The sequence below is a fragment of the Algoriphagus halophilus genome (genome assembly GCF_041729275.1).
Classification (GTDB): domain Bacteria; phylum Bacteroidota; class Bacteroidia; order Cytophagales; family Cyclobacteriaceae; genus Algoriphagus; species Algoriphagus halophilus_A.
On the sequence record NZ_CP146486.1, the window covers coordinates 1,888,701 to 1,946,371 of the forward strand.

The window sequence follows — 57,671 nt, forward strand, 5'->3', positions numbered from 1 at the left end:
TCCATTCCTTTGACTGAAAACAACCTGGAGGCCAACTTTAATCCATCTGATACCACGATCTGTAATACCTGTATTGACATCGGACCACTTTTACAAGCCCAAGCTGCAGGTCAAGATGGAGAAGCTCCTGATACTGGAGGTGGTTCCAATTATGAATACTTCTGGTCCAATTACCGGGATGAAGGCTGGGGAACGAGACAGGAAAATGAAGTATGTCAACCAGGATTATATTGGGCTTTGGTAAGAGAACCAGGTTCTTCTTGTTATGCTTATGCAGAAATCCGAGTAAAAATCTGGGATTTAGATGACCAAAGTAACAACATCTGGTATTTTGGAGATGGAGCAGGGTTAGATTTTAACCCGGATCCTGATGATCCTGATGCTCCCACTCCTAGGCCTATTGAAAGTCGACACCCTCAGGATATTCCTGCAGGAACTACAACTATATCCGATCAAACAGGTCAAGTTCTGTTTTATACTGATGGAGCTTCTGTATGGGATCTCAATGGGGACTTGATGGAAAATGGGGATTCTATCGGAGGAGACAATTCTTCAAGCCAATCTGTGATGGCGGTTCCTGTCCCTGAAGAACAAACCCTATTCTATTTATTTACCACTCAACAATCTGCTAATGGTTCCAATCAAGTGAGCTATTCTTTAGTGGATATAAAGGCAGAAAATGAATCAGGAATCGGGAATGTGGTATCTAAGGACAACTTCCTATTTAGCCCGTCCACAGAACATACTGCTGCTTTAAATGCGGGGGATACTACTTGGATGATGTTCCATGAATTGGGTAATAATACCTTTAGAGCCTACCCAGTATCCTCTTTGGGGATTGGGCCTCCTGTCCTAAGCTCTGTGGGAAGCAACCATGGATTTAATTCTGGGGTAGGTGCAATGAAGTTCAATTCGGATGGGGATAAAGTAGCTGTCACCATTTCTGAGGGAGGATGTAACAAACTTGAAATCTTCGACTTTGATGCGGATACTGGAGAAATGACTGAATATGCCAGAATTGATCTTGGATGTGATGGGGATGTTTATGGATTGGAATTTTCCGAAGATGGTGATCGAGTATTGGTCTCTTACAGAAATGGAGGACCTGGGATAGAGGAATTCAATATCAAACCTGTGGAAAATGACGATCCGGATGCCGCAGTATGTCCTACTTGTTTTGAAAATGCTACCACCAGAGCTGAAATTGAAGCCTGTATTTTGAGTACCAAAAACGGGGTTAGCCAAACTTCTGGACTTGATCTCGGCGCACTTCAAATCGGTCCAAATGGACAAGTTTATGTTGCAGTAGTAGGCGACAATAGAATTGGTCAGATCAATGTGGGATCTGGTTGTAATTCCTCCAGCACTTTCACGATGGATGGTGTAGAACCTATGCCGGGTACTTCAAATTTAGGTCTTCCCTCATTTGTGCAAAATTCAGGAAGTTCTATCCCTGAACCATCCCTATCTGGTCCTCCAAGAATTTGTTTGGATCCCAATGAAGGTGGTGGAGCGATGTTTGAAGGTGCCGGAGAACCTGATATAGATAGCTATTTTTATACGATTACCGATGAAAATGGAGTAGTCGTATTAGATAATTTTGGAGGTCCTGGAGAGGAGTTCCAGAGCTATGAACATAATTTTACGGAGCCAGGATTATATACTGTTGATTTACGAGTGGACCGATGCGGAGATCCTACCTATTATGAAGCCAGCTTAGAAGTTCAGGTTGATGCTCCTCCCGTTTTGACTTTGGAGGATGATGTGACCCTATGTTCAGGTGCTCCTGTCACCCTAACTGCGATTGACGGATATGATCCAGCAGAAGGATTATATGATTTCCAATGGACCAATGCAGCAGGCCAGGTATTTGGCGATGAGAATTCGAATGAAATTACTGTTGAAGAAGAAAGCATCTACACCGTCACTGTAAGCTACAGATTGCCTGATGGGCTTTCAGATGATGAAGCCTTACTTTATGAAACATGCCCATCTACCGCGGAAGTTTTTGTGGGTCCTGCCTTTGAATTTGATTTAACTCAAACTTCAGAGGAGGTATGTTATGAGGAGACTACAGTCACCTTCGCTCCAGACACTCCAATCACAGGAGAGTGGTTCTATACGTTGGACGGAGATCCTACCAGGACTTCTTTAGGAAGTTTCTTTGAATTGGAGTTATTCATCCCTAACCTTCCTGGGCCAGGTCAATATGAAATTATTTTTGTAACCCAAGACCCAATTTTGGAAGGTTGTACTGTAGAGAAGAAAGTGGAGCTAATTGTTAATGAATTGCCACTATTTATTGCCAACCAGACAAATCCTGCTACTAATTGTAATACAGCAGATGGCTCGTTTGAAATCACGATGCAAAGTGAGGCTGAATCAGTTACCATTTTAGAGACTGGCGAAGTATTTAACAATGTATCAGGAGGCAATTCAATCCCAGTCGTTGACCTATTCCCGGGTGTTTATACGATTGAAGCCCAAAATAGCTTTGGGTGTATGTATACCGCAACTGTAACAGTCGTGAATAGCAATCCTCCTGTGGATTTTGAATATACCGTCACACCAACTGATGAATTATGTAGCAGTATTGGAGTGGAAAATGGGGTCCTGACAATTGACTTCACAAGCTCCCCTCAAAGCGGAAGTTATGTAATTACCAGACAAGGTGATGGCCAGGAGTTTACAGGTAATTTCACCAATACCAATCAAATTTTAGTAAATGTTCCTTATGGTGAATATGCTGTTGAAGTTTTTGACGCTACCAACTGTTCCGTTCCGGATGATACGCTTTATTCGATCGAGCAAAAATTGCAGGTGGTATTCTCAGTCCCTACTGATTTCACAGCTTGTGAAAGCTTCACCTTTACTCCTGATGCTCCAGATTCATTAAACTATACCTTGACTTCCAGCACCGGGACCATCATATCACCTAATTCAGACGGAAGTTTTACCATTGACTCAAGCGACACTTTTACCATGCTGGGAGAGGATCCAAATGGCATTAATTGTCCAAGAGAAATAGAAATGGTCGCCAATATTACCCAGCCTATCGATTTTGAGGTAAGTGATGCTATAGTTGATTGCCAAGTTGGTACTGTATATGAAGCCATTCTGAATAATGCAGACCCTACCGAGGTGATTTTCCTTTGGAAAGATGAAGGAGGAGTCATTGTAGGAAGATCTCAAAGTTTTGCTCCTAATAGAGAAGGTAATTACACTTTGGAAGTACAGCCTGTTTCTGGTGGGCTTTGCCCAGTAGACAAGAAGTCTTTCGAGGCGGAATTGGTGGATCAAAGACTTGAAGTGGAATTGGATGTAGTCCCATTTTGTGTGGACCAAACTAGTACGACCATTACCGTGGTAGCCGATTTGAGTATAGTGACTGAAATTGAATGGTACTCTGTACAGGGGGCTACTAGAACCAGAATTCCTGCTTTCGATAATCTTCCTATTATTGAAGTTTCACAGGAAGGAACCTATGAGGCTTTATTGAGAAATTCATCCGGCTGTGATTTGGGAAGAGCTTCAGGAGTAGTCGTAAAATCCACGATTATCCCACCTGTATTGCCAGAGTCTATCACGATTTGTGCTGCCGAAGGTGTCACAGAAAGTATTGCCCCTGGAGACTATGACAATTATTCATGGGTATTAGAAGGTGAGGAAGTTTCTCAGGATTCTTTATTTACACCTACTTTACCAGGTATTTATACTTTAACAGTTTCTGACGATGTTGGTTGTGAATACATAGCCACTATGGAGGTTATCGAGGACTGCTCTCTTAAAATCTCTTTCCCTAATGGAGTGGTATTAGATGACCCCAATCGAAACTTTATTCTTTATGCTAATGAGTACATTGACTATGTAGAGGTTTACATTTATAATAGATGGGGTGAATTAATTTTCTATTGTGAACACGAAAACTTAGAGCCTGGCCAGCCATTTTGTCCTTGGGATGGGCAATTGAATGGAAAATTTGTTCCAAATGGAACATATGCGGTCGTTGTGAAGTTGACAAGTGAAGACCAAAATATTACCCAAAAAATCACCAAAGCAATTACAGTCATTCAATAACATGTTAATTTTAATATCCCCTGCCAAAACGTTAGACTATAGTTTACCTGATTTCAAATCCCATACCTTACCGGAATTTCAATCCGACACGCAAGCGTTGGTAAGAATCATGAAGAAAAAATCTGCCAAAGAAATTTCTGGTTTGATGCATATCTCTGATTCCTTAGCAAACTTGAATGAGGAACGTTACAAAACTTTCCAAAAAGAGTTCAGCTTTGAAAACTCCAAGCAGGCATTATTGGCATTCAAAGGAGACGTGTATACCAAAATAGAGGTAGATGAATATGATGAGAAGGACTTTGAATTCGCCCAGCATCATTTAAGAATTCTTTCAGGCTTGTATGGCTTGTTAAAACCGCTGGATTTAATTCAACCTTACCGGTTGGAAATGGGAACCAAATTGGAGAATAAGAAGGGTAAAAACCTCTATGAGTTTTGGGACAAGAAAATTGCAAAAGCAATAAATAAAGTCGCAGAAGGAGCCCCAATCATCAACCTTGCTTCACAAGAATATTTCAAGGCTGTAGACCAAAAAACGTTAAAGTCCCCATTGATTACTATCCACTTTAAGGAATATAAAAATGATAGCTATCAAGTGGTTGGTTTTTTCGCGAAACAAGCTAGAGGAATGATGACTAATTATGCCATCAAAAATAGAATTACGGATCCCGAGGAACTCAAAAAATTCAATCAGGAACGATATGAATACTCAGAAAATTTAAGCACGGAATCCGATTGGGTTTTCGTAAGATAAGCGAGGTCAATTCAATAGAAATCCAGAGGTTTAGGAAACTTCTGGATTTTTTTACCTAAAATTTTATGGTAGCTTAGAGGTCTGTTTCCCATCAGTTTTCCTCAACATTTTGAAGTTGACATACGCAAAAAGACATCTATTCTTCACTTTATTCCTCACTTTGGTTAGTGGATCTGTTTCTATTGCCATATCGGATTTTTTTGCGGAAACCCTCAATCCAACAAATCTACATAACCAAAAAATTCAAGATCCCGAATTAATAGGGCCAGATAAACTTTGTAACGTATATGGAAGCGTAATAGGAGATTTTTTTGAGCTGGAAATCCCCAAACTGATGTGTATTTCTGGAAAATTTTTAATCCATCTGGCCAATTGGTTTTCGATAAATCAGGAGGGGAAAGTTTTCAAACAATCAGTTATACATTTGACCAAATCGGAACACACCGGGTAGAATTAATTGTAAGAAGACCAGGAGTCCCTGACTTTAGCCAATCTCAAGACGTAGAACTGATTAAAGGACCTACGATTAGTTTACTTCCCGCCTATGAGATTTGTGATATAAATGGAATCAGTATTTCTGCCATAGATGAAAATAGTTCTGAATTCACAGACTATGAATTTGTTTGGGAAGATGGAGAAGGAAACCTGATAGGGGACTCCAATTCCATCACAGTAGTTGAACCAGACCGGTACACGGTAACATTTTTCTTCGAAGATGAAGATGGAAACCAAGCCTGTGAAACAAGCATTTTCACAGATATAAGTTTGTATGAAGGATATGAAATAGTAAGTTCTACCCCATTCATTTGCCCCGACAATACCGTTACATTAACTACCTCAGAGGACTTGAATGGTTCCTGGTATTATAGAAAACTCCCTAATACTGATGAAATATTTCTAGATCAGGATAAAAGCATCGTGATCACTCCGATCCTAGACCTTGACATGCCAGGAGAATATGAAATCATTTTTAAACCAAACCCTGTCAGTGGAAACAACTGCTTAATTGAAAAGACCTATCCATTAACCTATTATCCTCAGCCAGACTATGAGGTCATAGATAGCAAAAGCTCATCAAACTGTTTGATTCCAGATGGAAGTATTACTATTCGGGCCCTCACGCCGTTAGATAAGGTCTTCTTGGAAGAAAGTGGAGAATCATCCCCCCCATTAAATCCTGGAGAAACCTATGAATTTACCAATCTTAAATCTGGAGCTTATACCCTCACTGGTGTATTAGGAGGTTGTTTGAATTATTTAGGATCTGTAGTCTCCTTAGCTACTGAGCCTGATAGTTATAAATATGACATACAGAATATCACCGGAGAGGCATGTACAGCTGAAGGAAAAATAAATGGCTCTATCAGTATCCTTTTTCCAAATGGTCCAGTGAGCGGATCTTATCGATTGATCAATGAAAAAGGTACTTTGATCAGGGAAAACGAGGTGTCGGACAAAAGCAATCTTGAAATCAGTATTCCTGGAGGACAGTACTATTTTGAATTTTATGGAGAAGACGAATGTAGAATTCCTAGAGCGGATTTGATAGATGTACCGGGACTAGAACAAACCGAATTTTCTGTCCCTGAGATATTGACTGTTTGCCAGTCATTCGAACTATTCCCAGAATCAAATCAGCTTTTGGATTATCAACTGCAACTTCCTGATGGCACCACGGAATATAAAAGCAATGGAGAGCCTTTTGTGATCACTCAAGCAGGACCTTACAAAATTACAGGTTTGCTTCCGGATCAATCAGAAGTCTGTCCTTCAACTCTTGAATTTGAGGTTACCCTAGTAGACCCGGTGGACTTTACACCAGTATTGATCAAACAGGACTGTTTTGGGAATAGAACCTACTTCGCTGATATATCAGGGGTAGATCCTTCTTCAGTAATTTTCTCCTGGTACAATGAAAATGATGTGTTGATAGGGACAGGCCAAACTATGTTCCCTACCTCATTTGGAGAATTCAAGCTGGATGTTCAGCCTTCCAATAGTGCAGCTTGTCCAATTCCTCCAAAATCTTTTTTGATTGAAGAGCCCATATTAGAGGTGGATGTGAGCATGAAAACTACAAAACTATGTGAACTTGGACCAGGTGCTACCATTTCAATAGAAACAACATTCCCTGATGAGGTGACAGATATCCTATGGAGAAGGTATACTTCAACTGGGGTTATTGAAGAACTCGATCAATTTAAAGACGAAACCGAGATCACAGTTTTTGAAGATGGAACCTATGAAGCTTCTGTGTATAGTATAATCCCCTCTATAGAAAAAGACTGTGAGTTAGGCAGAAATTCAATTGACCTGACTTTCAACACCGAAAAGGTTGAATTTTCAGTCCCTGATTCATTATCTATTTGCCAGTCTTTTGATCTTATACCTGAAACAGACCAACCGTTACAATTCATATTAACTCTTCCAGATGGAAGCACCGTTGAAAAAGATGCAGATAATCCATTTGAATTAACTCAGGAAGGAAATTATAGCCTCTTTGGCTACCACCCTGAAATAAGCTCCCTAATTGTCCAGTCATTAAGGACTTCTATGTAAAGGTTCATCAACCAATTCCTTTTGAGCCTATATTAGTTAGCGAGGATTGTAACGGTGAAAAAACCTATCAAGCGAAATTAACCGGTGCTTCAGCAGAGGATGTACTGATATTTTGGTTTGACGAAGACAATAATCTTTTAAGTACTGATGAATTTATTAGCATAGGCAATTCAGAATCTGGAAACTATTACATAGAAGTCCAGCCAAGGAATAGCGAACCCTGTGATCTAGAACCCATTCTATTTGAAGTTAAAGAATCAGTTTTGAATCTTGAGGTATCTTTACTGGCTGCTCCACTCTGTCCTGATGCCACGGATGCCGCAATTTCCATTGAGGCGGAATTGGATTTGGTCAACACCATTGAATGGTGGTTTACGGACCTCAATGGAAACCTGACCGAATTGACCAGCCAAAAGAATATACCTGAGATATTAGCTTCTGAAGAAGGCACCTACGAAGCAAGGCTTTATAATAATGCATCATGCTTGTTAGGGTCAGATTTAGTGCTACTTACCAGAAGTATGGATCAAGTTAGACCCGAAGTAGATGAGCGTTATCAAATCTGTCCAAGGTATGAAATCGCGCCTGTGATCAACCCTGGAAGTTTTGCTTCTTATGAATGGTATCACGAAGGAAACCTGGTTTCCACAAGCCCTACCTACAAACCTTTGTTAGTAGGTAATTTTGAACTTGTGGTATATAGTGAAGAAGGATGCGCCTATAATACAACTTTTGAAACCATCGAGGAATGTGAACTCCGAGTAACTTACCCAAATGCCATTGAGCTCGATAACCCAGATAAAGGCTTTTTGGTTTACACCAATTATCTTATTGATGAATTAGAGGTCTTCATTTTTAATCAATGGGGCCAGATGGTTTACAATTGTAAACAAACAGACTTGATCAAAGAAGAATCAACTTGTTTTTGGGATGGGACCTACAATGGTAAAAAAATTCCGAATGGGACCTATTCTATCCGACTCAATTATGTGAACCTCGAAAGAGGGATCACTGATTATCAAATTGGATCAATATTAGTAATCAACTAAGAGTAAATTACTAAGTATTTAAGTGGAATAGATTTTGATATTTTTCGGCATGCGATTAGAAAGTTCAATTCTTTCTGAGGCAGATCATATAAATTTGCAGACACTTAAATAAGTAGACATTTTGCGAGCTAAAGACCAATTTCCGACTTGGAAGATTGGAATCCTGTATGCATTGATCAGTTTATTGACTGTATCATCCCCGTTAACCTCCATAAGCGCCGTAAAAAATATTCACAGAACGGTCGCTGAAGATTTTGGAGTACTGGAACTAATGGGTCCAGAGTACTTATGTATTGTTTTTGGAGGAGTTATAGGAACCTTTAGCGGCGGGGGTGATCCCGAAACAGACGTCTACACATGGGTAGTCACCGACCAAAACGGGGAAGTTATATTCAACCAATCAGGAGGTGGAGTACAATATGAAACTGTTAAAATTTCATTTAATGAAATTGGTAAGTACCAGGTCAAGCTGAACGTAAGGAGAAATAATCAAAGTGATTTCTATGAAAAAACCATGGAAGTCACCGTTCAAAAGGCCCTGAATTAGCATTAGAGCCAGATTACCTCCTTTGTAATGGAGGATATGCCGAACTTACTGCGATCAATCCCAACAATACTCCAAACATCAATGACTATACCATCATCTGGAGAGATGTTTTGGATAATGAAATTGCCTCTGGCAATACCATTCAAGCTTATTATGAAGGATATTATAAAGTAGAAATCTTTTTAACCAATTCTGAAGGTGGACAAGATTGTTTAATTACAGGTTCAACTTTCGTAGGCCCTCCTATAGATTTTAAAATAATCCAAAGTTCAGAGCAAATCTGCGAAGGGGAGAACATTACTTTCTCATTGGACACTCCTCTTTCTGGAGAATGGTTTATCAGGAAAGACACTGAGACCACCAAAGTAAGCCTTGGTGAGGGATTTGAAAAGGTAATTCGTCCGGAGGACATCGATGGCATCGGGTATTTTGAAGTATACTTCAGTGCAGTGAATGAGGAATTCCCAGATTGCAGATCTGAGAGGAGAAAATTCTTTTTTGTAAATGAAGCTCCAAAAATCCAACTAAGTATGACAGATCAGCCTGAAGACTGTTCTGACCCTTCTGGAGGCTTTCAGGTAACTACGCAATCTGAAATTGACTCCCTATTTATTCCTGAACTTGGCTTGACTGAATTTGATATTTCTGCAGGTCAAACACTTTCTTATTCTAACCTCAAACCAAAGATTTATACCGTTAAGGCCTTTAAAAATGGGTGTGAAGTAACAGAGTTAATGAAGTTGGAAGCAATGGATCCCCCTTTAACAGCTTCTCCTCCTAGTCAGGCAAATGTTAACATCATAGAAGAACCAGAAACCTGTAGTCCTACTGGGGTATCTCGAGGAAAATTGACTTTTGAATTTGATGAGCCTGTCACTGGTTCTTTTAGGGTCATGCAAGAAAACGAGGGGGAAATAACCTATGGGGAACTGATTAACGAAACGAGCAAAACTGTCGATTTATTAGGAGGGAAGTATGTGCTGGAGCTTATCATGGGAGGTTGTACTTACCCAATGGAAGAAGTAATAATTGGAACTGAAATGCAGGTGGAATATTCTGTTCCTGAATCCATCAACATTTGCGAAACCTTTGATTTGATCCCAGAAACAGAAGAGGACCTAACATACACCTTAACTTTTCCAGATGGACATGAGGAACAAATTGGGGCTAATGGTGCCTTTTCATTGACAGAACCAGGGGATTATGAAATTTTAGCAGTCTCTAATGACGCAAGTTTAGGACTATGCCCAAAGAAAAGACAATTCACCGCATCTCTCTCACAATCAATTTCATTTGATTATCAATTGATTGAGGAGGACTGTTTTGGGAATAAAGTTTTTGAGGCTTCGATTGAAGGAATAGAACCTGAAAATGCTAGTATTCGTTGGCAAAATTCCGACGGAGAAATAGTAGGAAGAAGTCCTATATTCTATCCTACAGCTTATGGAACCTATTCCTTAATCGTACAACCATTAGGAAGTGGTTATTGCCCTGTTGAAAAGATTTATTTCGAGGTGGTTGAGCCGATATTTAGAGTTGACACAGAACTGGAAGCTACCAAAATCTGTCCACAGCCTTATGAAGCAACCATTACTTTGACTACGGATGAAGAGGCAGTAGATCATATTGAATGGATCTTTTTTGACTTAAATGGAAACCGAGAAAATCTTACCGCATTGGATGATTTATTGGAGATTCCAGCAGTGGAAGTAGGAACTTATGAGGTAGTTGTCTACAGTAAATTGGGCTGTGAATTAGGTAGAAATCAAATAGAAGTGGAAGAAAGTACATTTACGACTCTTCCACAAGTAGAGGATTCTTATGCATTTTGCTCTATAGAAAATAACACGATCCCTGCTATAGACCCAGGAGATTTTGCGACTTATAGTTGGTTCCATGAAGATCAACTGGTATCCACCTCCCCTACCTATAAGCCAGAAGAAATAGGAGATTATGTATTAGTGGTTACCACCGAAGATGGTTGTGAATTTACAGCAGAATTCAACACTTATGATGCATGTAAATTCCAAGTGGTTTACCCCAATGCCATGATTTTAAACCAAGCTGATAAAGATTTCAGAGTTTTGATCAGTGAAGGCGTTTCAGAGGCAGAGCTTTTTGTATTAAATAGACAAGGAACTTTAATCCATCATGAGTTAACCAGTGAAATCCCAGTTGAGACGCCTATTTTACAATGGGATGGAACAATCAATGGAAAAAATATTCCAAGCGGTACTTACGTAGTCATTTTGTTGTTACGAAATAATGAATTTGGTTTTGAGGATAAGATAACTAGCTCACTGTTAGTTATCGAGTAAAGAATATCTAGATTCTTTAAAATTTTTATATAATCGGAAAAGCCTTAATCCGATATTTTTCCTATTTTCAAAGCCATTTCAATTGTTATTTTAATGACCCAGTAACCAAAATACCTAGCTTATGACTCAAACCATCAACAAAAGTGCGCTCTTCAACGCGAGTTGTTTTGCACTCATTACAACGGCATTTTCATTTAGTATCAGTGCCGGAACATTAAGACAATTAGGAGATGACTTAGGATACACTGCCGAGAGGTTAGGGTATATCAACTCTCTATGGTTCTTTGGATTTCCAATAGCAATGATCATCGGAGGATTGATCTATCACTCTATAGGACCTAAAAAAATTATGAAAATCGCATTCCTTTCTCACTTTATAGGAGCAGCATTGACGCTGTTTGCGATTTATTTTGTTTCAGATATGAGCTATGTTTTGCTTCTAGCTTCAAATCTTTTAATGGGAATTGGATGTGGATGTACAGAGGCAGCTTGTAACCCAATGATTGCTGATATGTATACCGGTTCCACGATGAATAAAATGCTAAACAGATTCCACATGTGGTTCCCTGGAGGTATTTTCGTTGGAGCTCTTCTTTCAGAAGCAATGACAAGCTTTGGATTCTCTTGGCAAAGTCAATTCTGGTTAATTCCTATCCCTGCAATCATATACTTCTATTTATTCAACGGAAAAACTTTCCCTAAAGCAAGTGTGGAGCAAGCAGGTTCTTTGTCAGGAAACATCAAAGCGATGTTTACTCCTTTATTCCTTTTCATTTTCGCTTGCATGGCACTTACTGCAATTACTGAGTTTGGACCACAGAAATGGACTGGATTGATTATGGAAAGTTCTGGTGCTAAGCCTATGTTGATCCTTGCCCTTACCACAGGACTTATGGCTGTATTGAGATTCTTCGGAGGACCAGTAACCAAGGCCTTGGGTCAAACTGGTGTTTTATTGGGAGGTGCAATCGTATCTACCATAGGAATTTACTTGTTTAGTACACAAACTGGCGTAATGGCCTATGTAGCCGCTATTTTCTTTGCTGTGGGAGTTGCCTTCTTCTGGCCTACTATGATTGGATTTGTGGCAGCAAAAATCCCAAAAAGCGGTGCCTTAGGCATGTCAATCATCGGTGGTGTAGGTATGTTTTCTACAGCGATTTTCCAACCTATTATCGGTGGATGGATTGATAGTGATATTGCAGAGCAAACAGCTTTAGGATTAACTGGATCGGAATTGGATCTTGCTGCAGGTCAAGCAACTCTATCTACAATGACCACTTTCCCAATTATTTTGATTGTGGCATTCTTGATACTGTTCTTTTGGCAGAAAAGCTCAAAACCTTCAGTTGCAACAGCACATTAAAAAAGCAGCCTTCGGGCTGCTTTTTTGCTTTATTGATTTCCACATGAATAGGACGTATACTCTTCTTTAAAAAGGGACCATATCTTCCCCTCTTCATCTCGATAAGTAATACCTTCATACCTTTTTGATACTTCAATTCCACCTGTCGTTTCTATGGTAGATCCATCTTTCAATGTGATCACACAAGGACCTTCAAATTTTTGAATGTCTACCAACTTGGTGTCTTCAAACAGGCTACAACCCATTAAAAGAAATAGAAGAGGGATAACTTTTTCATTTGTTCCTACTAAAACTCATGGCTAAAATGAACAAAAAATAGTTCTTATAAAAACTGATAACACTGTTAGAAATACTTTATCCACCCCTTTCAATCATTCATCAACTTTCTTTTAATAAGTGTTAGTTATACTTATCAAAATTCATCCTAATAATCATAGTGGGCGGAAAGCTCCTTTACCCGTTTTATTAAGCACAAAAAAAGCTCAACCGTTATGGAAGAGCTTTGTGACCTCGTCAGTGCCTGTCCCGCATCTGCGGGAATTCACCCTGATAACCATCGTAAGCTATAACCTCCTATTACCGTTTTATTAAGCACAAAAAAGCTCAACCGTTATGGATGAGCTTTGTGACCTCGTCAGTGCCTGTCCCGTATCTGCGGGAATTCACCCTGATAACCTTCGTAAGCTAAAACCTCCTTTTTCGGTTATATTGAGCACAAAAAAGCTCAACCGTTATGGATGAGCTTTATGACCTCGTTAGTGCCTGTCCCGCATCTGCGGGAATTCACCCTGATAACCATCGTAAGCTATAACCTCCTATTACCGTTTTATTAAGCCAAAAAAAGCTCAACCGTTATGGAAGAGCTTTGTGACCTCGTCAGGATTCAAACCTGAAACCTCCTGAGCCGTAATCAGGTGCTCTATTCAGTTGAGCTACGAAGCCGAAATGGAATGCAAAGGTATTTATTTTTCTTTTTATTCCAAACAAGCACAAGGAAGAAAAAGATCTTTTTGTAAATTTAAACTTGATCACCACTTAAGAATAATTAAGACTAAAAACAGGGTAATTCCTTCAGGAATTCATATTTTTGCCCGCGATGAATTTGAAATTCAATCCTTATTTAATGAAAAAATTATACACTATTTTGTTCGCTTTGGTTTTATTCCAAACCGCATTTGCACAGGAAAAACCAAAAACTCCAATTGGAGGTAGACCAAATATTCCAAGCAACTTATCTTTTGAGTTCGGATTTAACCAATTAAACAACCGACCTGAGGACATGAGTCTGAACTTCTTTGGTTCCAGGACTTTCAATGTGTACTTCCAGCACCCATTTAAAATATTCGGTGAAACATCTGGTTTTACATTCGATCCAGGTATTGGCTTTGGAACAGACAAATACGCTTTCAAAGATGGGAAAAACCTGTTTAATGACGTAGAAAAAGGGCCTGAATCCAGTGACCTGCTTGAAGTAACTGAAGTATATGGAGAAAATATTCGGTTGAATAAAAACACCTTTGCAGCAAACTATATAGACTTTCCTTTAGATTTAACATACCACTTCAATAAAACGAATCATTACAAAGGATTCAGGGTTTCATTAGGAGCCAAGTTAGGCTTGCTTTATGAAGCACATTCTAAAATTAAATTCACTGATTCTGATGGTCTAGAAAGAAAAATCAAGGACTCCCAGAATTATGGACTTGAGAAATTCAGATATGGATTGACCCTAAAAGCGGGATCTCCTGGCTTTTATGCATGGATGTATTACGGATTGAATAAAACTTTCCAACAAGGAATGGGACCAATTGGGACGGGAGCTACACAACTTAACTTTGGGGTTGCAGTCAATGTCTTTTAATCCCATTCAACATATCAAAAAAGCCGGAAACTAACTCCGGCTTTTTCATGCTATTTTTTTGAATAGAACTTCTTATAAAAATCAGGGGTAAATCAATTCAAACCCCAGAAAGCAAATGATAAATCCATAAACAAAGCCAATATAAATCTCCAATGGTTTATGGGCGTTTAAATATAATCTACAAGTAGCTACCAAGCCAGAAAGCACAATCGCACCTAATAAGGGATACAATGCATCGAAGGTGGCGAATTTCAAGTTTAACACTATAACTGTCGCCACTAAGCCCCTAATCCAGTCATATGTGCAGACATTTTCCAAAAAAAGTCACCAGGGTCAAGCCTACAATGGAGACAGATATGATGCCTAATACCTGCCAAAGAATCGGATCCAATTCATTCTTATCATGCAGAAAATAAGTGGTCAATAAAAAATAGATGGTAGTCACAATAAATGGAACAATCCGATCCTTTATATCAACCATATGGATACTTTTTAAAGTACCGCTCAATCTTAACCCAAAAATAGTAACCATGGGTATGGCAAGGGTAGATAAGACTATTAAAAGGAAGATTCTGTTTTTAAAAACATCAGGGATACTGCTTGCCTCTGGTACCAAGTACAAGATCAACCCAAACACCAGGGTAGGGACTAGCAAAGGCTGAAAAACTACAGAAACAAATAAAGCAATTAATCTAGGCACTAGAGTTCTTTTCTTAGTCTTGCAACCGGTATTTGAAGTTGTTCTCTATATTTTGCCACGGTCCTTCTTGCTATATTATACCCCTTTTTATTGAGCATCTTCACAAGCTTATCATCTGATAAAGGCTTCTTCTTATCCTCTTGATCCACCATTGCCTGCAAAACTGATTTTACTTCACGGTTACTTACATCCTCTCCACTATCCGTGGCAATTCCTTCCGAAAAGAAATACTTTAAAGGATATACACCAAATTCCGTCTGGATGGCTTTACTATTTGCTACACGAGACACAGTGGAAATATCCATATCAATTCTTTCAGCAATATCTTTTAAAATCATTGGACGGAGGTTGGTTTCATCCCCATCGATAAAGAATTCCTTCTGATAAGTAAGTATTGCCTCCATCGTCCTCAATAAAGTATTTTGTCGTTGCTTAATGGCATCAATAAACCATTTTGCAGCATCTAACTTCTGTTTGACAAAAGATACTGTCTCTTTGAGCTTTTTATCCTTCTTATCACTCTTGTCATAGGCATCAAACATCTCAGAATAAGACCTGGAAATTCTAAGCTCGGGTGCATTCCTGGAATTTAGGCTAATTTCCATTTTTCCTCCGTTATTCGTCAGAATAAAATCAGGAATAATATACTGGGTACGGACCAATCCATCTGCTACGCCTCCAGGCTTCGGGTTCAGTTTCGTAATTAGATTTACCGCCTCTTTCGTCTCCTCCTCCGTTAGATCACACTTTTTCTGAATTTTGGAATAATGCTTTTTCGTAAACTCATCGAAGCAATCTTGAATAATTCGAAGAGCATGGATTACCGTAGGATCTTCCGGATGTTCTTTGCGTTCAAGCTGAAGTGTCAGACATTCCTGAAGATTTCTTGAAGCAATTCCAGCTGGATCAAAGCCCTGGATTTTTCTCAAAATTTCCTCCAGTTCATCAATATCAGTTTCAATATTTTGGCTAAAAGCCAAGTCATTAATTATCGCATCTAGGTCCCTACGGATGTAGCCATCGTTTTCTATACTCCCAATCAACTGTTGCCCGATGATTCTTTGTCGATCATCCAACTTAAGAAAATTAAGCTGAGACACTAATTGCTCATGCAAGGATGACTGACTGGAAATCGGAATTTCCCGATCTTCTTCATCAGGGCTATAATTCCCATCTCCTTGCATCTTGTAACCTCCATATTCATCATCGAGGTAATCGTCAATGTTAACATCCCTATCATCCTGCACAGAATCCTCCTCGTAACTATCTTCAAAATCGTCTTGAGAACTATCTGAATCATCATCCTTCCCTTCTTCCAAAGCAGGATTTATTTCCAACTCTTCCTCAATTCTGGTCTCCAATTCTGCAGTGGGTACCTGCAACAATTTGATAAATTGGATCTGTTGAGGAGAAAGTTTCTGTGAAAGTGACTGGCTAAGATTTAGCTTTTGCATTAGAAATCAGATAAAACCAATATTTGGGTTCAAAAAAGGCCTTTTCAAGTGAAAAAGCCTCATACCCAAAGTTAGGAAAAACAAACAATTTTTTGATAAAAAGCTTATTTAATCGTTTTTTTGCATTCCACTTTACTATCATCGGAAATAGATATTTTCCTTAAATAAATTCTCCTAATGGCATTTAACAAACGGGTCAAAATCAAGACCATCCTGGATGAAAGTCCAATAGGTTCAGAAGTGACACTGATGGGCTGGGTACGTACAAAAAGAAGCAATAAGAATGTTTCATTCATCGCTCTAAATGATGGATCTATCATTACGAATTACCAAGTAGTCGCAGACCCTAATGTGATCTCAGAAGATATCTTAAAAAATTGTGCTACAGGAGCTTGTTTGAAAGTTACTGGAAAGGTAGTGGAATCCATGGGAGCTGGACAGGCTTCTGAATTGAATGCTACTTCTATTGAAATATTGGGCAAGGCAGATCCTGAAAAATATCCACTTCAACCCAAAAAGCATTCCCTTGAGTTTTTGAGAGAGATTGCACACTTAAGAATAAGAACCAATACTTTTGGAGCTGTTTTCAGAGTTAGGCATGCGTTGGCTTTTGCTATACATAAATACTTCAATGATAGGGGCTTCTTTTATATCCATACCCCAATTATTACTGCTTCAGATGCTGAAGGTGCAGGTGAAACTTTTAAAGTAACTACCCTAGATCTCAAAAACCCTCCATTAAAAGAGGATGGTGCGATCGACTATACGGAAGATTTCTTTGAAAGAGAGACTAACTTGACTGTTTCTGGTCAATTGGAAGGTGAATTAGCTGCTCTTGCTCTGTCTGAGATTTATACCTTCGGCCCTACTTTCCGTGCAGAGAATTCAAATACTGCTCGACACTTGGCAGAATTCTGGATGATAGAACCTGAAATGGCATTCTACGATGCTGAGGACAACCAAGACCTGGCAGAAGACTTCTTGAAATATATCATCCAATATGCGTTGGATCATTGTGCGGAAGACCTCAAATTCTTGGATCAACGAGTTGCTGAGGAAGAAAAAGGAAAGCCTCAAGACCAAAGAAGTGAATTGGGATTACTTGATAAGTTGAAATTCGTGGTCGAAAACGATTTTGAAAGACTAACCTATACGGAGGCGATCAATATCCTTAGAAACTCCAAGCCCAATAAGAAAAAGAAATTCGCTTACCTTATTGATGAGTGGGGTGCTGATTTACAATCTGAGCACGAACGCTATTTAGTGGAAAAGCACTTTAAGAAGCCAGTAATCTTGACAGATTATCCAAAAGAGATCAAATCCTTCTACATGCGTCAGAATGAGGATGGAAAAACTGTAGCAGCTATGGATATCCTTTTCCCTGGAATTGGTGAAATTGTCGGAGGTTCTCAAAGAGAAGAAAGGCTGGATGTTCTTACCCAAAGAATGCAAGAAATGAACATCCCACAGGATGAAATGTGGTGGTATTTAGATACCAGAAGATTTGGCACTACCCCTCATGCTGGATTCGGTTTGGGTTTTGAACGAATGGTACTTTTCGTAACAGGAATGAGTAATATCCGCGATGTGATTGCATTCCCTAGAACCCCTGGAAACGCAGAATTCTAATCATCACTCCCCGGCAAATTTGTCGGGGATTTTTTTGATTCCTTAAGTGATCATCCAAAAGGTCACCCAAAATAAAATGTACCTGTAAATAATAAAACTCGGGATGATAAACAATCCTAACAGAACACTTCTCCAAATAGCTCCTAAATTATCGATATTGAACGCCTTTCGGATAAGAAAAAACATGTAGAAAACGATTATTAGCAAAAACACAATGCTAATCGTCAATTCATTGAAAAGGGAACTCATCGAGAAATCGAAAATCTTACTAAAAAAGATCACAATTGCTGGAAACAAGACCAATACAAAAAGTATATAAAACCCATAGAAATATGCTGAGGCTGCAAGAAAGTCCACTAAAAACAGCTTTTTAGTCTTCCAGAAAATAACTTTCAGAAATAGCCCTTGAAGAATTACTAACACGATTAACAATAGTTTTCCATTGGAGGCAGATACCTTTTCAAACTCAGCTTGGAAATTTCCCAGATCTAAATCATTGGTTTGAATATAGGATTCTACTATTGGACGAATAGAATTACTGTATGGTAATTGATACATCTGAACATCAAACGAGGTGTTAAAAGTAGAAATCAGAGGAAAAATGAAATAGATCAGGTTGGCAAAGAAGAAAAGTTGAAGTGGGGTTAGGTATTCCTTTCGAATGCCAATGACGAAACTTTTGTTAATTCTCCGGGATTCGTAACCAGAAGCTTGATGGTTTTAAAAAATTTTCCATCTGCCACAAACACAGATGAAATAGCTTCTTCTAAAAATTGAATAAAACTTTTGTCTTTCGCTTCAATCCGCTTTTCTCCACAATTGTAACAAAAAGTACCTTTCAATTCTGTATTGCATCTAGCACATCGTAAAGTACTTTTTTCCATTCTTTAGAGGGTAATTCCTTCACCGGTAATTTCCTGAATTATTTGGTTAATTCAAACTGCCTTAAACTAGCTCAACTCACTACTTTTATCCTTCTAGCCAAAGGAATGCAAAGTAAACTAAAGAAGATTGCCAAATAGCCCACCAAATTGAAATTAGTGAGTTCCCCAGCGGCATTCTCCCCTATAATTACCCCTGCAATAAGCGACGCCAACCCAGTTGCCATTTGTTGGACTGCAGAATTAAAACTCAAAAACTCCCTCTATTCTCAGGTTTTGCTGTTCCAGTAATCAAGGCTGCGGCAGGTACAAATCGGCCATTGGAGGTCACAAAAAATAGTGTGGAAACCATTAGGACAAAAAAGATGGGAGTAACACCTAAATGGGTAATAATAGCAATAGGTACCACATTCAAAGCCATGAAAATGGTAAAAATCTTCAGTTTCCCATACTTGTCTGAAAGTTTACCCACCCAGGGAGAAGTGAAAATAGTAAAAGCTCCTCCTGCCATATAAATGTAAGTTAACTGCATCTCTGTAAAGCCAATATTTGATACCGTACAGGGACTCAGGAATGGGATAATCATAAACTGACCAAACATCATCATCACAGACAAGGAAATTGCCCTCATTTGATTGGAGTTCCCAATAACCCGGGATATCACCAACATGGGGTTGGGTCTCAAATATCCTTGATCTAAATGGTCCCTAATCGATGGAATATATTTAAAAACCATCACTAGGCTCAACAAAGAAGTACCAGTAAGGATAAAAATGGAGTATGCCAATTCGATAGACTTGCCAAAAACAGACCTAATGGAACGCCTAAAACCGAGGCTACAGAAAATGCTGCCATGACCAATCCCATGGCCCTTCCCCTTCTTTGATCAGGAATAACATCTCCGATAATAGCCAAAATCAATGCGGAAGTAAGCCCTCCAAAGAGTCCTGATAAAACTCTTGCAAATAATAATATGGAATAACTTGGAGATAAGGCACATGCCAATGTGGCCAAGGTAAAGCCCATATACACCCATAATAAGATCTTCTTTCTATCGAATCGATCGAGAAAAACGCCCCAAAAAACTTGAAATCCCAGCGCTGAATGTATAGGAAGAAACCAAAAGGCCAAATTCTCTTGGACTGATTTCAAATATTCTCATCAACTGAGGACCTAATGGTATCAAGATCATAAAATCAACGATGTGGATAAAGTTGATCAATGCTAAAGTCCAAAGAAGAAACTTTTCATTCTTCATAAAAGGGATGTAAGGTGTAGTTTACAGAGAAATGCTATATATCACGATATATCAAGTAGTTTAAATGTCTCCGGAATAGCCTCAATCAAGTCAGAGGCGATTAGTCCCTTTCTCTTTTTTGCTCCAGCAAGTTCTCCTGCCAACCCATGATGATATACCCCACAAATGGCGGCATTCTCCGGTTCATATCCCTGCCCTAAATAGGAAGTAATCATTCCTGTCAACACATCTCCAGAACCACCAGTTGCCATGTATTTGGTACCAGAAGAATTAAAAATCTGTCTTCCATCTGGCAAAGAAATGACTGTATTAGCTCCTTTAAGGACGAGGATTAACTCGTTGGTAACAGAGAACTCTTTAGCCATTTCCAGTCGCTCCAAATGATTCTTTGCAGGACCTACAAGACGGGAAAACTCTCCTATATGAGGGGTTAAAATTGAATTTTTGGGCACAAGTTCAAGCAATTCCTTACTTCTCGCTAAAATATTCAAGCCATCCGCATCAATCACTACGGGGCTTTTAAATTCTTCCAAAATCTGAGTCAATAAATGAACCCTACCATCTTGCCCCCAACCAGGTCCAATTCCTACCGAATCGTAATATTCCAAATTTGCGATCAGACCCCAAGAAGCCATGGCTTCAGGAACTGCTGTTTGGATGATATCTCTTTCTGAATCTTCAATATGGCAGGTAACAAGTCCAGTCCCTGTTCTTAAAGCACTTTTCGCACACAAAATCAATGCTCCCATTTTCCCAGGACTGCCACCTGCAATTAAAATTTTACCATAGTCACCTTTATAGGAAAACCGATGGAAAGATTTGTGAAGTGAAGGAATATCCTTTTCCTCTAAATAATAAAAGTTTGAATCAAAGCCTTTATAGGTCTCCTCCTCAATCCCAATTTCCACCAATACCAATTCTCCGACGTACTCAGCATTTTCAGGAAGTAGTAAGGACAATTTTGGAAAAGCAAAAGTAACGGTAAATTCTGCTCGTACAGCAATACCCTGGTGGATGGCTTCAGAAGGAAGACCACTTGGGATATCTACCGAAACAACAGGGCCTGAGAACTCATTTATGTAATCAATGATTGGAATACTTGATTCCCTTAAAGTCCCTGCAAGTCCGACGCCCAAATAACAATCAATCAGAATTAAATCACCTTTATACTTTAATTCATTGAAATCGACTATTTGAATAGTTTTAGGAAGTAATTTCCAATTAGCTGACGCGTCAGGTGATAGTTTACTTGGATCAGTAAAACAAGGAACCACTGTCACATAAATCCCATGATTTGTTAAAATCCTAGCGATTGCAAGTCCGTCTCCTCCATTATTTCCAGCTCCCACCAAAATCAACACTCCATACTCTTTGAATTGATCTTGTCCTACATACCAATCCACAAACCCCAAGGCAGCCACTTCCATCAATTCTTGGCTCGACTGCCTGGAAACTGAAATATGTTTAGCATCTAACTCTTTTACTTGAGCACCTTGAAGGACCTTTTTCATGGGAACAGAAATTAAGAAGCGTTTAATTGACTTTTCGGAATCGTAACCAATAGTAAGAAGCCTAGACCTACCAAGAAAAAGATTCCTAGGGTCAAGGAACTGTTTCGCATACTTCCAGTAAGCTGTTCGATCACACCATAGGAAAATGTCCCTAATACAATAGCCATTTTCTCGGTAACATCATAAAAACTGAAATAGGAGGCGTGGTCTGTGGTAGATTCCGGAATTAATTTAGAATAGGTAGATCTTGATAAAGATTGGATTCCTCCCATTACCAAACCTACCACAAAGGCTAAAGCAAAAAACTCATAAACCGTGTACACGTAATAGGCTGCTCCACAGATAAAAATCCAAATAATGACCATGGTGACCAGACTGGATTTATTTCCATACTTCTTAGATATAAAGGCAAAGAAATAACTTCCTATAATAGCCACAAACTGAATAATCAAAATGGTTAGTATCAATTGATCACCAGGAAGCCCTAACTCCTTATCTCCAAAACTTGCAGCCAAATACATGACCGTTTGTACTCCCATCGAATAAAAGAAGAAAGAAGCTAGAAATTTGTTCATTACTCCAATTTTCCTCACCTCAAAAAACACTTTTCGAATCTCTTTATACCCTTTGGATAAAATCTCCCTTGTTACATTTTTCCCAAAAGGGTTTTTAGGCAGTACATTAAAAGTAATCTGGGCAAATCCAGCCCACCATACTCCAGTAATTAAAAAGGACAGCCTGGCAGCGATCCCTCCATCAGGAATCATAAAGGCAGAAGGAAACTGGATCATTAATAAATTAAGAATCAGTAAAATCACGGATCCAATGTATCCCAAAGCAAAACCTTTGGCACTTAAAAAATCATATTCTTTCTCCTCGGAAATTTCCGGCAAATAGGCATTATAAAACACAATACTTCCTGCATACCCTATACTGGCTAGCACGCTACAAATAATTCCAAATTCAAGATTGCTTCCATCAAATAAGAAAAGTCCTACACAAGAAATTGCCCCTAAATAGGCAAAGAACTTCATAAAGCTTAATTTCTTTCCTGTGGAATCTGCTATTCCTGATAACAATGGAGAGATCAAGGCAATGATCAGGAAGGAAAAGGAAATGGAATACGAATACAGAACCGTATTGATCATTTCAAAACCAAAAAATTCACTTTATCACTTCCATCAATTGCTTTGGTGACATTGTTGTAATAAACCGGAAAGATGGTAGATGTAATAACAAGACTATAAACAGAATTCGCCCAGTCATACATGGCCCAACCGTTTTGGACCTTCTTTTTATTTTTTAGTGTTACTAGCATGGGATAAACAAAAAAAGCTATCCCGGTATGGGGATAGCTTTAAATATACTGAATAGTTTCTATTTAGTCTTTTACAACTTTACCAACAGAAGCGTAAAGAACTCTTCTTGCATCCGCTTCTCTCAATTCAGTTTGAACGTCTGAGATTGGACCCATTTTTACGTCTTTATCCACTTTCATTGAAATTGTAATCCCTCCGCGGTCCGCTTCAGGCAATGCATCTCTTTCTTGGTTTACCCACTGAACGATTTCGTCAGTTGACATCAAGGCATCGTTAGCTTGAACTCTTGGTTCAGTTCCATACAATGATGTATTTTTAGGCTTACCAATGAAGATGTAAGAAATCAACGTTTTCTTTTGCAATTTCTGAAGCTGAGTAGCTTGAGGAATTTTTTGCTCAACCAATATCTCCTGATCTCTCAACACGGTAGTTACCATGAAGAAGAAAAGAAGCATGAAGATAATATCCGGCAACGCCGAGGTTGGGATATTCTCAGAGACTTTATTTTTCTTTCCGAACTTTCCCATATTAATTGCTTCCTAGTTTATCTGGTTCTGCGATGGAAATCTGCATTGCAATGCCTTCTTTCCCTTTGTCAATAAGCGCTTGTTCTGCGTCATCTTTACCACTAAGAGCTCTGTACTCGTCAGTTGACAAGTTTGCTCTAGTTGCATAGATATCGAAGTAAGCCTTTTTCACCAAATCCAATACTTCAAGATACTTTTCGTAGCTAGTACCTCTGTTTGTTTTGATGGAAACAACAGCTTCACTTGGATAGTCAGAAGATTCAGGATTTCTAGCTGCTTCTGCTTGAAGAGAAGCTGGCAAAGAATTGTAAAGAGCAACTGCTTCTTCATCCGGCGCACCGAAATTCAATACAAATGCTTTAACATCCTTATCTAGACCATCGGCACTTTCTCTGTATTCTCCTTCTACAAGAAGATCATCGTTCGCGTTGACAAGAATGGTGTAGATGTTACGCTCATTCTTTTGAATGTCTGGTGGCGGAACGTTAGGATCCACTTTTGGAGGGAGTACATTCAAGATACCCTTATCCGATGCAATAGTAGTAGTGACGAGAAAGAAGATCAGGAGCAAGAACGCTATGTCAGCCATAGAACCTGCATTGACCTCCTGAGCCATTCTATTTTTCTTTCTAGCCATATTACTTTATCGCTTTGTTTAATTCAGTTACTACGATTCCAGCCAATGCTGCAATCGCAAGTACATACGTAGTTATAAGCATTCCTCCTACTAACTTAGATCCATCTGCGGTTAAGTTGAAAGGTTCTGCTTCAAATTTTGGAAGTACTTCGTCGCTAGAAATAGAGTAAGCGATGAAGAACAACACCAAGATGCCAACGATACCCACTACTGTCTTCAACAAACTCTTAGGATCATTCAAAGAGTTGATTAAAGGCATTACAATAGAAGCGAAAGCTCCAATCGCAATTAGTAAGTAACTACCGTATAATAAAATGTCATAAGTATCCATAATGTAGCTTTCTTCGGGGTTAACTTAAATAATTGAAACTCAAATTTTGACGGCTTACTTACCAGTCAATTTGTGCTTCACCAAGATGTCCACCAAAGTGATAGAAGCATCTTCCATATCGTTAACCAAAGAGTCAATTTTAGCGACACAGTAGTTGTAGAACAACTGAAGGATAATCGCTACGATCAAACCCGCTACTGTAGTCAAAAGGGCAATTTTAATACCACCTGCCACAAGGGATGGGGAGATATCACCAGCTGCTTCGATAGAGTCGAATGCACCGATCATACCAATTACAGTACCCATGAAACCCAACATTGGAGCAAGAGAGATGAAAAGAGAGATCCAAACTAGACCTTTTTCCAATCTACCCATTTCAACAGATCCATAAGCAATGATGGACTTCTCAACCATTTCGATACCCTCAGAGTATCTCATAAGTCCTTGAGTAAAGATTGAAGCTACAGGGCCTTTGGTGTTTCTAGTAACATCCTTAGCCGCCTCAACTCCACCTGAAGACAAAGCATCTTCAACCTTTGCCAACAATTTCTTGGTGTTGGTCGTAGAAAGGTTCAAAGTGATGATTCTTTCGATAGCTACAGCAAGACCTAAGATCAAACAGATCAATACTGGAGTCATGTACAAAGGATCACCTTCGATAAACTTGTCTTTAACTACTTGGTGGAAGCTTTGCTCCTCAACGACGATCTCGTCATCAATGATTGTTGGTGATGCAGCAGGTTCTTCTGCTACAGGAGCCATTTCTTCTTGAGCTGCAGAATCAGCTGCTGCTTCTTGTGCGTTTGCGAAAACAGGAACAAACATGATACCTGCAAGCATGAACAAAGCGATTAACTTTCTCATAATTTGATTTTTAAATAGACTTTTGATAAAGGTTAAATGGTTTCTACACTAAAATCGAGTTTTAAAGTTATCATTTTTTAATTTCAAAAAACAATGGACTCTTTTAGATTTTTTGGAAAAATCCTGCTTTTAAAGCGGAATTGGGGCAATTATTACACGAGCGGAAAATATTCCTTTGAACTGTCATAGGCTTCTAATTCGCCATTTAAAGGTCAGAATAGTCCATTTTCAAGTGTTAATTCATTCCAAAACAATCTCTTAAGTCCTTTGCGTCAGTCAGATAGACAAAGAAAAATTTCTTTGAATATTTTTCCCTTACCGACATAACTTAACCGATTTCGCAACTAAGTTACAAAAAATGCAATTCTATCCGTCCCATTATCAGACTTTCCTAAATCTTTTAACGTTAAATATTTTTAAAATACGCTAAGGATTGAAACTTTTCATTGCCATCTCTCTAACAATCCCTTCAAAAAATTAGGCCAATGGCCTTTTCAAAGCATTTAACTATTGAATTAGAAAGATTTGAGATTCCCGGATTTAGGAACATTTATTCATAATTACAGTAAAAACCTATTTCATTTTATTTTTAGATAAGAGTGGTTTTAATAATATGCTCGTTTGATTGTTTATTATTTACAGCACATCGCAGCATCTTATGATTATCCTTACAGTCGATTTCGAACCCGATCATTTTAAATATCGAGGGTTCTCATCCCTATTTTATTTTCTGTTGCTACTTTTCTGAAAATAAAAAAAGCCAAACTATTGCTAGCTTGGCTTTGCATTGAATTAACTAATTGCTCAAATTCTCTATTCAAGCTATTACAGGAATTTATTCTTTGGATTCGCTTGGGATTAATCTTGGAGGCAACAATTTGTACATCACAGGGGTAATGATTCGCGACAACAACGTAGAGCTTATCAACCCACCTATCAATACAATAGCCAAAGGCGAAATCAGAGGATTGGTCGAAATAGCTATTGGAATCAATCCGCCAATCGCTGTAACAGTAGTCAAAACAATTGGCAAAAACCGGACTTCCCCAGCTTCCCGGATCGCCTCATCTAAATTTTTGCCATCCAACCGGAGCTGGTTGGTAAAATCCACCAAAAGAATAGAGGTCTTCACCTCAATCCCAGCCAGGGCAATCAATCCTATTATCGCTACAAAAGACAAGGAGTTTCCGGTAATCCAAAGTGCTGCCAAAGCCCCTACCATTCCCAAAGGAATCACGGACAAGACAATGATGGTACTTTTAAATGTCTTGAAAAGTAAAATCAAAACAGCAATGAAAAGGAAAACCGTGATGATGATCACAGTTTCAAATCCTGCAAAGGACTCTTGCTTGGTTTCATATTCCCCTCCCATGACATATCCATACCCGGATGGAAAATCAATCTGATCCATCGCTGAGATCACCTCATCAATCACCCGGTCTGCAAGGTAATCTTGATCCACAAAAGAACTCACAGAAACAGCTCTATTCTTATTGAAATGGTCAATAGTCAGGGTACTGCTTTCCAATTCCAATGAGGCAACTTGAGTCAAAGGAATTCCTGCTCCATGTTGCGAATTCACATACAAGCCTTCAAAATTGGAAAGTGAAGCTTTGCCTTTTCTGGGGGTAGACACAAGAATTGACCTTTCATCTCCATAGCTATCAGTAAACTCGCCCAAATCCAATCCTGCAATGGCAAGACGAATCGTTTGGTCCACATCGGCTATGTTTACCCCAAGCTGCCTCGCTTTGTCTTTTTCAATGGCAACCTTGATATCAGTTTTAAGATTGGAAACAGGATTATTGACATAAATAGTCCCTTCTGTATCTTTCAACACCCTTTCTACTTTACTTGCCAAATTCCGAAGGGTATCCAAATTTTCACCTGAAATTCTCACCTCTACAGGGGCAACTACCGGAGGACCTTGTTCGAAATTCTTCACTTCAATTCTTGCACCCGCAAATGTTGAAAATACCTGTTGGAGTTCATTTACTATTTCCAACTTCCTAGGTGGCGTGGTATTGGGATCCAGTTGTACAAATAACTGTGCATAATCACTTCGCTCATTTTCTGGAATCTCATTGTAATAAATTCTTGGATTCCCTTTTCCCACATTCGTAAAGAAATTATTGAGCTCTGGGATTTTCACAATTTCTTTTTCCACTTTCCTCGTAACCAAATCTGTCGTGGACAGATTGGATTGCAAAGGAGTGGTAATATTAATTAGGAACTGTGGCTTTTCTGAAGGGGGAAAAAGACTGAATCCAATGACCGGGAAAAGAGCCAAGGAAGTTCCGAAAATCAAAAAGGCAATGATTAAGGTCTTTATCGGAGATTTTAATGCCTTCTCTAAAAGAGGTGCATAGCTAGCATGGATTCCCTTTTGTAAAATCGTTAAAAACTTATTTTCATGACTCCCTTTTTCTTTCAAAATCTTGGAAGAAAGAAATGGGATAATAGTCAAAGAAACCAGCATGGAAGCCAACACACTTGTGATAACAGCCATCGGTAAACTTCTAATGAAATCTCCCGATCCTTCAGGCAAAAACACCAAAGGCATAAAAGCGATGATCAAGGTGATGGTGCAACCTACTACAGAAAGGGATATTTGTTTGGTGGCTTTTAAAGTTGCTTCCAATCGAGTATGTCCTTCGCGAATCCACCGTTCGATATTTTCTACTACCACTATGCTATCATCCACTAATAAGCCCAAAGCAACTACCAACCCCACGATACTAAGTTGATTCAGTCCATACCCTAACGCATTTAATATTACCAAACCAATCGCAAGGGAAAGAGGTATCGAAATCATGACGATCAAAGACGCTCTATTCCCCAGGGGCAATAACGTGAGAAATACTAATCCAATAGCAATAAGAAAGTCCGTACCTAATCCTCCTAACCTTCTATTGACATAATCGGCCTGATCAAAGCCAACCACAAAATCTATTGTATTAGGAAGCTTTTCTTTGAAGTTTTCTAAAACGGGAAGATATTCTGCTTGAAGAGCTGAGTTATTATTCCCTTCTTTCATGGCTGCGGTGACAAATACTGCTCGGTAGCCATTCATTCTGGTTATATAATTTTCCTCATTGAAGGTAGGATGAACCTCAGCTATATCCTTTAAGGCAATATTCTTTCCATTGATGGAGTAAACTATTGTTTCCGCAATTTCATCGGTAGAACTATAATTCCCACTTGTTCTTACATTGAAACTTTTGCTTCCTGCTTCTACCGTTCCTCCAGGAATATTTGCGATCTCGCTTTGTATACTTCCCAAGATCACGTTGATAGGAATATTCATTTCAGAGATTTTATCCAACCGTAGGTCGATGCGGACAATTGGATCAGGGAGACCATGGATTTCTACTTTTTTAAGGGCAGTGATTTTTTCCAAATCATCCTGTAATTGTTCCGCTTGACTTTTTAATTGCTCTCGCGAAGCGTTTTCACTGATCAACGCCAATTGTAAAATATTCACATCGGAAGGGCGAACTTTTCGGATTTCGATACTAAATATATCTTTTGGCAACTCAGGCCTCAATGCATTTACTTCACGTACGAGCTCCTGATATTTTTCAGTAACATCCTCATTATAGTTATAGTCTACTTGAAGAACTGCTACTCCATCTTTGATTTCAGTTTTGATTTTCTTGATGTCTTCCAATCCATAAATCACCTTTTCCAAAGGATCTACAACAAGTTCTTCCATGTCCTCTGGGCTTGCCCCTGGATAGATAACAACCACAGGAAATTGTGGTGCTTCAATGACAGGGTCCTCACTCCTTGGCATATTCAAGAAGGTGGTAGTTCCTACGGCAATTGTCATCAGAAAGATGATCAGCGTAAACTGATAGTTTTTTACTGAAAAATCTGAAATTTTCATTGCTTTTGGAGTTGGATTTCAGATTCATTTGTCAAATAAGCAGAGCCAGAAACAATCAGAAATGGATAGTCTTCTAATCCTGAAAGTACCTGTACCGTCTGATTGGAAATCTTTCCAATTTTAACAGGCACCTTGGCCACGGTTCTTTGATCTTGGGTCACAAAGACAAACCCCTCCTTTCCTTCTGCATCCAAGAGGGATTCATAAGGAATCTCCCACCCCTCCGCTTGTTTGGATGGGAAAATCCTTGCCCTGCCAAACATCCCTGAAGCCAAATTCAGATGATCCTTTTTTTCAGGAGAAATCTCCAGAGAAAACGCACCTGTTGCTGGATCGGCAGATTGACTTTTCCGAACCACCTTACCCAATAAATACCCTTCCGGATTATTTCCTATTTCGATATGGGCAGTGTCTCCCTCTTCTATTTGAGTCCAGTTCACATCATTAATTGCAACTTGAAGTACCCAAGAATCCTCTTTGGCACCATTGGTATGTAATACCGGATTACCTGGGAAAACTTGCTGTCCTTCATTGATGAATTTTCGAAGGACAAATCCATTCTGACTTGCTCGTATCTGTGCAAATTGAAAATTAAACTCTACAGCTTTAAGTTGTTCCGTGGCTAATTGTAAGGCAGTCTCAGCATTTTGCATTTGTTCCAAGGTAGCTACACTGTCCTGATAAAGCTTGGAAGCTCTTTCGAAATCCCGTTTTGCTTTTTCGAAACCAATCTTAGCTTGGCTTAATCCAGCTTCTAATTCTGTAAGATTAAGAGTGGCTAATAACTGCCCCTTTTTTATTTCATCCCCTTCTTCTACATATATTCTAGATACTATTCCGCCGACCTTAAAAGAAAGGATGGTTTCATCATTTGTGGTCCAGTTACCACTAGCAGGTATAGATGTGGTAAATGATCCCTTGTTTAATTCTAATAGCGTTACGGGAATTACATCTCCTTTGCGATGTATTACAGAAGAATTCTCTTGCTCACCACAACTAAAAATGAGCAAAGAACCTATAACAATGGTATATAGCGTGAAGGCTTTCATAGTGAATTGGTTTCGGTTAAGAGTTGTCTTTCAAGTTTTGCCTGGGCTTTTAAGAGCGCATAGGCATTGATGGTCTTTTGTAAGGCAGCTTGAGTATATTGGTTTCTGGCATCAATGAATTCAATTAAGGAATTAGATCCTTCTTTAAATCCTCTGTCCACCAATCTTAGATAGGAAGCGGAAGACTCTAATTTTTTTCGGCAGTTAGCAAAGCTGCATGACTTGTTCTTAGGTCATTCTTGGCGATTTTCAAATCCAGTTGGAGTTTTTCTGATAGGAGTTCCTTTTGATAGCCTATATTCTTTAGGTCCCAATCCGACCGGGCGATTTGATTTCGGTTTCTTCCCCTTGAAAAATGGGAATCCCGAGATTAAGGCCAAAAAAAACATAGGTGCTCGATTGAGTACTGAATTCGAAATCAAAGGCCTGACTCCCAAAGTCCGCAAAGGTATTTAATCGGGGTCCAATAGTTTTGCTGGACTTCAGCTGTGTAGCTTGGATTAATTCCAAGGTGGTAATCTGAAGTATTTCAGGTCGTTCATTTAACTCTTCCGATTGCAGTAAAAAATCTATGGTTTGCCAATTAGGGGTCTGTTCCTCAAACACAACAGTGGCTTCCAAATCTCGATTCAAAAGAAAGTTGAGATAGTAAACCGCATTTAATTCTCTGTTTTTTGCCTCGATCATCAAAGCATTGATATTTTCCACCTCACTTTCAGCCCTAAGCACAGATGCTGGCAGCCCTTTGCCATTTTCCAAGAGAGAACGATTATCCCGGAGGTTTCTTTCCACCAATTCTTTGGAACTTTCGATCACTTCGATGGCAATATGAGCCGTACAATAGTTGTAATAGGCTACTTTAATATCCTCAATCAGATTTGCCTTATAAATTTCCAAATCATAGGAAGACACCTGGACTTGACTATCCCTGATTTGTTTTTGATAGTGAAGGTCAGGATTGAAAATCGGCATGGATACCCTGACCCTAGCATCGTAAAAATTATTGGGAAGAAATTGCTCCGACACATTATCTAGCTGTGGAAAGCGATTACTTTGTGTCAGTTGATTCAAGGTGCTATATACACCATTCAACAAATCTCCTAAAGGAATATCAATGGTACGTCCCCCATTCGAGAGATTGTAACTCGCACTAAAATCCACAGAAGGCAGAAAATATGATTTCGCATCTTGAAGGGCTAATAGGCTTTTCTCAAGAGAAATATTTTTCTCTTTTATTACCAGATTATTAGAAAGTCCTTCTTCGATATATGTATTCAAAACCTCCTGCCCGAGAGCAACCTGACAAAGCAGAAGGTAAAGCGTGAAAATGAGAATTCTTTTAAAATTCATAAAACATTGTATTTTATTTGAACACTGTTTAATTAAAGGGTAAAAAAATATCAGATCGAATCCAATATTTTCGTCAAGGACAAATAAGCTTGTTCCATAATGGTATCTTGGTTTTCAAGATAGATAGCTTCGCATCTACCTCTGATTCTTAGAGAAACCATTCCATGAACCGTTGACCAAATCATGTAGGTCAAGGCTTCAATTTCATGTCCTTTAAAATAACCTTGATCTATGCATTCTTGAACCGTACTCCTTAAAAATCCAAAAGCATTGTTCCCCTCTTTCCAATCTTCTTTATCGTGGTGAGCCAAATGACTAATTGGGGACTCTTTAATAAACATCAGATCATACATGTCTGGATTTTCTTCAGCAAAGGCCAGATAAATTTTCCCCATAGCCTTTAGCCTTTCTAGAGGATCTGGAACACTGATCAAAACTTTCATCCGAGCTAGAAGCTGCGAAAACCCTTCTTGATGAAGTGAATGGAAAATCTCATTTTTATCTTTAAAATAATGATAGATGATCCCGGACTGTATTCAATTTTATCCGCAATATTTCGAATAGAAGTTTTCTCCACTCCTTTTTCTAAAAACAAAGATCTTGCTGAGGACAAAATCAAAGCTCTCAGTTCTTCTTTTTCTCTTTCTTTTCTATCGTTTATTCCCATGATAAATACTGAACAGTCAAATATAATTAAACAGTGTTTAATAAATCAAACTTACTGACAAATATTTTTAAAAAAATTTATCCTTGCAGTCGATATCGAACCCGATCATTTTAAATATCGAGGGTTCTCATCCTTTTTTATTTTCTGTTTCTACTTTTCTGAAAATAAATAAAGCCAAACTATTGCTAGCTTGGCTTTGCAGAGAGGAATGGATTAGAACCTTTTGATCATAACTGATCAAATGTGGTCAAAAATGATTGATTACAGCCATTTGGAGCATGCTAGAATTCAGATTTGAACAGATTTGACAACCTTTGACCAACTTTTTCGCTACTGAATTCGCTACTGACTTTTTCAATCAGTATCTTTCCTACCTAATTGAAGAGGACATGGAAGCTACTGTAAAATTCATTCTAAGGCGTGATTTGGAGAATAAAAAGGGAGAACAACCTTTAATGCTGGTCATTCACCTAGCCAGCCAAAGAAAAGTGATGTCCACAGGAATTAAGTTGATCCCGGATCTCTGGTCAGCAGACAAACAGGAAATCAAAGATATTACAGCAAAACAAAAAAGTTTGCTGGAAAAGCAATTTGGAGAAACCGTTCCTCAAAAAAACACTCTACTCCAATATCAAGATGAAATCCTAAGGCTCCGAAATCAAGTTCGACAAATTGAAGAGAGTTTCAGATTAAATGAAACACCTTATAATCTAGAGATGCTTGTCGAAAAAATCAAAGAATCAAAAAAGCCGACCATTAAAAAGTCAGAGCCAACTGATTTGGTATTTGATTTCATCGACAAATACATTGAGGAGAATGAATTGTCTCGGGTCAAAGGAAGTATGGTGGTTTACAAATCCCTGAAAAAACACCTTAAGAACTTCCAGGATGAAAGACGCAGTTCCATTCGATTTGAGGATATAGATTATTCTTTTATGCAAAGCTTCCAGAACTTTTTGATTAAATGGAAAGTGGTAAATCCCGAAACTGGTCATGTCCACACCTTATATAATATATCTATAGCAAAACAGCTGAGTACATTAAAGACATTTCTTGGCTATGCCACGTTCAAAGGCATCAAAGTCAATCCAGGATATAAAACCTTCAAAATTAAGAGAGAGAAATTGGAGGTGATTGCATTAAATCAAAAGGAGTTTGACGCACTATATAATATAGATCTAAAAAAGAATAAACGATTGGATCAGGTAAGGGATATTTTTCTTTTTAGCTGTGTGACAGGATACCGGTATTATGACTTGAGGCAACTAAGGAGGGAACATATTAAAAAAGATGAAATCAGATTGACTACTACCAAAACAAAAGAACCCTTGGTAGTACCCTTAACTAGAATTTCAAGGGAAATCCTTGAAAAGTATGAGGAAATGATTTCTCCCATTCCGATGATTTCCAATCAGAAGCTCAATAAATATGTAAAGGAACTTTGCGAACTGGCTAAAATAAATGACCCTGTGGAAATCATTCGGTTCAAAGGAGCGAAAAGACATGCAACATTACACCCCAAGCATGAGCTAATTAGTGCACACACTGGAAGGAAAACTTTTGTAACGCTGTCACTTTCCAAAGGAATCCCAGCAGAAGTCGTGATGAAAATAACTGGACATTCAGATTATAAAAGCTTCAAGCGCTACGTTGAGGTAGATGAAGATCGAAAAAGAAACGCCATGAGCATGGCTTGGGATTAAACCAATTTTTAAATGAAGAATTTTGACACTAAGAATTCCCTTGGTCAATATTAAGTAAAAGAGTTATTCTGGTTTTTTGATGAATTATCCGAAGAGGAGAGAATTTTAGTCTATCGAATGGGATGTCCTATTCAATCATTTTGATTTTAGTGATCTTTTCCTGAGAGCCGAAATCAATCCCTTTGGTTTTGATGAGGATATCGAGGAGTATGAGACTTTTCTTTTTAAAGAAATAGAAAACCGAGCTTCAAAATCTGGAGCTAAAATATTGGTCATCGACAATTTATCCTGTGTGATTTCTGACAATGAAAAAGCCAAGAACACCACTCCATTTTTGATTCGGCTGAATAATCTCAAAAAGATGCATGGTTGGTCAATACTCTTAATTGCCCATATTCCAAAAGGAACTTGTTTGCTCCCATTAGCCGAAATGATATCCAGGGAAGCAAGAGTTTTATCAATTTGATCGATTCCTGTTTTGCGGTGGGAGAAAGCCAAAAAGATCCATCAATCAAATATTTAAAGCAAATCAAAGTTCGATATGGTGCTTTTAAATTCCCATCAGAAAATATTTTGGTATGCAAGATTGGTAAAGAATCGAACTTCAGTTCATTCAAATTTTTAGAGTTCGGAAAAGAATCAGATCACTTAAAACAACTCAATAACATAAATAAAGCCCAGGCAAAACCTAAGGCTTTTGAACTTAAGAAGGAAGGCTACACCAATGTAAAAATTGCAGAGGAATTAGGTGTATCTGAAGGAGCTATCAGAAAGTGGCTAAAGCAGGTGGATCTGGAGGATCAGGCCGATTCGTAAAATCGAACGGTACGAGAGGTACGAGGTATACGATTCGTACGAATTCCCCTGCCTCGTACCTCTTTTTTCTTTTTGATGTCCAAGGGAGGATAACATCGAAAAAGGAATCAACACGATCCCGGTTAATAATTAGTATAATTTTTTATTCAAAGAAATATTTATATAAAGGCATAAATATGTTTAACTATAATGAAGTAAAAAGCGAGGCTGAGCGGATAAAGCGTGATTACCCTCTATTAAATTATTTTCATGACTTAGTAAAGTCCGGATTTCTCAAATATGAAGGAATTCTAGGAAAGGACCATTTCTTCGGATTCTTAAGCCAAAGAACTGGATCTATTGCCGTGGATGATCAAGCGAATGTTTGGTACGATCATTCCGCTGGAAGTGGTGGTGATATCCTTGAAGCTGTCCAGGTTTTTGAGAATATGACTTTTCCTCAATCTGTACAAAGACTAGCTGGATCTATTCCGACAAGTATAATTACCCCAAAGAAAAGGGCTCAGACGGATTCTAAAATTGAGGTGGAAAGTGTAGCAAAAATCTCCCATCCAGCTTTGATTAATTATATTCAATCAAGAGGGTTTGAGCCAGGTGAGATTGCAAATTTTGCTAAGGAGGTTCATTGGAAAAATAAAGGGAAGAGTTACTTCGCAGTTGGTTTTCCTATTGAGTCTGGTGGCTGGGTGCTGAGATCTTCTATTTTCAAAGGGAACATTCTGGGTGGTGGAATTTCAATCCAAAATCTTGGAAAACCAGAAAGAATAAAGGTTTTCGAAGGGTGGTTTGATTTTCTCAGTTACCTAAAGCTTTCTGGCACTACAGATTTTAAAGCAATCATCTTGAACAGCACAGCCAACCTCAGTTTTCCCTTAATACTTGATATTTTGAAAGAAAATGAGAATGTTGATCTCTATCTCGATAATGATGAAACTAGTGAGAAATATACCGATACCTTTAAAAAAATTGCTCAGCTGTATCGGTATTGCCAAGAAAATGGTTTGACGACAGATTGGGATTTAAATGGCTTAAAAAGTAGTAAGGACAAAATAGGAAAGCTGATCTATAACCTTGGAATCGATCATTTCAAGACTAAGCAGATTTGGAATATCCAAACTAATATATCAGATCAAAGAGCTCATTATGAAAGTTTTGAGGACTTAAATGAATATTTAAATAACAAAACTAAAAGTTGAATTCTCTCGAAATTACGAATCATGATTTTTAAATCTTAGGCTCATTTTCACTTCCTAGTTCAATATGTACGATATGAGGGTTACGAGTCGTACGAGGTGTTAATTATTGAAAACAATTTGGTTTTAAAGGAATTATTTAAAATTGAGTGAGAACCTGAATTTGACTTGGTTTCAACCTCAAATTGTCAAGGAGATCTAAACCTAGCCCTGCAGCATATTCCTGACCTGATATTAAGTGACGTCTTGATGCCCAAAAAGGATGGCATGGCAATGAGCGAATCAATCTAATCTTCGGACCAACTATATCCCAATAATCCTTCTCAAAGGCAAAACTGGGGAAAGTTCTCAAATTAAAGGATTAATTATCGGAACGGATGATTATACCTCTAAACCGTTTAATTTAAAAATTCTTAAGGCTCATATTCACAATTTGATCTCCTCTCGGAAGAAACTTCATTAAATCCTTTCTTCACCCGAAAAAATCAAGGTTTGTAAGATAATTGAAAATGAGCTCGAAATGGCTTTCATAGAACAGTTAGATTCATTTATACTACGTGAGATTAAAAATCCATCCCTTTATCATGAAATTATCGCCAAAGAAATAGAAGTAAGTAAAACTCAGCTTTATAGAAAACTTCAAGCCATCACAGGAAAAACTGTTCACGAATATATTCGATCCCATCGTTTGAAAATTGCCCATGACCTGTTATCTGAGAATCCCCAGATGTTAGTGCTAGAAGTAGCATATGATGTGGGATTTAAGGATCCAGCCTACTTTTCAAAAGCTTTAGCGAATTTTATGGAAAATCCCCAAAGGAAATAAAGAACTAATTTTAATTCTGTTGATCAAAGTATTAAGGCCTTAAAACTAAAAATCAACTCTTCTAAATTTTTCTCTCGCCTCGAGTTTTAGTAATAAGTATCTCCAAATTGCAAAGTTTGTGGTTCACCTTCCATTAGACAAAGGATTGCAATTTTATTTAGCTTTTAAGCGAAGAAATGTCTATTTCGAAAATTTGCCTTAGTCCATTTTCATGGGTTGAATCAAAGAATACTTTTGTTCCAGATGGATTACACCTTGGATGAAGATCACATCTCCACTCCCCGCTGAATTCCTTTGGCTCATAGAAATGCCCCAAAACAACTTTACGCTTGGTAGGTATATGATAAAGATATAATTCCTGTAGTCGTTCTTTCCCTTGAGGATAAGTGTCATTTAATATCCATTCATTATTCGTATGGGGCACATAGGTATTATGTCCATTCAGGGTCATAGACTCTTCACCTACTATTTTGTATTTCTTACTCTTATCCTGAAAAAGGTAAAATGCTTTTTGGTTGTTGTCTTCAGGTTCTGCCCAGGCACATAAAGCCTCATTCCCATCCCAAATAAAATGAGAAAATTGACCGGAATCGTTGAGCGCATAAAGTTCACTTCCATCCGTGTTGACCGTGATCGCTCTGGTCACATACAAATCATCTCCTTGCAAATCCCGCCCAGTTTCCTTCCGGAATTCTTCAGGACTGGGATAAGGACGGGAACGGATTTAAAAAGACCATTCTATCTCCAGCCGGATTGACTAGTAAATGGTTAATCCAATGATAATTTTCAGCCACGGAACCTAAAGGGCGATCCAACTTGGCCAAGTCAGCATAGGACAAAATGAGCTCACTTGCCCCACTTTTCAGATCGATGCGGTAAATCCCAGTATCCTCAGGAGCCTTTTCAGGCACGTTTTTGTCTTCCGTCGCATAGCCATATCCTGGACGGAAAAATTGCAATCTCCCAAAATCAATCCCAAATCCATATCGCCCGTCTGGGCTTAGTGTGTAAATAGGCTTTGGAAGAATGCGCTGGGAATTGCTGCGTATGTTATGAATGATACTGACAAACTTTCCCTTCACCCTTGAATTCCAAATAACCTCCGCACTACTTCCAGGCAACCATTGTAGCATACAGCCCTGCTGCCAACCCCATGCCGTTGTTTCTCCGAGTGGAGTCCAAAGCTTGTTGATTTCCAAATCAATCAGGCCCACAGTCAGTTTATCTTCAATCGCAGGAGATCGGAAAAATAGATCTACTTGATTTCCAAGCACAAACCTGCCAGTAGGATCTACCTGGAGCTTATCGTAGTATCCAAACCAATGTTGCTTTGGGCCATCGGTAAGTTTAGTGAGAGGAAATTCTTTCTCAGGAATAAAAGAGGTCACGCCAGAAAGTTGGACAGGACTAAGCAACAGGGCGCCGGCAACTTTGGCGGAATCAAGGACAAAATCTCTTCTATTCATTGTCAATTCAATTTTATAACTATCATAGCCCTCATAAAACAACAAGGTACCTACTAATCCTTAACAACCTTTCTACCAATGTGATAAACACTATTTTTTCAACTCCAGGTAGAATTCCATGGTTCGATAAGTATCTACATCCGGATAGCCATCTGTGGTCGGTTTAAGAGTTTCAAAATGGGTTGACGGAAAAAGTGACTCACTGACCAGCTTACGGTATTGCTTTTGATCTGTTGGAGGTTGGGAGTTTTGGATCATCGTAGGTGGTACACTTCCATCTCCTTCCCTCCGTATTCCCCATTTTACCATGCCATTTTCATCCCGCACAAATTCAGCTTTCTCCTTTTGGTGTACCTCGGTACTGATGGACCAAGCGATTCCCCGATCCTTTCCTGGCTCAGCAAATCCTACCATAAAAGCATACCGCTTACCAGCCTCTAGGACCAGCTCTGAATCTCCCTGGAAATCAAATCTAATGTACCTGAGGTGTCCATCCTGCTCTCCCGAAAGCTTTCCTTCCCGCTTATATTCCGGATGGGTGGTCACGGGCATTTCTGGCAAAACTCCGCCTGAAGCTCTATGTAGAAATACATATTCATCTCCTTCTATAAAGTCATCGCAGCGATTCAATTGATGATCAAAACCATGAGTAGCCAAATCTCCTTTACTGGTTCCATTTTCATTGATCCTCAGTTCCTGCCCCTTTTTGGTTTTTACTTCGAAAAAGACCACATACATTTCTGCATTCGGGGCTCCTGCCATCATGGCGTTTTCTCCTTTGGAAGTTCGTAAAACCAATGCATCAAGCTGAACATTCTCCCTTCCGGCACATTGAAAACCTGTCCCATGTCCCTGTTTCGTTGAAAATAACCAAATCCGTTACTATCGGGACTTCCCTTCCATACCAATGATGCTTCCGCTTCATTTCGGATGCTCGTATTGCCATGATTCACAAGCTCTGAAGGAATATGGAAATATAATCCTGGCCTCAATTTCTGCTCTTTCCATGCGTAGTTTTTACCCAGATCAGAGATGATCAGCTGACTCTGGGAGTATGCGGGTATTTCTAATAGAGAAGCTACTATCACAATAAGTAGACTGGCCAAATAATTTATTCTCATTGCTTTCTTTTTTATCCTTGATTGATTATTTCAAGGTGTTTTCAATCTACTACACCAACTTCATCCCCACAGGATCCCAAAGAATAGGTTTCTCCTGCGCTATGCTAAGATTACAGGCTATGGACGGCGCAGCAGCTCTAAGTCCAAAGGTGGCATCCTCCAAAATTGGTGAACCTGTTCTTACTCCGTTGAAAAAGGTGATCATGTGATCAACCCGATCATCATATCCTTGCGGCGCTTCGAATTTTATAGGTTCATTCCTGTTGAAACCTCCACCCTTTTCGCTTCCATATTTATCTACATACCATTTTTTGAAATCCTTCTTTTCTTCGGCAGAAAAACTGGTAAAGGAATCGTATCCTCCAAAACCAGGTGCCGGATCACGCTTGAGGGTTTGGACAGTATAGTCATTCCAGCCTATGGTAATTACCCCATTTGTTCCCACTAGCTTAAGCCCAAACTCTCCTTTTCCTTCTCCATCGCAAAGGTTGACACGGGTAGTCACTTGAAAAGAATCATGCTGATCGGTCTTTGGATAGGTCATGAGCGCATTGATCACGTCATACGCATCCCTTCCATCCTTCCAATATTTCAAATCTCCGGCACTGAATATTTTATTTGGCCCCTTGGAATCTGTAATCGCATGAACTGTAGTCAGCAAATGAACGATCAAATCACCTGCTGCTCCCGTACCGTAGTCGCTATAATTTCTCCATCGGAAAAAACGGGTGGCATCAAAAGGAATTTTTGGTGCATAACCCAAGAAAGTATCAAAATCAACGGTCTCTGGGCTGGCATCGGTTGGAATGGAATAGTTCCAGGCACCATTTGCTGTAGTTCGGTCACAATAGGCAGACACAAAAGTCAAATCTCCGATCACGCCGGATTGTAGGACTTTTTTGGCTTCCAAGACAGCCACGGAGGATGCCCGCTGACTTCCAACCTGTAAGACTTTCCCGGTTGCTTTCTGCGCATCGATAATCGCCTGGCCATCTTCAATTCGCTGCACCATCGGTTTTTCACAATACACATGTTTACCAGCCTTCATCGCATCTATCGCAATGCGCTGGTGCCAGTGATCCGGAGTACAAACCAGCACTGCATCAATGTCCGGTCTGGCAAGAACCTCTCGATAGTCTCTAGTGGTGAAAAGATCTTTTCCCCACTTTTCCTTGGCATAGTCCAACCTTCCGGTGTACAGATCACAAGCTGCTACCAGCTCCACCCCATCTATAGTCAAAGCCGCATCGGTATCGTAATGCCCGATAATCCCCGCTCCGATAAGTCCAATTCGGATTTTATCATTGGCCTGGGATTTAATATCGGATTGCAAAAGAAAGGTTTTGGCAGAAGCCGAACTCGCAAGACTGGTTCCAACCGAAGCCAAAGCAAGACTTCCTCCTGCTTTTTTGAGAAATTCTCTGCGTTGATTTTTCATAGTTATTGGGTTTAAGAGTTAAATATTTTTTAAATGATTTCTCAATTATTCTGATAGCCTTTTGGAAAGACAATCTTTATTTGAAAAAGGAAAACAAGCGTTTTGGAGTACTTAGGAATAGGTTTTCCAAGTACTTTTCCATTCCTCTTTCCTTCAGAAAAGCGGGAATCGTTTCGATCAGATAGACTAATCCCGGTTCTCCTCCATAGTTTTTCCAATACGCATTTTTCGCCATATCCATTCCCAGTGTAATCTGATCCGGGTAGTCTGGAAGCAAATTTTCCAATAGGATCAAAGTATGGTTAGGCCCTTCTTTTTCCAGCGAAAAGCAGAATCGTACTCCACGTTTACACCCACATCCAGCACAGCCCGGTTGTAGGCAATGTCTTTTGCCCGATCCACATGGGATAATACCACATGCTCCAGCTTGGCTCCCAGCTTTTCAAAAAACTTGGCCTGTTCCAGTGCCTGTCGGCCAAAATTGGTATGGGTCAAAATCGGCGCACCTGTCTCCAAATGGGCATTGACCACCGCTCTGAATATCTTCTCCTGATGGGAAGAAAACGCTTCATCCCCTGTGGCCAACTTAATCAGGCCAGCTTGATGGGAGGTTCGGTTTACAATAGGTCCTGAATAGTCGAACTGGTCAATCCCTTCCTGAATATCCGCGATAAACAAATCTGTCAATTGATCCTCTGAGTAGGAATACCTCCAATGCGTTTCAGGATAATAGATTTCGAGGTGAATCCCCGTTGGCGCAATGATATTGACACTGCTTTTCTGACTGACTTCAGCGAGCTTTAATGGATTTCTCCCACAATTCGAAGGCATGGTATCTACCACCGTTCTTCCACCCATCGAATAAAACTCCTTCAATTCGGAGCTGATCTTTGCTACGTCATTGAGCAAGAATTCTGGATGAGAGGCTGTAGGGTAACTGTCCTCGATCACTATATGTTCATGAGAATAGGTGAACCCCATCTCATCGGAATCCACATCACCTAAAACGCTTCTGAAGAATGGCTTTTTCATAGGATTATCGTTTCATACTCGATTTCATAGTTTCAAATTGTTTGACCAACCGTTTCTGGAAGTATCGGCGACTTGAGTCGGAAGTTCCAGAATCGCTCCCCTACCAAGCAGGGTTGATTGTAGTTCGCCGATAGCTATTCCTTTTGCGTCGCAGTCTTTTTCGAGCGACTGAACTGCAGCAAAACCCGCCGCCTGCCCCATGCTCATCGTTTGGGCCATGGATCTACAGGAAGCATGTGCATCATGAGTAGCTGAGAAACAACGACCCACCACCCAGGTATTCATACTCTCTTTGGGGATCAACGTCCGGTAGGGAACACCATAAGATCCCCCTGCAGGTACATACTGCCAATACGTTTCAGAGCTTCCATCGGCTCCTTTTCTATGATCTTCGATCGGTGCTCCGCAAAGGAAAACCTGGTCCTCAAACTGCTTTGCTTCCATGCAATCCTCCTTGGTCAATCGATATTCCCCAAAAACCCGTCTAGTCTCTCTCACTCCGATTTGATGGGAAAGACCAATGATTTTGGAGTCTTCATATCCCGAACTTCTGCTCTGAAAAATCCTCAAATAGAAAGGATTGCCTACGTCCTTCGATCTCAGCTTTTGTAATTCCCTCTGGGTCCAAGGGATCAAAATCCACGACTTTTACGGCCACTGTAGAAATGCACTTCGGCTGACACATCTCGTGCGCAGATCCTTCCTTTCTTGGTAAGGGATGTGTTCCTGAGTCATAAGCTTCACCCATTTTTGTTTTCAGCATCTTTTTCCCTCCTGCTGCCTCAAATGCCTCCAAATCCACATTGGACATACGAAATGTCGTTGTCATACTTTGGGCTGGCTCAAGCTCACCGGCCTTTTCATAAGGCAAACCTGCCCAGTGGCAAAAATCCGCATCCCCTGAGGCGTCGATCACCCGCTTTGCGGTAATGGTAAAGAATCCTATGCCCTTGTGGAAAAACACACAGACTGATCGTTCACCGGTCTTTTCTACACTTACCAAGGTGGAGTGAAATAATAATTCAACGCCATTTTTTATAAGCAGCCTATCCCAGATTTCCTTGAGCTTTTCAGGATTGTAATTCACTCCGGTTCCTGCACCATAGGTATTTGGGCGAAGGAAAATATCCCCGCTTTTATTCAACTCATTCACCACCCAATCCGGAATACCACCCACAATTTTTTTGGGGCTTTCCGAAGGAGTGAAAAAACCATAGAAGGTGTCCAGCATTTGGGTAGATGTGCCTCCGGCAAAGCCGTAACGTTCTACCAGCGTCACCTTGAATTTACCCTGAGCAGCTGCTATGGCTGCAACCGAACCAGCACTCCCACTACCGATCACGAGGATGTCCGTTTGGTATTTTCTAGAAATTGAGGAGGAAAATTCCATGGCTAGAAGTTTTGGGGACCCACATTTTGATACAGTTTCGCCATGTTGTGTGCGTGCTCATCATAAGCCGCTTCAAATAGCTCTGCCGCGCGTTTGTCACCGATGATCTTACCACTACTTAAGACCTTTGGAGTTTTACCGTTTTGCTGGAGTAGGTTTGCTACTTCGGCTTTTACCGTATTGATCAGCAGCACCCCGCCAAGCGTAGACCCTGGCGCAACTGGCGTATCCATGCCATCCACATAGATCATCGCGTCTCCAAGAGGTGCACCGGTATCCAGCACATAATCTGCAAAATCCGTCAATTTCTTCCCGTCGGCTCTTTTGGATGTGCTTCCTTCTAGATGCTTGCTACTCACCAAAGCCACGACTTTTACCTTACGCTTTTGCAGTTCCTCGGCCATTTCTATAGGTACCACATTGCAACCGCTAGATGAAATAATCAAAGCTGTATCCTCTGGGCTGATATCAAAATTTCGAAGAATCCTTGGAGCAAAACCCGGCACGTTCTCCAGAAACATCGCCTGTCTCTGACCATTGCTCCCGATCACGAGATTGTGAAAAGATAGAGATAGCTCCACGATTGGATTGAACCCTGGAAATGAACCATATCTCGGCCACATTTCCTCCACCATGATCCTACTATGGCCCGAGCCAAACAAATGGACCATTCTTCCTTTCAGGATCGAATCAGCAAAAAGCTTTGCAACTTCCTGAATAACGGGCTCCTGCGCTTGGACTTGGTCGATTATATCCCTTCCTTTTTGTAAATATTCTCTGGTATAACTCATTTCTGGTTTGTTTTAAATTTTGATTTGGCATAAAAAGCTGCGCCCATTGCTCCTGCATATCCTTGAAAGTGGGCGGCTTTGATTGCTGGCAAACTACCGTCCGGCGACCAGCTATAAAGTGGAAGAAATTCCTGTAAAGGTTTCATCAATAAATCACCTGCACCTGCTGTTATGCCTCCTCCAATAACGATAAGTTCCGGCGCAAAAGCATTCGTTAAGGAAGCTAAGGCAGTTGCTAGTTTCTGTACCGAAGAAAGCCACCAATAAGTCGCCAATGTCTCTCCACGATGATATGCTGCAACCAAGTCTTTCACTGAGTCAAACTGACCATGTGTTCTCTCCTTGACCGAGAAATTCCCAAAGGCATATTCCAAACTACCAACCATATTGGTCATGGTAGGATTCCCCATGTGATCTACCGTCGTATGACCAAAGTGTCCAGCCCGCTGCATTGCCCCCTGATACAATTCCCCATTGATGATCACACCTCCACCTACTCCGGTTCCCAAAGTGAGCAGAAGCATATTTTTGATGTTTTGAGACTGGAAATAGCCATAGTACTCGGCAAGGCAAGCGGCATGTGCATCATTAAGGACCGTAACTTCCCTGCCCAATTCCTTGGACCAATCCAAATTCTCAATACCCTTCAGCCGCTCCGGCATATAGAGGATTTTCGTATTTCCCCCATCTGCCAATCCGGAGCTGAAATCCCACAACGTAGTTTCGAAGAATCTCCATTTGCTAATTCGTCTGTTTTTGATTGAATGAGTCCAAAGATTTTTGACTTCCATATTTCAGGGTTTAGGGCAGAATCCTCGGTCTCTAATTTCCTTTGTTCAATCACTTCTCCCTGTGCGTCCAAGACAACCGCCTTGGTGTGTGTTCCGCCTATATCAATGCCTAAGTAATACATTTCTATTCCCTCATCATTATTCATATTGCCCTTCAGAGATTGCCCAACCCCCATCTACCGCCAGGACCTGACCTGTAATAAAGTTGGAATCCGGAGCCAAAAACATCAGCACCGCATTCGTAATGTCTTCTGGTTTGCCGGGTCTTCCACCATCCAGTGGTTGCTTGGATTTGAGAAAATGCTGGATTTTATCATCCTCCATTGCTCTCTGGGCCATTGGTGTTTCAAACAAGCTTGGCGCGATCAGATTCACACAGATATTATGAGAGGCATAATAGGCTGCGATGGATTTGGTAAATCCAATTGCAGCAGACTTTGCCGCAGCATACGCATGGGTTACAAAATATTTGGGTGAAGGCGAATAGCCCAATACAGACCCCATATTTAGGATCATACCTGCTTTTTTATGGGAAAGGAAATATTCGATCATCGCCCTGTTGGAAAGCATCAGCGAGGTAAGATTCATGTCAAGCGTCTTATTCCAACCCTCCAAAGTCAATTCATGTAGGGGCCCATCTCCAAATTTCCTTCCACTGCCACCTGCCACATGAAAAAGGCCGGTGATCGTACCAAAATTCGAATGTGCCATCACGATGGCTTTTTGGATTGTTTCAGGCTCAGAAGCATCTCCAGCCAAGGCCAAAGCATCAGAGCCCAAAGATTGTAGTGCTTCTTGACAGCTTTGCTCTGTTCTTCCCACGACCAGAACTTTGGCACCTTGAGCCTTGAGCGCTAAAGCGGATGAAAGTCCCATTCCACCTGTTCCTCCCATAATTATGTATGTCGTATTTTGAAAATTCATATCCTTAAGCTTCTATGGTGAAATCGTCTGTATTGCAGTAGGCGAAAGAGTAGACAAAGAATCCTTCTCGGTTCGTGGTCAGTTTCCGGATGATTTCTAGCACCGGCGCTCCTATGTTTAACTGAAGTGAATCAGCTAATTCCGCATTCGCGGGTATTGCCCGAAACTTCTGTACCACACCAGTCATCTCAATATCGTGGTTGACGATCAACGTATCGAAAAGCGACTTGTTTATAAATTCCTCTTTACAAAAATTAGCCAAATCCATATTGGATAAATAAGTCTTTTCCATCATAATGGGCTTTTCGCCAGACATCCGAACCCGTTTGAGGTAAATGCATTTTGAGGCGATTTCAGCTTCACTCAAAGGCCAATAAAAATCATCTTCCCAATCCAAAAGAACTGGCTTCTGGAGGAACACAGTGTCGATCTTGCTCTCCCTTGATTTCATGATTTCGGTAAAGCCTTTGATGGAAAGCAACTCAATACTTTTCCGCTTCAGTTTGACGATACTGCCCTTTCCTTTCTGCCGCTCGATCAAGCCCTCCGACTCAAGATTGCTCAAGGCATTCCTTACCGTCATCCTTGCAATTCCATATTTGGAACACAATTCATTTTCCGATGGCAATAGATCACCCACCTTATATTTACCCTCGATAATGGAGCGCCTGAGGTCTTTTTGTACCGTCAGATATCTGGCTGTTTCTTTCAGTTTTTTCATATCAAGAAGGTAGAGCTATTCGCATTTTTGTGGTGTTCATTTTCTATTTAGAGATTTTGACGTTTGAGTTCTGCCACCGCAAAATCTGCCGCTCTAGCCGTCAAGGCCATATAGGTAAGGGAAGGATTTTGACAGGCACTCGAAGTCATACAGGCTCCATCCGTGACAAATACATTTTCTGCTCCCCAGACTTGGTTGTTGCCGTTCAACACGGAGGTTTTAGGGTCTCTACCCATCCTGGCTGTTCCCATTTCATGGATATTAAAACCAAAAGTTCGGTTTTGGATCTCACCTTTTACATTTTTAAAATTGGCTTTTTCCAGCATCTCCACTCCACTGGCGACAATATCCTCGGTCATAGTGTTTTCATTTTGCTTGTATTCCGCATCAATCACCAACAAAGGCATGCCCCAGTCATCGACCTGATCTTTACTTAGCGCAACATGATTTTCGTGGTAAGGCAGGCATTCACCCATACCAAACATGGTCATACTCCAGGGTCCCCATTGGGTAAGCCTATCTTTCAGCTGTGCGCCCAACTCATCTCCTTGGCCAGCAACGCCTCTCCCACGTCCCCCGATTGCCGCATAAGAATAGCCTCGAAGAAAAGAGGATTGCTTATCTGATCCGAAATTCCTAAACCTTGGCATATAGGTTCCAGTGGGCCTTCTTCCATAAAAAACCTTGTCTTCAAAACCCTCCAATTCGGCCGTGATCCGACCATTGTAATTGTGGTCCATCAAATTGTGACCAAGTTCTCCGCTGTCATTCCCCATACCATTGGGAAAACGATCAGAGATAGAATTCATCAGAATCAAAGTAGAATTTAGCGTAGATCCATTCACAAAAATAATTTTGGCATAGAATTCCATTTCTTCCTTGGTATTGGTATCAATCACCCGTACGCCTGTGGCTTTTCCTTTTTCCTTGTCGTAAAGGATAGAATGTACAACAGAAAAAGGTCTGAGAGTCAAATTGCCTGTTTTCTCTGCTGCAGGCAATGTGGCAGAATTGCTGCTGAAATACCCACTAAAAGGGCATCCTCTATAGCAAAGATCTCGATATTGACAGGGTCCTCGCCCTTGAAGTGGTTTGGTAAGATTCGCCGTTCTAGAAATGACCAGGTGCCTGTCGTCATAATTTTTCTGAAGAGACTTTTTGAAATAATCCTCCGCACAATTCATCTCCATAGGAGGCTGAAACTCTCCGTCAGGGATCTGTGGTAGACCATCCCTATTGCCGGAGATTCCTGCAAAACGCTCCACATAGCTATACCATGGATCGATATCCTGGTAGCGAATTGGCCAGTCCACGGCAATCCCTTCTTTGGCATTGGCTTCAAAATCATGCTTTCCCCATCGCTGAGTCCATCGTCCCCAAGTCAAAGACTTGCCACCTACTTGATAGCCTCTGATCCAATCAAAGGGTTTGGTCTGTATGTATGGGTGTTCTTTATCTTTTACAAAAAAATGTGCCGTGGATTCCTGAAAGGCATAGCATTTACTGACTATTGGGTTTTCTTCTCGAAGCTGCTGAGTCAGTTGGTTTCTATGTTCCAACTGCCAAGGAGGTGTAGTTGCGGTAGGATAATCCTTGATATGGACTACGTTTCTCCCTCTCTCCAGCACCAAAGTTTTCAAGCCTTTCTCACACAGTTCTTTGGCAGCCCATCCACCACTGATCCCAGAGCCTATGACGATTGCATCAAAGGTATTTTGAGCTTTGGCTTGGATATTTAAGTTGATATTTTTATTCAAGGGTGCTGGCATTTTGGTTCTAAGATTTATCAGTAATGGTTAGGAGTACTTTACTTTCTGAGACATTTCACCTGTTTTCTTGTTTCTTAAGATCAACTTCAAATCTCCATTGGGAAGCTTTTCTTCTTTGATCAAAAAATGGTCGGCATCGTAAGAAGTATTGCCTTTTTCATAGCTAACCCCTTCATCCCCTCTCCAATCTTCCAAAATCACGGGTTCCCAAAGTTTGGTCTCTGCTGACTTATAGGCTGCATCCAAAATTGCATTGACCACATAGCCATCATAGAAAGTTTCCTGCGGCTGGCGGTTTTCCTCAATTGCCGAGAACATGTCCGTAAACATATTCGGATATCCCAATTCATGTGCTTCGTCGCCTACTGGAAAAAGCCAGCCTTTGTTCACCTCAGCCTTTTCAGCCACATAGCCTTCCCCAGCACCTGTAGTAAAAGTCTCAAATCCGGTTCTCAGGAAATTATTGATCCAAATTGTCCCCTCTGAACCCATCACCTCATCCCGCAAATCCATGCCTCCCCGAAAACACCAACTCACCTCAAATTGGCTAATTGCCCCGTTGGCGTATTTGATCAATCCGATGCCATGGTCCTCTGCATCTATCGGGTGAACTTGGGTATCGGCCCAGCACATCACTTCGACCGGTTTTACATGCTTTCCGATATAATTTCTTCCTATCTCAATGCAATGGCAGGCCAAATCAATCATTGCACCACCTCCTGATTTCTCCTTGTCCCAAAACCAATCACTATGGGGACCGGGATGAGTTTCCCTTGACTTGGTCCACAAAACTCTTCCGATTGACCCAGATTTTACACTTTCGAGGGATTTCAGAAACTTGGGGGTGTAGCACAAATCTTCTAAGTAGCCTCCAAAGATTCCTGAGTCTTCTACCAATTGGAGCATTCTTTTTGCCTCGGCGGCAGTTCGCCCGAGTGGCTTCGTACAGAGTACATGTTTCTTTGCTGCAGCACAAGCAGCTACAGCTTCCTCATGCAGATGGTTTGGCAGAGAAATCATCACCACATCGATATCCGGATGGGAAATAGCTTCCTGCATATTGTCAGTATAATACTCCAATCCAAAATCTGAGGCAAAGCGTGAAGCATTTTCCTTGTCTCTGGAATACACCATCGTGACTCGGTCAATTCTTCGCTGAGCATGTAAAGAAGTGGCATAAAAACGGGCGATAAATCCCGATCCTAACATTGCGATATTCATGGTTTTTTGGGTTTAATGCTGGCCTTACCAGCCAAATGTTTCTCGTATAAATTCTCTACTCATTTTCCAATCTTCCTTCAGCGGATTGACGGGAGTAAATTCACCAGGAAATGCTAGCTCTATGGCTACCTGTCCATTGAATCCCTGCGCCTCCAATGCCTTGGCGATTCTATTAAAATCTGTATCGCCTTGACCGAGGTACTCGGTCCATTCCCCATTGTCGTATTGATCCCGGATGTGGAGATAGACGATCTGCTTGCCATAAGTATTAATAAACTCTACAGGATCGACTCCAGCCCGAATCAGCCAATTCAAGTCGGGACCCAACTTGATTTCGGGAATTCTTGCCAGGGTTCCTTTCAGATCATGTAAGTCATTTTTAACCTCATAGGTATGATTATGGAGATTGGGCTCGATGCCGTGGTCTGCGCAGATTTTCATCAGCTCCTTTAGAATTTTAGCTTGCGCATCCAATTCTGATTCTGTTTTCAGATGGTCTGCCTCACCTACTGAAACGCCAAAAGTCTTACCTCCCACTTTGGCAAGTCGGGGAATAACAATCGCCAGATCATCCGCGATTTTCTGATATTGACTCGCATCCCACATAGCTAATCCAACTCCGTAAGATGAACCTGAAACTGCGATTTTATACTTCTTGGAATATTTCTTCAACCTTTTTACCGAATCCTCGTGCCTCAAAATGGACTCCATCAACTCAACTCCGTCCAAACCTGCGTAGCTCATGTCTGCAAAAACTTTTTCCAAATCTGGATAGGCATCCCAATTCGGTGGGAACTTACTGGCATACACCCATAGGTGACCGTTTACTGGGATTTTTTTGCTATCCACCTTTGTAAAACCGTGCATCATAGTTGGCATCAACAGCGCACCTGATGATAGTACGAGCGTCTTTTGAAGGAATTTCCTCCTGTTATTCATTGGGTTTCTGGCCATACCTGGATGATTATCATTTATTCCTGCCATCAATTTAGAAAATTCAACTTGTATAGACAAGTTGTGAAAAAATTTTTATATTTAGAAATGAACACAAGCCATAAAACTATTTCCTGAAAGATGTAAATGATTTTGGTCATTTGACTCTGGAAATTTTTGGGCGTATGTACCGATTAAACACACAATAACCCCTTAATTACCTTTTTCATGAAACGAAGAAACTTCCTTGCCTCCCTACCTCTACTTGCGAGCATAGATTTTCAAAAATTGGGTATACAAAATGAATCAATATCCAGTAATGGCTATAATTGGTTTACTTTCTACCGAAGAGATGGAAAGATCTGGGGCGAAAACTGGAACAGAGACATGAAACTCTATGCCCAATCCGGATTGAAATCTTTTGAGCCGGGAATAGAATCATTGGAGATGTTGGAAAAACTCATCCCGGCGATGAAAGAGAATCAAATAGCCATGCCCTCTCTCTATGCAAATTCTGTTTTGCATGAACAAAGTCAAGTCAAAAAGTCCATCCAATCCATCCTGGAAATAGCAGCAAAAGCCGTTGGGTACGGGTGTCAAATCATCGTCACCAATCCAAGCCCCATCGACTGGAATAATCCTATCAATAAATCCGATTCCGAACTAATCACTCAGGCAAAAGCCATGGACCAGCTGGGAAAAGAGCTCAAGGATATGGGAATGACTCTGGCCTATCACACCCATGACATGGAGCTCAGGGCAGGTGCCAGGGAAATCCACCACACCTTGCAAAACACAGATCCCGAGTATGTTTCTTTTTGTTTTGACACGCATTGGGTATTTCGAGGGTCTGATAATTCCCAACTTGCTGTGTTTGACATATTGAAAATGTATGGAGATAGAATCGTGGAGCTTCACCTTCGCCAATCCACGGGTGGAATCTGGAGTGAGAGTTTTACAGCGGAGGGAGATATTGATTACCTCAAATTCTCTTCAATGCTGAAACAGAAAAACATCAGGCCCCATCTGGTCATCGAACAGTGCCTGGAAGCCCAATCTCCCCGCACGCTGGATGTAGTCACAGCACACAGGAAAGATCTGGAGGTCGTCAAGAATCTATTTGCCTGACTTAGTTGACTTTATGGACATATAGTTCCTGGTGTAATTTGCCCGTTGGAATTTTGTTACACGATTATGTTAATATCTATTTCATCACATACCAAAATCCGATTAATAAACTCAACACATCTAACAGTTTTACTGTGACTAACCGAACAATGAAAACATCTAGGATCATTCTCATTTTTATTCTGCTAATTAGCGGGACAATCCTTTCATTTTCGCAGCACAATCATTTAGAACATACTACTACCAATTCAAAATTGGAGCCGATGAGTTTCGCTAACGTCTTTTCTAAGGCCTTATCAGATCCGGGATTGGCTGGATTTCGGGTGGAGTCCTCTGTGATGACACTGGTCCCTGGTGCTGAAGACACCGTAGCTCATCGACATGATGCCGAATTGTTTGGATATGTCTTGGAAGGCAACGTCCAAATCGGATTATCGGGAAAAGAAGCTTAGACTTTCTCTTCTGGTCAGATGTTTTATGAGCCGCGAAATATCCTCCATTCAATTACCCGTAATCCCGGCCCCGAGTTACCAACTCGAATTCTTTTGGTATTTATCATCAAAAAAGGAAGGGAAAGATATACTATTGATTCTTCCGAGCCTGTTCCCTCGAAAAAGTAATCGAAACTTGCCTTTGGCTTATAGTCAGAATACTCGTCGCCCCTTTTTCTTGAGAATTCTACTTTGAGTTGTATTCCTAGGGAAAATAGCAGACGATTCTAAAAGACTATTTGAAAGAACCAATCCCTACAAACTAACCTATTCTCTGATTTCTATCCCTGTGACGGTTGATGGATGCCTCCGCTCAATTTTGTCCTCTCTCTCCAAACAAAATTTTCCAGTGAAGTCGGGTCTTTCCCCATAATTCTCACAAAGTCTCTACTGATTCGTGGTTCGGCCTGGAATCGAGGCAGAAAGTGGAGCATCAACATGACCAAAGCAAAACCAGCTTTCATCCCGGTTCTTCTTTTTAACAGAAAAACCTCAAAGGGCTTACACTTCGATAGTTAATTTTAATTCCAACTTTTTTTTGAATAAGACTCGAAACTTCCTGAAAGGACAAATTTTGCAGCCCAGTAAGCTCGAAAGTCTGGCTGCTAAAAACATCAAAATTGCAAAGGACCTTTGCGGCAAAGGCACCGATATCCTCCACATCCACCCAGTTGAATTTTGCTCCACCCGCCGGCAGTGTGATCGAACCTTTTTCTTGAATTTCAGGCAGTAAGGTCGTCGTGAGATTCTGCATAAAGTAACTAGGGCGTAAGAAAACAAACTTAAAACTCATCGCCAAAATCAATTTCTCTATTTTGTGGTGTGGGATAAATTTACTTTGTTCGACACCCTGCACCGACAGAAATACGATCTTCTTCACTCCCTCATTTTTGGCATAATTGAGCAGGGGTTTGATATACCGATCCACATCTGCTATTTGTGGCGGACGTAGAAGAAACAACACGTCAATTCCCTTCAGCGCCTCGCCGAAAGAGCTCTGGTCTTCGAAATCAAACCTACGAAACTTCAACTGCTTATGCACCGGAAACCCTTCAATTGCTCGCTGCGGATTTCTAACTCCTGCAAATACTACAGCGGAACAACCTGAATTTAGTAAGTGCTTGATCACCTCCCTTCCGACGTTTCCCGTTGCTCCCAAAATTAAAATTGAACTCATCGAACAGAATTTTTAAATAGGTCTAGTAAGCATTTATTCACAGCTGATTATCAGTTTAACAAGGATTTCTTCCTATTGGATCGTTGCCAGTAAATCTGACACGACAAATCCTACCCATCCTGTCTATACAAGTTAGGAAAAGTTTATATATTAACCCTCAGAAGACAGCTAGCAAATGAACAATCGAAGAGAATTTCTCAAAAAGTCGGCTCTGGCCTCATTACTGATGGGAATGGGTTTTGACATTTCAGCAAATCCTTATCAAAAGCTCCATTTAAAGGTGGGGGCTGTGATTGGTCTTTAGGCCAAAGCAGCAATCCTGCCGGACTGGAGATAGCCAAGAAAATAGGCTTGGATGGCCTTCAGGTAAATCTAGGTAACTTCGATAATCAGCTTCATCTGAGACAAAAATCCCTTCAACAAGAATACCTTCAAAAATCCAAAGCATTAGGCATCCCCATCAGTAGTCTGGCAATTGGGGAGTTGAATTCTTATCCCTATAAATCTGATCCTCAAACCGAACAGTGGGTATCCGATAGCATCGAAGTAGCAGAGAACATGGATCTAGGCGTGGTTTTGTTGCCATTTTTCAATAAAAATGACCTACGGGACGATTCACAAGGGAAAAGTGAAGTCATTTCCAAGCTAAAAAACATTGCCCCAAAAGCAGAAAAAGCAGGAGTGATCTTGGGCATCGAGTCCTACCTCTCTGCTGCTGAGCATCTGGAAATCATCGATTCCGTTGGTTCCAATTCAGTAAAAATTTATTACGACTTCAGAAATTCTGCAGATGCCGGCCATCCCATCTATGAGGAGATTCCCCTATTGGCAAAGGAGTATATCTGCGAAATCCACATCAAGGAAAACGGAAAATTATTGGGTGAGGGTGATTTGGATTGGGCGAGAATAGGCGAATTGCTGTCAAAATCTAACTATGTAGGATCCGGCTATATGCAAATCGAATGGTCGACTCCCAAAGGGGCAGATATCGTAAAAGCATATCAACACAACCTAGCTTTTGTAAACAAAAATCTAAATCCCGCATGAGCTTCAAATCCATAACATTCATTTTCGCACTTTCGGTCTTATCTTATTCTTGTGAGTCGGATGCCATTGAGGAGCCAGCCTTGTTTTCTCCGGAAGAATTCGAAATCAGTGTGTGGGCAGAGTCTCCGATGTTTTTTAATCCAACGAATATGGACGTGGATGCAAAGGGTAGGATTTGGGTGACAGAAGCAGTGAATTATAGAAACTATAACAATGATTCGAATTCATTTCTTCACCACGCTCAAGGTGATCGGGTCATGATTCTGGAAGATACCGACCAGGATGGCGTGGCGGATTCTTCCCGGGTTTTTGTCCAAGACCCGGATTTAGTTTCTCCATTGGGTATAGCAGTCTTTGGAAAGCGGGTATTTATTTCCTGTGCTCCTCATTTGCTTGTCTACACGGATGAAGATGGTGATGATGTTCCCGATAAAAAGGAAATTTTTCTTACTGGGTTTGGAGGACTAGACCATGATCACTCTCTGCATTCCATTTTGGCAGGTCCTGACGGAAAGCTTTATTTCAATACAGGAAATGCAGGACCCCATCAGGTCACTGACAAAAGTGGCTGGACCTTACGCTCGGGAAGTCTATATACCGGTGGTTCACCCTATAACACCACTAATAGCGGAGGTCAGATCAGTGACGATGGAAAAGTATATGTCGGTGGATTAGCTTTAAAAATCAATCCGGACGGAACAGGACTAGAGGTTCTTGCTCATAATTTCAGGAATAGTTATGAGGTCTTTGTTGATTCAAGGGGGACTTATGGCAAAATGACAACGATGATCAGGTCGTCACCTGTAGAGTTTCTTGGATTCCAGAGAAAGGCAATGCAGGTTATTTCAGTTCGGATGGCACCAGAACTTGGCAAGCAGACCAGCGACCTGGTCAAGACATCTTTAGTGCACATTGGCATCAGGATGATCCGGGAGTAATGCCAGCTGGAGATAAAACCGGCGCAGGTTCACCTACAGGTATGATGAGATACGAGGGAGATGCTTTCGGCCAGCAATTTAGAGGTACTCTGTTGAGTGCAGATGCAGGTAGAAATTCAATTTTTTCCTATCAGCCTCAGGTTTTTAAATCCGGATATGAACTTGGTTCACGGACGATTCTTTTTCTTCAGTGAAGGAAGATGATGAAGGTTACGTATGGAATGATACGTCCTTTCACAGCCAAAAAGCCAAATGGTTTCGGCCTAGTGATCTGGTAACTGGAACAGATGGAGCCATCTACATCGCAGACTGGTATGATCCGGTGGTAGGTGGACATCAGATAAAAGACAGCGCCGCAATGGGCAAAATCTATCGCATAGTTCCTAAAGACAAGAAACTCAGCACACCCACCCTTGATTATGATTCTGACCAAGGTTTGGTGGAAGTTTTGAAAAATCCGGCTGTAAACGTTCGGCTTAAGGCATTTGAAGCGTTGAAAGCCAAAGGAGACACGGCTATTCCGCTCATTGAACCATTGCTAAGTGATGAAAACCCGTTCATAAAGTCGAGGGCCATCTATTTATTGGCACAGTTGGGAGAGCAAGGCAAACAAAAAACCTTAAAACTACTGGACAGCGAGGACGAAATGACTCGCCTGGAAGCACTTCGGGCAATCAAAGCCAACGGAAATCCTTCCCTTCTCCCATCAGACCAACTGCTGGAGGATCCCTCTGCCTTGGTGAGAAGAACTTATGCCGCCATGCTATGGGATAGGGATTGGGAGGTCAGAAAAAAGGCATTTGAACTGCTTTTGAAAGATTTTGACCCAACGGACAGCTGGTATTTGGATGCTCTTGGAAAAATGGCAGCTGGTCATGAACAGGAAGCTTTCGCCATTTCCCAAAAACCTTTCCCTTAACAGACAAAGGCGAATGGTCCAAAGAACTGGAAGCTTTGGCTTGGAGAATCCCTAGCAAAGAAGCAATCCCAGCACTGAAAAAACGTCTGGAAAATGAAAAGCTGGACACTAAAAAGCAGGATTATGTACTGACCTCCTTGGCATTTATTCCAGAGAAAAGCGCGGCAGAAACGATGTACTCATTCAGTAATCACCCGGACTCCTCCCTTGCCGAAATGGCCAATTACTGGCTTTCCTTTCGCCAGGGAAATGACTGGAAAGATTTTTGGATTGGGGTAAAATTGGAGTGGATCCGGAGAAAACAAGAAAACTAGCTGAAATGAAAGCCAAGAGAAGCCTACTCTTGGAGGAAAAGATGGCGCTGAATAACCGTAAAAATCAGGCAAAAGCCATGGCAAAAGACCCTCTTGGCGGCCAGATGCTGATGGAAATGCTTGTATCTAATTCATTACCTGCCGACCTCATCGAGACGGTAAAGGAAACCATTCCAAGCAATCCCAATTTGGGAGTTCGCGTACAGGCCGGAAATTATTTTGGCAGCAAAGCAAACGGAGAGAACTACGCTATCGATCACTTAAAAAGCCTGAATTCCGATGTACTCAGAGGGGAGGCAGCATTTAAGAGCTTTTGCACAACCTGTCATTCAGTAAATGGAGAAGGGAAAGACATTGGGCCAGATCTATCTCAAATCAAGACCAAATATGACCAAACCACCTTGCTCGATGCCATTATCAATCCGAATGGAGGAATTGTGTTTGGCTACGAACCTTGGCTGGTGAAGTTAAAATCCGGTGAATCCTATTATGGATTTATCCAAGGTGAAACTAAAGAAACACTGATTATTAAAGATCTTTCAGGCAAACGTATCACGCTAAGTTTGTCAGAAATCGATCAGAAAAAACAGGAGGCATATTCAATTATGCCCGACCCAGCAAGCTTGGGTATGAAAGCTCAGGAATTGGCCGACATTTCAACCTACCTACTTAACTTACGCTAAATCCAAAACAAATCATTTACTTACTCGACTATCCTGTAACCCAAACCAGTAAACCCTACAAGCCATGAAACTATTTAAACCCTTATCCCTACCGATCGCGGCATTTGCCATGCTGTCCTGCCCAGCAAACGAACAAAGCAAAACTGAAAATAAAGAAGTTGAAACCCCAAGTTCTGAATGGATCCAGCTCACAGATGGAAATTTCCTGGATCATTGGGAGATGTATGATGGTTCCGAAATCA

General features: G+C 40.5%; 58 protein-coding genes, 1 tRNA gene and 3 pseudogenes (2 of these 62 cut by a window edge). 23 read left to right on the forward strand and 39 right to left on the reverse strand.

What is annotated here, in order from left to right:
- From V8V91_RS10105 to V8V91_RS10135, 7 genes are all read left to right on the forward strand, one after another.
- On the forward strand, positions 1-4,077 hold the 3' portion of the coding sequence (locus V8V91_RS10105; RefSeq protein WP_373399951.1) for a gliding motility-associated C-terminal domain-containing protein. 822 nt of this gene lie to the left of the window's left edge; 4,077 of the gene's 4,899 nt are visible here — the last part of the coding sequence; the start codon falls outside the window, past its left edge; its stop codon occupies positions 4,075-4,077.
- Between the two features lies 1 nt (position 4,078).
- Positions 4,079-4,831, forward strand: coding sequence for a peroxide stress protein YaaA (yaaA, locus tag V8V91_RS10110; RefSeq protein ID WP_373399952.1), 753 nt, complete (start codon positions 4,079-4,081; stop codon positions 4,829-4,831).
- Positions 4,832-5,167: 336 nt separating this feature from the next.
- A complete protein-coding gene (locus V8V91_RS10115; protein ID WP_373399953.1) occupies positions 5,168-7,390 on the forward strand; it encodes a hypothetical protein in 2,223 nt (740 codons plus the stop codon).
- A 263-nt stretch (positions 7,391-7,653) separates the two neighbouring features.
- Positions 7,654-8,439 (forward strand): gliding motility-associated C-terminal domain-containing protein, encoded by a 786-nt coding sequence (locus tag V8V91_RS10120; protein ID WP_373399954.1) that lies wholly within the window; start codon positions 7,654-7,656, stop codon positions 8,437-8,439.
- Between the two features lie 121 nt (positions 8,440-8,560).
- On the forward strand, positions 8,561-8,986 hold the full coding sequence (locus tag V8V91_RS10125; RefSeq protein WP_373399955.1) for a hypothetical protein: 426 nt from the start codon (positions 8,561-8,563) through the stop codon (positions 8,984-8,986).
- A gap of 110 nt (positions 8,987-9,096) precedes the next feature.
- Positions 9,097-11,304: a hypothetical protein gene (locus tag V8V91_RS10130; RefSeq protein ID WP_373399956.1), complete on the forward strand. Its 2,208-nt coding sequence runs from the start codon at positions 9,097-9,099 to the stop codon at positions 11,302-11,304.
- A gap of 121 nt (positions 11,305-11,425) precedes the next feature.
- Complete coding sequence (locus V8V91_RS10135) at positions 11,426-12,670, forward strand: sugar MFS transporter (protein ID WP_373399957.1); 1,245 nt, start codon at positions 11,426-11,428, stop codon at positions 12,668-12,670.
- Positions 12,671-12,699: 29 nt separating this feature from the next.
- Here the strand turns inward: V8V91_RS10135 and V8V91_RS10140 are convergent, their stop codons facing one another.
- Complete coding sequence (locus V8V91_RS10140) at positions 12,700-12,915, reverse strand: hypothetical protein (protein ID WP_373399958.1); 216 nt, start codon at positions 12,913-12,915, stop codon at positions 12,700-12,702.
- A gap of 623 nt (positions 12,916-13,538) precedes the next feature.
- Positions 13,539-13,612: transfer RNA gene (locus V8V91_RS10145), tRNA-Arg, on the reverse strand.
- Between the two features lie 181 nt (positions 13,613-13,793).
- On the opposite strand from V8V91_RS10145, the gene V8V91_RS10150 reads away from it, so the two are divergent.
- On the forward strand, positions 13,794-14,531 hold the full coding sequence (locus V8V91_RS10150; RefSeq protein ID WP_373399959.1) for a porin family protein: 738 nt from the start codon (positions 13,794-13,796) through the stop codon (positions 14,529-14,531).
- Positions 14,532-14,612: 81 nt separating this feature from the next.
- On the opposite strand, the gene V8V91_RS10155 is transcribed toward V8V91_RS10150, so the two are convergent.
- The 3 genes from V8V91_RS10155 to rpoN are packed head-to-tail and all read right to left on the reverse strand — an operon-like array spanning position 14,613 to position 16,685.
- On the reverse strand, positions 14,613-14,786 hold the full coding sequence (locus V8V91_RS10155) for a hypothetical protein (protein ID WP_373399960.1): 174 nt from the start codon (positions 14,784-14,786) through the stop codon (positions 14,613-14,615).
- A gap of 40 nt (positions 14,787-14,826) precedes the next feature.
- Entirely contained in the window at positions 14,827-15,231 is a 405-nt protein-coding gene (locus tag V8V91_RS10160; RefSeq protein WP_373399961.1) for a hypothetical protein, read from the reverse strand.
- Positions 15,231-16,685 (reverse strand): RNA polymerase factor sigma-54, encoded by a 1,455-nt coding sequence (gene rpoN, locus V8V91_RS10165; protein ID WP_373399962.1) that lies wholly within the window; start codon positions 16,683-16,685, stop codon positions 15,231-15,233. Before rpoN ends, V8V91_RS10160 begins: the two co-directional genes overlap by 1 nt.
- 177 nt (positions 16,686-16,862) lie before the next feature.
- Here rpoN and asnS point away from each other — a divergent pair, with 177 nt between their 5' ends.
- Entirely contained in the window at positions 16,863-18,314 is a 1,452-nt protein-coding gene (asnS, locus tag V8V91_RS10170; protein ID WP_373399963.1) for an asparagine--tRNA ligase, read from the forward strand.
- Positions 18,315-18,356: 42 nt separating this feature from the next.
- Here the strand turns inward: asnS and V8V91_RS10175 are convergent, their stop codons facing one another.
- The 15 genes and pseudogenes from V8V91_RS10175 to V8V91_RS10245 form a co-directional block, all read right to left on the reverse strand.
- Positions 18,357-18,872 carry a hypothetical protein gene (locus V8V91_RS10175; RefSeq protein ID WP_373399964.1) on the reverse strand — a complete coding sequence of 172 codons (516 nt, stop codon included), beginning with the start codon at positions 18,870-18,872 and terminating at the stop codon, positions 18,357-18,359.
- Between the two features lie 86 nt (positions 18,873-18,958).
- Entirely contained in the window at positions 18,959-19,198 is a 240-nt protein-coding gene (locus V8V91_RS10180; RefSeq protein WP_373399965.1) for a hypothetical protein, read from the reverse strand.
- A gap of 71 nt (positions 19,199-19,269) precedes the next feature.
- Positions 19,270-20,453, reverse strand: a pseudogene (locus tag V8V91_RS10185) (MFS transporter).
- Between the two features lie 41 nt (positions 20,454-20,494).
- On the reverse strand, positions 20,495-21,964 hold the full coding sequence (locus V8V91_RS10190) for an NAD(P)H-hydrate dehydratase (RefSeq protein ID WP_373399966.1): 1,470 nt from the start codon (positions 21,962-21,964) through the stop codon (positions 20,495-20,497).
- An 11-nt stretch (positions 21,965-21,975) separates the two neighbouring features.
- Positions 21,976-23,282, reverse strand: a pseudogene (locus V8V91_RS10195) (MFS transporter).
- 63 nt (positions 23,283-23,345) lie between these two features.
- On the reverse strand, positions 23,346-23,810 hold the full coding sequence (locus V8V91_RS10200) for a biopolymer transporter ExbD (protein ID WP_074226283.1): 465 nt from the start codon (positions 23,808-23,810) through the stop codon (positions 23,346-23,348).
- 1 nt (position 23,811) lies between these two features.
- The gene (locus V8V91_RS10205; RefSeq protein ID WP_074226282.1) at positions 23,812-24,447 is read right to left on the reverse strand and encodes a biopolymer transporter ExbD; all 636 of its coding nucleotides are present in this window, start codon (positions 24,445-24,447) and stop codon (positions 23,812-23,814) included.
- Between the two features lies 1 nt (position 24,448).
- A complete protein-coding gene (locus V8V91_RS10210) occupies positions 24,449-24,778 on the reverse strand; it encodes a hypothetical protein (protein WP_373399967.1) in 330 nt (109 codons plus the stop codon).
- Between the two features lie 54 nt (positions 24,779-24,832).
- Positions 24,833-25,642, reverse strand: coding sequence for a MotA/TolQ/ExbB proton channel family protein (locus V8V91_RS10215; protein ID WP_074226280.1), 810 nt, complete (start codon positions 25,640-25,642; stop codon positions 24,833-24,835).
- Between the two features lie 835 nt (positions 25,643-26,477).
- Positions 26,478-29,531, reverse strand: coding sequence for an efflux RND transporter permease subunit (locus V8V91_RS10220; protein ID WP_373399968.1), 3,054 nt, complete (start codon positions 29,529-29,531; stop codon positions 26,478-26,480).
- Positions 29,528-30,580, reverse strand: a complete 1,053-nt coding sequence (locus tag V8V91_RS10225) for an efflux RND transporter periplasmic adaptor subunit (protein ID WP_373399969.1) — start codon at positions 30,578-30,580, stop codon at positions 29,528-29,530. The genes V8V91_RS10220 and V8V91_RS10225 overlap by 4 nt, the downstream gene beginning before the upstream one ends.
- Positions 30,577-30,765: pseudogene (locus V8V91_RS10230) on the reverse strand (hypothetical protein); the annotation flags it as partial. The pseudogene V8V91_RS10230 and the gene V8V91_RS10225, both read right to left, overlap by 4 nt.
- A gap of 118 nt (positions 30,766-30,883) precedes the next feature.
- The gene (locus V8V91_RS10235) at positions 30,884-31,858 is read right to left on the reverse strand and encodes a TolC family protein (RefSeq protein WP_373399970.1); all 975 of its coding nucleotides are present in this window, start codon (positions 31,856-31,858) and stop codon (positions 30,884-30,886) included.
- Positions 31,859-31,980: 122 nt separating this feature from the next.
- Positions 31,981-32,325: a TetR-like C-terminal domain-containing protein gene (locus tag V8V91_RS10240; RefSeq protein ID WP_373399971.1), complete on the reverse strand. Its 345-nt coding sequence runs from the start codon at positions 32,323-32,325 to the stop codon at positions 31,981-31,983.
- 53 nt (positions 32,326-32,378) lie between these two features.
- Entirely contained in the window at positions 32,379-32,597 is a 219-nt protein-coding gene (locus V8V91_RS10245) for a TetR/AcrR family transcriptional regulator (RefSeq protein WP_373399972.1), read from the reverse strand.
- A 314-nt stretch (positions 32,598-32,911) separates the two neighbouring features.
- Between V8V91_RS10245 and V8V91_RS10250 the strand changes: the two genes are divergently transcribed.
- The 4 genes from V8V91_RS10250 to V8V91_RS10265 all read left to right on the forward strand — a co-directional run bounded on the left by V8V91_RS10250 (position 32,912) and on the right by V8V91_RS10265 (position 37,135).
- Complete coding sequence (locus V8V91_RS10250; protein WP_373399973.1) at positions 32,912-34,300, forward strand: site-specific integrase; 1,389 nt, start codon at positions 32,912-32,914, stop codon at positions 34,298-34,300.
- A gap of 408 nt (positions 34,301-34,708) precedes the next feature.
- Complete coding sequence (locus V8V91_RS10255; RefSeq protein WP_373399974.1) at positions 34,709-35,116, forward strand: hypothetical protein; 408 nt, start codon at positions 34,709-34,711, stop codon at positions 35,114-35,116.
- A gap of 176 nt (positions 35,117-35,292) precedes the next feature.
- A complete protein-coding gene (locus V8V91_RS10260) occupies positions 35,293-36,312 on the forward strand; it encodes a toprim domain-containing protein (protein ID WP_373399975.1) in 1,020 nt (339 codons plus the stop codon).
- A gap of 517 nt (positions 36,313-36,829) precedes the next feature.
- On the forward strand, positions 36,830-37,135 hold the full coding sequence (locus V8V91_RS10265; protein WP_373399976.1) for a helix-turn-helix domain-containing protein: 306 nt from the start codon (positions 36,830-36,832) through the stop codon (positions 37,133-37,135).
- A 157-nt stretch (positions 37,136-37,292) separates the two neighbouring features.
- Here V8V91_RS10265 and V8V91_RS10270 read toward each other — a convergent pair whose 3' ends face one another.
- The 17 genes from V8V91_RS10270 to V8V91_RS10350 all read right to left on the reverse strand — a co-directional run bounded on the left by V8V91_RS10270 (position 37,293) and on the right by V8V91_RS10350 (position 50,813).
- Positions 37,293-37,802 carry a hypothetical protein gene (locus V8V91_RS10270; protein WP_373399977.1) on the reverse strand — a complete coding sequence of 170 codons (510 nt, stop codon included), beginning with the start codon at positions 37,800-37,802 and terminating at the stop codon, positions 37,293-37,295.
- 28 nt (positions 37,803-37,830) lie between these two features.
- Positions 37,831-38,646: a hypothetical protein gene (locus V8V91_RS10275; RefSeq protein WP_373399978.1), complete on the reverse strand. Its 816-nt coding sequence runs from the start codon at positions 38,644-38,646 to the stop codon at positions 37,831-37,833.
- 45 nt (positions 38,647-38,691) lie between these two features.
- Positions 38,692-39,366: a hypothetical protein gene (locus V8V91_RS10280; protein WP_373399979.1), complete on the reverse strand. Its 675-nt coding sequence runs from the start codon at positions 39,364-39,366 to the stop codon at positions 38,692-38,694.
- On the reverse strand, positions 39,363-39,722 hold the full coding sequence (locus V8V91_RS10285) for a hypothetical protein (RefSeq protein WP_373399980.1): 360 nt from the start codon (positions 39,720-39,722) through the stop codon (positions 39,363-39,365). Before V8V91_RS10285 ends, V8V91_RS10280 begins: the two co-directional genes overlap by 4 nt.
- A 49-nt stretch (positions 39,723-39,771) precedes the next feature.
- Positions 39,772-41,160 carry a Gfo/Idh/MocA family protein gene (locus V8V91_RS10290; protein ID WP_373399981.1) on the reverse strand — a complete coding sequence of 463 codons (1,389 nt, stop codon included), beginning with the start codon at positions 41,158-41,160 and terminating at the stop codon, positions 39,772-39,774.
- A 76-nt stretch (positions 41,161-41,236) separates the two neighbouring features.
- Entirely contained in the window at positions 41,237-41,437 is a 201-nt protein-coding gene (locus tag V8V91_RS10295) for a hypothetical protein (RefSeq protein WP_373399982.1), read from the reverse strand.
- 14 nt (positions 41,438-41,451) lie between these two features.
- A complete protein-coding gene (locus V8V91_RS10300) occupies positions 41,452-42,192 on the reverse strand; it encodes a phosphotriesterase (RefSeq protein WP_373399983.1) in 741 nt (246 codons plus the stop codon).
- A 24-nt stretch (positions 42,193-42,216) separates the two neighbouring features.
- Positions 42,217-42,762 (reverse strand): FAD-dependent oxidoreductase, encoded by a 546-nt coding sequence (locus V8V91_RS10305; RefSeq protein ID WP_373399984.1) that lies wholly within the window; start codon positions 42,760-42,762, stop codon positions 42,217-42,219.
- Positions 42,728-43,582, reverse strand: coding sequence for an FAD-dependent oxidoreductase (locus V8V91_RS10310; protein ID WP_373399985.1), 855 nt, complete (start codon positions 43,580-43,582; stop codon positions 42,728-42,730). Before V8V91_RS10310 ends, V8V91_RS10305 begins: the two co-directional genes overlap by 35 nt.
- 2 nt (positions 43,583-43,584) lie before the next feature.
- On the reverse strand, positions 43,585-44,373 hold the full coding sequence (locus V8V91_RS10315; RefSeq protein ID WP_373399986.1) for a sugar isomerase domain-containing protein: 789 nt from the start codon (positions 44,371-44,373) through the stop codon (positions 43,585-43,587).
- Positions 44,370-45,035, reverse strand: a complete 666-nt coding sequence (locus V8V91_RS10320; protein WP_373399987.1) for an ROK family protein — start codon at positions 45,033-45,035, stop codon at positions 44,370-44,372. Before V8V91_RS10320 ends, V8V91_RS10315 begins: the two co-directional genes overlap by 4 nt.
- Entirely contained in the window at positions 45,020-45,310 is a 291-nt protein-coding gene (locus V8V91_RS10325) for an FGGY family carbohydrate kinase (RefSeq protein ID WP_373399988.1), read from the reverse strand. Before V8V91_RS10325 ends, V8V91_RS10320 begins: the two co-directional genes overlap by 16 nt.
- Positions 45,303-46,088: an SDR family NAD(P)-dependent oxidoreductase gene (locus tag V8V91_RS10330; RefSeq protein ID WP_373399989.1), complete on the reverse strand. Its 786-nt coding sequence runs from the start codon at positions 46,086-46,088 to the stop codon at positions 45,303-45,305. Before V8V91_RS10330 ends, V8V91_RS10325 begins: the two co-directional genes overlap by 8 nt.
- Positions 46,089-46,092: 4 nt before the next feature.
- The gene (locus tag V8V91_RS10335) at positions 46,093-46,809 is read right to left on the reverse strand and encodes a GntR family transcriptional regulator (RefSeq protein WP_373399990.1); all 717 of its coding nucleotides are present in this window, start codon (positions 46,807-46,809) and stop codon (positions 46,093-46,095) included.
- 47 nt (positions 46,810-46,856) lie between these two features.
- Positions 46,857-48,566, reverse strand: a complete 1,710-nt coding sequence (locus tag V8V91_RS10340; protein ID WP_373399991.1) for a GMC oxidoreductase — start codon at positions 48,564-48,566, stop codon at positions 46,857-46,859.
- 39 nt (positions 48,567-48,605) lie between these two features.
- Positions 48,606-49,799, reverse strand: a complete 1,194-nt coding sequence (locus V8V91_RS10345) for a Gfo/Idh/MocA family protein (RefSeq protein WP_373399992.1) — start codon at positions 49,797-49,799, stop codon at positions 48,606-48,608.
- A 24-nt stretch (positions 49,800-49,823) separates the two neighbouring features.
- Positions 49,824-50,813 carry a sugar phosphate isomerase/epimerase family protein gene (locus V8V91_RS10350; protein WP_373399993.1) on the reverse strand — a complete coding sequence of 330 codons (990 nt, stop codon included), beginning with the start codon at positions 50,811-50,813 and terminating at the stop codon, positions 49,824-49,826.
- Between the two features lie 147 nt (positions 50,814-50,960).
- Between V8V91_RS10350 and V8V91_RS10355 the strand changes: the two genes are divergently transcribed.
- Together V8V91_RS10355 and V8V91_RS10360 are read left to right on the forward strand one after the other, a co-directional pair.
- Positions 50,961-51,860: a sugar phosphate isomerase/epimerase family protein gene (locus tag V8V91_RS10355; RefSeq protein WP_373399994.1), complete on the forward strand. Its 900-nt coding sequence runs from the start codon at positions 50,961-50,963 to the stop codon at positions 51,858-51,860.
- A gap of 263 nt (positions 51,861-52,123) precedes the next feature.
- Positions 52,124-52,312, forward strand: coding sequence for a hypothetical protein (locus V8V91_RS10360; RefSeq protein ID WP_373399995.1), 189 nt, complete (start codon positions 52,124-52,126; stop codon positions 52,310-52,312).
- A gap of 320 nt (positions 52,313-52,632) precedes the next feature.
- Here V8V91_RS10360 and V8V91_RS10365 read toward each other — a convergent pair whose 3' ends face one another.
- Together V8V91_RS10365 and V8V91_RS10370 are read right to left on the reverse strand one after the other, a co-directional pair.
- Complete coding sequence (locus tag V8V91_RS10365; RefSeq protein ID WP_373399996.1) at positions 52,633-52,815, reverse strand: hypothetical protein; 183 nt, start codon at positions 52,813-52,815, stop codon at positions 52,633-52,635.
- A 14-nt stretch (positions 52,816-52,829) separates the two neighbouring features.
- Positions 52,830-53,528 carry an NmrA family NAD(P)-binding protein gene (locus V8V91_RS10370; protein ID WP_373399997.1) on the reverse strand — a complete coding sequence of 233 codons (699 nt, stop codon included), beginning with the start codon at positions 53,526-53,528 and terminating at the stop codon, positions 52,830-52,832.
- Between the two features lie 175 nt (positions 53,529-53,703).
- Here V8V91_RS10370 and V8V91_RS10375 point away from each other — a divergent pair, with 175 nt between their 5' ends.
- From V8V91_RS10375 to V8V91_RS10410, 8 genes are all read left to right on the forward strand, one after another.
- Positions 53,704-53,832, forward strand: a complete 129-nt coding sequence (locus V8V91_RS10375) for a twin-arginine translocation signal domain-containing protein (protein WP_373399998.1) — start codon at positions 53,704-53,706, stop codon at positions 53,830-53,832.
- A gap of 47 nt (positions 53,833-53,879) precedes the next feature.
- A complete protein-coding gene (locus tag V8V91_RS10380) occupies positions 53,880-54,575 on the forward strand; it encodes a sugar phosphate isomerase/epimerase family protein (RefSeq protein WP_373399999.1) in 696 nt (231 codons plus the stop codon).
- Positions 54,572-55,513, forward strand: a complete 942-nt coding sequence (locus V8V91_RS10385) for a PVC-type heme-binding CxxCH protein (protein ID WP_373400000.1) — start codon at positions 54,572-54,574, stop codon at positions 55,511-55,513. The genes V8V91_RS10380 and V8V91_RS10385 overlap by 4 nt, the downstream gene beginning before the upstream one ends.
- A complete protein-coding gene (locus tag V8V91_RS10390) occupies positions 55,513-55,707 on the forward strand; it encodes a hypothetical protein (protein WP_373400001.1) in 195 nt (64 codons plus the stop codon). The genes V8V91_RS10385 and V8V91_RS10390 overlap by 1 nt, the downstream gene beginning before the upstream one ends.
- Positions 55,704-56,432, forward strand: coding sequence for a HEAT repeat domain-containing protein (locus V8V91_RS10395; protein ID WP_373400002.1), 729 nt, complete (start codon positions 55,704-55,706; stop codon positions 56,430-56,432). Before V8V91_RS10390 ends, V8V91_RS10395 begins: the two co-directional genes overlap by 4 nt.
- Before the next feature lie 35 nt (positions 56,433-56,467).
- On the forward strand, positions 56,468-56,746 hold the full coding sequence (locus V8V91_RS10400; RefSeq protein ID WP_373400003.1) for a hypothetical protein: 279 nt from the start codon (positions 56,468-56,470) through the stop codon (positions 56,744-56,746).
- Between the two features lie 5 nt (positions 56,747-56,751).
- Complete coding sequence (locus tag V8V91_RS10405) at positions 56,752-57,429, forward strand: c-type cytochrome (RefSeq protein WP_373400004.1); 678 nt, start codon at positions 56,752-56,754, stop codon at positions 57,427-57,429.
- 64 nt (positions 57,430-57,493) lie between these two features.
- Positions 57,494-57,671: the start of a DUF1080 domain-containing protein gene (locus tag V8V91_RS10410; RefSeq protein WP_373400005.1), read on the forward strand. It continues 533 nt past the right edge of the window; 178 of the gene's 711 nt are visible here — the first part of the coding sequence; its start codon is at positions 57,494-57,496; its stop codon lies off the right edge, out of view.

Excerpts from the sequence above, each read along its gene's own strand:
- yaaA (WP_373399952.1), top strand. The coding sequence starts at position 4,079 with ATGTTAATTTTAATATCCCCTGCCAAAACGTTAGACTATAGTTTACCT.
- V8V91_RS10135 (WP_373399957.1), top strand. The coding sequence starts at position 11,426 with ATGACTCAAACCATCAACAAAAGTGCGCTCTTCAACGCGAGTTGTTTT.
- V8V91_RS10140 (WP_373399958.1), bottom strand. The coding sequence starts at position 12,915 with ATGGGTTGTAGCCTGTTTGAAGACACCAAGTTGGTAGACATTCAAAAA.
- V8V91_RS10150 (WP_373399959.1), top strand. The coding sequence starts at position 13,794 with ATGAAAAAATTATACACTATTTTGTTCGCTTTGGTTTTATTCCAAACC.
- rpoN (WP_373399962.1), bottom strand. The coding sequence starts at position 16,685 with ATGCAAAAGCTAAATCTTAGCCAGTCACTTTCACAGAAACTTTCTCCT.
- asnS (WP_373399963.1), top strand. The coding sequence starts at position 16,863 with ATGGCATTTAACAAACGGGTCAAAATCAAGACCATCCTGGATGAAAGT.
- V8V91_RS10175 (WP_373399964.1), bottom strand. The coding sequence starts at position 18,872 with ATGTATCAATTACCATACAGTAATTCTATTCGTCCAATAGTAGAATCC.
- V8V91_RS10180 (WP_373399965.1), bottom strand. The coding sequence starts at position 19,198 with ATGGAAAAAAGTACTTTACGATGTGCTAGATGCAATACAGAATTGAAA.
- V8V91_RS10190 (WP_373399966.1), bottom strand. The coding sequence starts at position 21,964 with ATGAAAAAGGTCCTTCAAGGTGCTCAAGTAAAAGAGTTAGATGCTAAA.
- V8V91_RS10200 (WP_074226283.1), bottom strand. The coding sequence starts at position 23,810 with ATGGGAAAGTTCGGAAAGAAAAATAAAGTCTCTGAGAATATCCCAACC.
- V8V91_RS10205 (WP_074226282.1), bottom strand. The coding sequence starts at position 24,447 with ATGGCTAGAAAGAAAAATAGAATGGCTCAGGAGGTCAATGCAGGTTCT.
- V8V91_RS10210 (WP_373399967.1), bottom strand. The coding sequence starts at position 24,778 with ATGGATACTTATGACATTTTATTATACGGTAGTTACTTACTAATTGCG.
- V8V91_RS10215 (WP_074226280.1), bottom strand. The coding sequence starts at position 25,642 with ATGAGAAAGTTAATCGCTTTGTTCATGCTTGCAGGTATCATGTTTGTT.
- V8V91_RS10220 (WP_373399968.1), bottom strand. The coding sequence starts at position 29,531 with ATGAAAATTTCAGATTTTTCAGTAAAAAACTATCAGTTTACGCTGATC.
- V8V91_RS10225 (WP_373399969.1), bottom strand. The coding sequence starts at position 30,580 with ATGAAAGCCTTCACGCTATATACCATTGTTATAGGTTCTTTGCTCATT.
- V8V91_RS10240 (WP_373399971.1), bottom strand. The coding sequence starts at position 32,325 with ATGGGGAAAATTTATCTGGCCTTTGCTGAAGAAAATCCAGACATGTAT.
- V8V91_RS10245 (WP_373399972.1), bottom strand. The coding sequence starts at position 32,597 with ATGGGAATAAACGATAGAAAAGAAAGAGAAAAAGAAGAACTGAGAGCT.
- V8V91_RS10260 (WP_373399975.1), top strand. The coding sequence starts at position 35,293 with ATGTTTAACTATAATGAAGTAAAAAGCGAGGCTGAGCGGATAAAGCGT.
- V8V91_RS10265 (WP_373399976.1), top strand. The coding sequence starts at position 36,830 with ATGGCTTTCATAGAACAGTTAGATTCATTTATACTACGTGAGATTAAA.
- V8V91_RS10280 (WP_373399979.1), bottom strand. The coding sequence starts at position 39,366 with ATGATGGCAGGAGCCCCGAATGCAGAAATGTATGTGGTCTTTTTCGAA.
- V8V91_RS10285 (WP_373399980.1), bottom strand. The coding sequence starts at position 39,722 with ATGAGAATAAATTATTTGGCCAGTCTACTTATTGTGATAGTAGCTTCT.
- V8V91_RS10290 (WP_373399981.1), bottom strand. The coding sequence starts at position 41,160 with ATGAAAAATCAACGCAGAGAATTTCTCAAAAAAGCAGGAGGAAGTCTT.
- V8V91_RS10300 (WP_373399983.1), bottom strand. The coding sequence starts at position 42,192 with ATGAAAAAGCCATTCTTCAGAAGCGTTTTAGGTGATGTGGATTCCGAT.
- V8V91_RS10310 (WP_373399985.1), bottom strand. The coding sequence starts at position 43,582 with ATGGAATTTTCCTCCTCAATTTCTAGAAAATACCAAACGGACATCCTC.
- V8V91_RS10315 (WP_373399986.1), bottom strand. The coding sequence starts at position 44,373 with ATGAGTTATACCAGAGAATATTTACAAAAAGGAAGGGATATAATCGAC.
- V8V91_RS10320 (WP_373399987.1), bottom strand. The coding sequence starts at position 45,035 with ATGCCGGAGCGGCTGAAGGGTATTGAGAATTTGGATTGGTCCAAGGAA.
- V8V91_RS10325 (WP_373399988.1), bottom strand. The coding sequence starts at position 45,310 with ATGAATAATGATGAGGGAATAGAAATGTATTACTTAGGCATTGATATA.
- V8V91_RS10330 (WP_373399989.1), bottom strand. The coding sequence starts at position 46,088 with ATGAATTTTCAAAATACGACATACATAATTATGGGAGGAACAGGTGGA.
- V8V91_RS10335 (WP_373399990.1), bottom strand. The coding sequence starts at position 46,809 with ATGAAAAAACTGAAAGAAACAGCCAGATATCTGACGGTACAAAAAGAC.
- V8V91_RS10345 (WP_373399992.1), bottom strand. The coding sequence starts at position 49,799 with ATGAATATCGCAATGTTAGGATCGGGATTTATCGCCCGTTTTTATGCC.
- V8V91_RS10355 (WP_373399994.1), top strand. The coding sequence starts at position 50,961 with ATGAAACGAAGAAACTTCCTTGCCTCCCTACCTCTACTTGCGAGCATA.
- V8V91_RS10360 (WP_373399995.1), top strand. The coding sequence starts at position 52,124 with ATGAGTTTCGCTAACGTCTTTTCTAAGGCCTTATCAGATCCGGGATTG.
- V8V91_RS10365 (WP_373399996.1), bottom strand. The coding sequence starts at position 52,815 with ATGAAAGCTGGTTTTGCTTTGGTCATGTTGATGCTCCACTTTCTGCCT.
- V8V91_RS10370 (WP_373399997.1), bottom strand. The coding sequence starts at position 53,528 with ATGAGTTCAATTTTAATTTTGGGAGCAACGGGAAACGTCGGAAGGGAG.
- V8V91_RS10375 (WP_373399998.1), top strand. The coding sequence starts at position 53,704 with ATGAACAATCGAAGAGAATTTCTCAAAAAGTCGGCTCTGGCCTCATTA.
- V8V91_RS10385 (WP_373400000.1), top strand. The coding sequence starts at position 54,572 with ATGAGCTTCAAATCCATAACATTCATTTTCGCACTTTCGGTCTTATCT.
- V8V91_RS10390 (WP_373400001.1), top strand. The coding sequence starts at position 55,513 with ATGCCAGCTGGAGATAAAACCGGCGCAGGTTCACCTACAGGTATGATG.
- V8V91_RS10405 (WP_373400004.1), top strand. The coding sequence starts at position 56,752 with ATGAAAGCCAAGAGAAGCCTACTCTTGGAGGAAAAGATGGCGCTGAAT.